This window comes from Streptomyces sp. NPDC058632 (assembly GCF_042717095.1).
Classification (GTDB): domain Bacteria; phylum Actinomycetota; class Actinomycetes; order Streptomycetales; family Streptomycetaceae; genus Streptomyces.
In genome coordinates this window covers 1-40,415 of record NZ_JBHXQZ010000075.1, presented here as the reverse complement: position 1 = coordinate 40,415, position 40,415 = coordinate 1, and the positions used below count along the sequence as shown (strand labels likewise).

Annotated in this window: 33 protein-coding genes, 1 tRNA gene and 1 pseudogene; 25 read left to right on the top strand and 10 right to left on the bottom strand. The window is 72.1% G+C overall.

Features of this window, described 5'->3' with window-relative positions; genetic code table 11:
• Positions 1 to 45 precede the first annotated feature (45 nt).
• On the bottom strand, positions 46 to 663 hold the full coding sequence (locus ACFWVE_RS25520) for a 5-formyltetrahydrofolate cyclo-ligase (RefSeq protein WP_384018277.1): 618 nt from the start codon (positions 661 to 663) through the stop codon (positions 46 to 48).
• Positions 664 to 755: 92 nt separating this feature from the next.
• Between ACFWVE_RS25520 and galU the strand changes: the two genes are divergently transcribed.
• The 7 genes from galU to ACFWVE_RS25485 all read left to right on the top strand — a co-directional run bounded on the left by galU (position 756) and on the right by ACFWVE_RS25485 (position 6,432).
• Positions 756 to 1,667: a UTP--glucose-1-phosphate uridylyltransferase GalU gene (gene galU / locus ACFWVE_RS25515; protein WP_384018275.1), complete on the top strand. Its 912-nt coding sequence runs from the start codon at positions 756 to 758 to the stop codon at positions 1,665 to 1,667.
• Positions 1,664 to 2,986, top strand: coding sequence for a gephyrin-like molybdotransferase Glp (glp, locus tag ACFWVE_RS25510; RefSeq protein ID WP_384018272.1), 1,323 nt, complete (start codon positions 1,664 to 1,666; stop codon positions 2,984 to 2,986). The genes galU and glp overlap by 4 nt, the downstream gene beginning before the upstream one ends.
• Before the next feature lie 84 nt (positions 2,987 to 3,070).
• On the top strand, positions 3,071 to 3,583 hold the full coding sequence (gene moaC / locus ACFWVE_RS25505) for a cyclic pyranopterin monophosphate synthase MoaC (RefSeq protein ID WP_384018269.1): 513 nt from the start codon (positions 3,071 to 3,073) through the stop codon (positions 3,581 to 3,583).
• On the top strand, positions 3,580 to 4,125 hold the full coding sequence (locus ACFWVE_RS25500) for a molybdenum cofactor biosynthesis protein B (protein WP_384018266.1): 546 nt from the start codon (positions 3,580 to 3,582) through the stop codon (positions 4,123 to 4,125). The genes moaC and ACFWVE_RS25500 overlap by 4 nt, the downstream gene beginning before the upstream one ends.
• A 17-nt stretch (positions 4,126 to 4,142) precedes the next feature.
• Positions 4,143 to 4,793: a GNAT family N-acetyltransferase gene (locus ACFWVE_RS25495; RefSeq protein WP_384018263.1), complete on the top strand. Its 651-nt coding sequence runs from the start codon at positions 4,143 to 4,145 to the stop codon at positions 4,791 to 4,793.
• A 180-nt stretch (positions 4,794 to 4,973) separates the two neighbouring features.
• Positions 4,974 to 6,275: a gephyrin-like molybdotransferase receptor GlpR gene (gene glpR / locus ACFWVE_RS25490; RefSeq protein WP_384018260.1), complete on the top strand. Its 1,302-nt coding sequence runs from the start codon at positions 4,974 to 4,976 to the stop codon at positions 6,273 to 6,275.
• 83 nt (positions 6,276 to 6,358) lie between these two features.
• Positions 6,359 to 6,432 (top strand) — tRNA-Ala (locus ACFWVE_RS25485).
• Positions 6,433 to 7,069: 637 nt separating this feature from the next.
• Here the strand turns inward: ACFWVE_RS25485 and ACFWVE_RS25480 are convergent.
• A complete protein-coding gene (locus tag ACFWVE_RS25480) occupies positions 7,070 to 7,546 on the bottom strand; it encodes a GNAT family N-acetyltransferase (RefSeq protein ID WP_384018257.1) in 477 nt (158 codons plus the stop codon).
• A 79-nt stretch (positions 7,547 to 7,625) separates the two neighbouring features.
• Between ACFWVE_RS25480 and ACFWVE_RS25475 the strand changes: the two genes are divergently transcribed.
• Positions 7,626 to 8,429 (top strand): exodeoxyribonuclease III, encoded by an 804-nt coding sequence (locus ACFWVE_RS25475; RefSeq protein ID WP_384018254.1) that lies wholly within the window; start codon positions 7,626 to 7,628, stop codon positions 8,427 to 8,429.
• A 6-nt stretch (positions 8,430 to 8,435) separates the two neighbouring features.
• Here the strand turns inward: ACFWVE_RS25475 and ACFWVE_RS25470 are convergent, their stop codons facing one another.
• A complete protein-coding gene (locus tag ACFWVE_RS25470) occupies positions 8,436 to 9,056 on the bottom strand; it encodes a MerR family transcriptional regulator (RefSeq protein WP_384018281.1) in 621 nt (206 codons plus the stop codon).
• 231 nt (positions 9,057 to 9,287) lie between these two features.
• Here ACFWVE_RS25470 and ACFWVE_RS25465 point away from each other — a divergent pair, with 231 nt between their 5' ends.
• The 4 genes from ACFWVE_RS25465 (at position 9,288) to ACFWVE_RS25450 (ending at position 13,166) form a co-directional block, all read left to right on the top strand.
• Positions 9,288 to 10,826: a flavin-containing monooxygenase gene (locus ACFWVE_RS25465; RefSeq protein ID WP_384018251.1), complete on the top strand. Its 1,539-nt coding sequence runs from the start codon at positions 9,288 to 9,290 to the stop codon at positions 10,824 to 10,826.
• Positions 10,823 to 11,938 carry an alpha/beta fold hydrolase gene (locus ACFWVE_RS25460; protein WP_384018248.1) on the top strand — a complete coding sequence of 372 codons (1,116 nt, stop codon included), beginning with the start codon at positions 10,823 to 10,825 and terminating at the stop codon, positions 11,936 to 11,938. Before ACFWVE_RS25465 ends, ACFWVE_RS25460 begins: the two co-directional genes overlap by 4 nt.
• Before the next feature lie 11 nt (positions 11,939 to 11,949).
• Positions 11,950 to 12,885, top strand: a complete 936-nt coding sequence (locus ACFWVE_RS25455; RefSeq protein ID WP_384018280.1) for an SDR family oxidoreductase — start codon at positions 11,950 to 11,952, stop codon at positions 12,883 to 12,885.
• A gap of 80 nt (positions 12,886 to 12,965) precedes the next feature.
• Positions 12,966 to 13,166: a hypothetical protein gene (locus ACFWVE_RS25450; protein ID WP_384018245.1), complete on the top strand. Its 201-nt coding sequence runs from the start codon at positions 12,966 to 12,968 to the stop codon at positions 13,164 to 13,166.
• A 64-nt stretch (positions 13,167 to 13,230) separates the two neighbouring features.
• On the opposite strand, the gene ACFWVE_RS25445 is transcribed toward ACFWVE_RS25450, so the two are convergent.
• Positions 13,231 to 16,593 carry a S41 family peptidase gene (locus ACFWVE_RS25445; protein ID WP_384018242.1) on the bottom strand — a complete coding sequence of 1,121 codons (3,363 nt, stop codon included), beginning with the start codon at positions 16,591 to 16,593 and terminating at the stop codon, positions 13,231 to 13,233.
• 258 nt (positions 16,594 to 16,851) lie between these two features.
• On the opposite strand from ACFWVE_RS25445, the gene ACFWVE_RS25440 reads away from it, so the two are divergent.
• The 4 genes and pseudogenes from ACFWVE_RS25440 to ACFWVE_RS25425 all read left to right on the top strand — a co-directional run bounded on the left by ACFWVE_RS25440 (position 16,852) and on the right by ACFWVE_RS25425 (position 20,583).
• Complete coding sequence (locus ACFWVE_RS25440) at positions 16,852 to 17,451, top strand: TetR/AcrR family transcriptional regulator (RefSeq protein ID WP_384018239.1); 600 nt, start codon at positions 16,852 to 16,854, stop codon at positions 17,449 to 17,451.
• Between the two features lie 127 nt (positions 17,452 to 17,578).
• Positions 17,579 to 19,816 carry an MMPL family transporter gene (locus ACFWVE_RS25435; protein WP_384018236.1) on the top strand — a complete coding sequence of 746 codons (2,238 nt, stop codon included), beginning with the start codon at positions 17,579 to 17,581 and terminating at the stop codon, positions 19,814 to 19,816.
• A 210-nt stretch (positions 19,817 to 20,026) separates the two neighbouring features.
• Positions 20,027 to 20,167: pseudogene (locus tag ACFWVE_RS25430) on the top strand (EamA family transporter); the annotation flags it as partial.
• Positions 20,168 to 20,298: 131 nt separating this feature from the next.
• Complete coding sequence (locus ACFWVE_RS25425) at positions 20,299 to 20,583, top strand: DUF1876 domain-containing protein (protein WP_384018233.1); 285 nt, start codon at positions 20,299 to 20,301, stop codon at positions 20,581 to 20,583.
• 67 nt (positions 20,584 to 20,650) lie between these two features.
• On the opposite strand, the gene ACFWVE_RS25420 is transcribed toward ACFWVE_RS25425, so the two are convergent.
• A complete protein-coding gene (locus ACFWVE_RS25420) occupies positions 20,651 to 21,868 on the bottom strand; it encodes a serine hydrolase domain-containing protein (RefSeq protein ID WP_384018230.1) in 1,218 nt (405 codons plus the stop codon).
• 266 nt (positions 21,869 to 22,134) lie between these two features.
• Here ACFWVE_RS25420 and ACFWVE_RS25415 point away from each other — a divergent pair, with 266 nt between their 5' ends.
• A complete protein-coding gene (locus tag ACFWVE_RS25415; protein WP_384018227.1) occupies positions 22,135 to 22,503 on the top strand; it encodes an SsgA family sporulation/cell division regulator in 369 nt (122 codons plus the stop codon).
• Between the two features lie 95 nt (positions 22,504 to 22,598).
• Here the strand turns inward: ACFWVE_RS25415 and ACFWVE_RS25410 are convergent, their stop codons facing one another.
• The 4 genes from ACFWVE_RS25410 to ACFWVE_RS25395 all read right to left on the bottom strand — a co-directional run bounded on the left by ACFWVE_RS25410 (position 22,599) and on the right by ACFWVE_RS25395 (position 28,703).
• Positions 22,599 to 24,269 carry a penicillin-binding transpeptidase domain-containing protein gene (locus ACFWVE_RS25410; RefSeq protein ID WP_384018224.1) on the bottom strand — a complete coding sequence of 557 codons (1,671 nt, stop codon included), beginning with the start codon at positions 24,267 to 24,269 and terminating at the stop codon, positions 22,599 to 22,601.
• 165 nt (positions 24,270 to 24,434) lie between these two features.
• Positions 24,435 to 26,087, bottom strand: coding sequence for a penicillin-binding transpeptidase domain-containing protein (locus tag ACFWVE_RS25405; protein ID WP_384018222.1), 1,653 nt, complete (start codon positions 26,085 to 26,087; stop codon positions 24,435 to 24,437).
• Positions 26,088 to 26,579: 492 nt separating this feature from the next.
• Positions 26,580 to 26,750: a hypothetical protein gene (locus ACFWVE_RS25400; protein ID WP_384018219.1), complete on the bottom strand. Its 171-nt coding sequence runs from the start codon at positions 26,748 to 26,750 to the stop codon at positions 26,580 to 26,582.
• A 210-nt stretch (positions 26,751 to 26,960) separates the two neighbouring features.
• Entirely contained in the window at positions 26,961 to 28,703 is a 1,743-nt protein-coding gene (locus ACFWVE_RS25395) for a dolichyl-phosphate-mannose--protein mannosyltransferase (protein ID WP_384018216.1), read from the bottom strand.
• Between the two features lie 165 nt (positions 28,704 to 28,868).
• Here ACFWVE_RS25395 and rsmI point away from each other — a divergent pair, with 165 nt between their 5' ends.
• The 4 genes from rsmI to ACFWVE_RS25375 all read left to right on the top strand — a co-directional run bounded on the left by rsmI (position 28,869) and on the right by ACFWVE_RS25375 (position 32,585).
• Positions 28,869 to 29,717: a 16S rRNA (cytidine(1402)-2'-O)-methyltransferase gene (gene rsmI / locus ACFWVE_RS25390; RefSeq protein WP_384018213.1), complete on the top strand. Its 849-nt coding sequence runs from the start codon at positions 28,869 to 28,871 to the stop codon at positions 29,715 to 29,717.
• A 154-nt stretch (positions 29,718 to 29,871) separates the two neighbouring features.
• Positions 29,872 to 30,762 (top strand): TatD family hydrolase, encoded by an 891-nt coding sequence (locus ACFWVE_RS25385; RefSeq protein WP_384018210.1) that lies wholly within the window; start codon positions 29,872 to 29,874, stop codon positions 30,760 to 30,762.
• 33 nt (positions 30,763 to 30,795) lie between these two features.
• Positions 30,796 to 31,692: a 16S rRNA (adenine(1518)-N(6)/adenine(1519)-N(6))-dimethyltransferase RsmA gene (gene rsmA / locus ACFWVE_RS25380; RefSeq protein WP_384018207.1), complete on the top strand. Its 897-nt coding sequence runs from the start codon at positions 30,796 to 30,798 to the stop codon at positions 31,690 to 31,692.
• Positions 31,689 to 32,585, top strand: a complete 897-nt coding sequence (locus tag ACFWVE_RS25375) for a 4-(cytidine 5'-diphospho)-2-C-methyl-D-erythritol kinase (RefSeq protein ID WP_384018205.1) — start codon at positions 31,689 to 31,691, stop codon at positions 32,583 to 32,585. The genes rsmA and ACFWVE_RS25375 overlap by 4 nt, the downstream gene beginning before the upstream one ends.
• A gap of 9 nt (positions 32,586 to 32,594) precedes the next feature.
• On the opposite strand, the gene ACFWVE_RS25370 is transcribed toward ACFWVE_RS25375, so the two are convergent.
• Positions 32,595 to 33,200: a Uma2 family endonuclease gene (locus ACFWVE_RS25370; RefSeq protein WP_384018202.1), complete on the bottom strand. Its 606-nt coding sequence runs from the start codon at positions 33,198 to 33,200 to the stop codon at positions 32,595 to 32,597.
• 143 nt (positions 33,201 to 33,343) lie between these two features.
• Here ACFWVE_RS25370 and ACFWVE_RS25365 point away from each other — a divergent pair, with 143 nt between their 5' ends.
• From ACFWVE_RS25365 to ACFWVE_RS25350, 4 genes are all read left to right on the top strand, one after another.
• Entirely contained in the window at positions 33,344 to 35,173 is a 1,830-nt protein-coding gene (locus ACFWVE_RS25365; RefSeq protein ID WP_384018199.1) for an ABC-F family ATP-binding cassette domain-containing protein, read from the top strand.
• Positions 35,174 to 35,482: 309 nt separating this feature from the next.
• Positions 35,483 to 37,306 (top strand): PQQ-binding-like beta-propeller repeat protein, encoded by a 1,824-nt coding sequence (locus ACFWVE_RS25360; RefSeq protein WP_384018196.1) that lies wholly within the window; start codon positions 35,483 to 35,485, stop codon positions 37,304 to 37,306.
• 115 nt (positions 37,307 to 37,421) lie between these two features.
• Positions 37,422 to 39,365 (top strand): PQQ-binding-like beta-propeller repeat protein, encoded by a 1,944-nt coding sequence (locus ACFWVE_RS25355; RefSeq protein ID WP_384018193.1) that lies wholly within the window; start codon positions 37,422 to 37,424, stop codon positions 39,363 to 39,365.
• Positions 39,366 to 39,608: 243 nt separating this feature from the next.
• Positions 39,609 to 40,301, top strand: a complete 693-nt coding sequence (locus ACFWVE_RS25350; protein ID WP_384018190.1) for a LuxR C-terminal-related transcriptional regulator — start codon at positions 39,609 to 39,611, stop codon at positions 40,299 to 40,301.
• Positions 40,302 to 40,415 lie beyond the last annotated feature (114 nt).

Sequence of the window (40,415 nt, the reverse complement as noted above, 5' to 3'; positions counted from 1 at the left end):
CTCCACGCACGCGTGGAGGCCGCTTCCGTGTGTCCGTGCACCGGTTCAGCCGAACCGCCGTACCCCCGAAGGCGTCACCACCGCGTGCACCGGACGGTCGTGCGGCTCCTCGGGAACCCGCTCGACGACCTCCGTGCCGTACAGCAGCACCACCAGCGCCGGGTGTGCGCCCGCGCGTTCCAGCCGGGCCAGCACCCGGTCGTACGAGCCCCCGCCGCGCCCCAGCCGCATCCCGCGCGCGTCGACGGCCAGGCCCGGCAGCAGCACCACGTCCGCCCCGGTCACGGCGTCCGGACCGAGGCGCTCCCCGGACGGTTCGAGCAGCGTCAACCGTCCGCCGCCGTGCCGCACGCGCGCGAGCGATTCCCCGCCGGTGTACGCGCCCCAGTCCAGGTCGTTGTCGGGAAGCAGGACCGGCAGCAGCACGCGTACGCCCCGCGCGCGCAGGGCGTCGAGGAGCGCGAGGGTGCCGGGTTCGCTCCCGACGGAGACGTACGCCGCCACCGTGCGCGCGTGCGCCAGTTCGGGCAGTCCGAGCGCACGACCGGCCAACGCGGTCGCCGACTCCCGTACGTCACCCGCCGTCAACCTTCCCCTCGCCAGGAGGATTTCCCGTCGCAACGCCCGCTTGGCATGATCGTTCGCGCGTTCGTTCTGTCTCAACTCTGTCCCCGTACCGTTCCAATATGCTCATATGAGCTTTAAATGTGCGGAGCCCCAGATTCCCTGCGAAGGCAGCGGATATGGTGGCGGGCATGATTCAGTCGCACCCTCGGATCACCAAGGCTGTCATCCCCGCGGCGGGCCTCGGAACCCGGTTCCTGCCGGCCACCAAGGCCACTCCCAAGGAGATGCTGCCGGTCGTCGACAAGCCGGCGATCCAGTACGTGGTCGAAGAGGCCGCCGCCGCCGGTCTGGACGACGTCCTCATGGTGACGGGCCGCAACAAGCGCCCCCTGGAGGACCATTTCGACCGCAACTACGAACTGGAGTCCGCCCTCACCAGGAAGGGTGACGCCGCCCGCCTCGCCAAGGTCCAGGAATCCAGCGACCTCGCGACCATGCACTACGTCCGCCAGGGCGACCCCAAGGGCCTCGGCCACGCCGTCCTGTGCGCCGCCCCGCACGTCGGCGACGAACCCTTCGCCGTCCTCCTGGGCGACGACCTGATCGACCCGCGCGACTGCCTGCTCCAGCGCATGATCGAGGTCCAGGAGCAGCACGGCGGCAGCGTCGTCGCGCTCATGGAGGTCGCCCCGGAGCAGATCCACCTCTACGGCTCCGCCGCCGTCGAGGCCACCGCCGACTCCGACGTGGTCCGGGTCAGCGGCCTGGTCGAGAAGCCCGAACCGGCCGACGCGCCCTCCAACTACGCCATCATCGGCCGCTACGTCCTCGACCCGCACGTCTTCGGCATACTGCGCAAGACCGAGCCGGGCCGCGGCGGCGAGATCCAGCTCACCGACGCCCTCCAGCAGCTCGCCGCCGACGAGAACGTCGGCGGCCCGGTGCACGGCGTGGTCTTCAAGGGCCGCCGTTATGACACCGGCGACCGGGGCGACTACCTGCGTGCCATTGTCCGACTCGCGTGCGAACGTGAAGACCTGGGACCGGACTTCCGGACCTGGCTCCGCCGTTATGTCACCGAGGAGATGCAGCAGCCTTGAGCACCGCCGCGCCCCGCACCGCAGGCCCGGACCACCTCTGGTCGGTGGACGAGCACCTGGACGACATCCTCGCCACCGTCCGCCCCCTGGAACCCATCGAGCTGAACCTCCTCGACGCCCAGGGCTGCGTCCTGGTCGACGACGTCACGGTGCCGGTGTCCCTGCCGCCGTTCGACAACAGCTCCATGGACGGGTACGCGGTGCGGGTCGCGGATGTCGCGGGCGCGAGCGAGCAGTACCCGGCGGCCCTCGAGGTCGTCGGTGACGTCGCGGCCGGCCAGGCCGACCTGCTCCAGGTCGGCCCCGGCCAGGCCGTACGCATCATGACCGGCGCCCCGCTCCCGCCCGGTGCCGAGACCGTCGTCCCCGTCGAGTGGACCGACGGCGGGCTCGGCGAGGGCCCGGTCGCCGCGATGCGGGCCCGCAGTTCGGCCCCCGGGGGGGCCACCGGGCAGGTGCTCGTGTACCGCCCGGCCGAGGCACGCGCGCACGTGCGCGCCCGGGGCAGCGACGTACGGGCCGGAGACCGCGCACTGGAGGCCGGCACGGTCCTCGGCCCGCCGCAGATCTCCCTCCTGGCCGCGATCGGCCGCGGCAGGGTGCGGGTGCGCCCACGCCCGCGCGTGGTGGTGATGTCCACCGGCAGCGAACTCGTCCAGCCCGAGGGGGAGCTGAGCGCCGGGCAGATCTACGACTCCAACAGCTTCTCCCTCACCGCCTGCGCCCGCGACGCCGGCGCCATCGCCTACCGCGTGGGTGCCGTCGCCGACGACGCCGACACCCTGCGGGACACCATCGAGGACCAGCTGGTGCGCGCCGACCTGATGGTCACCACCGGCGGTGTGAGCGTCGGGGCGTACGACGTCGTCAGGGAGGCGCTGTCGTCCGTCGGCGACGAGGACGAGCCGGGCAGCGGCATCGACTTCCGCAAGCTCGCCATGCAGCCCGGCAAGCCCCAGGGCTTCGGCTCCATCGGCCCCGACCACACCCCGCTGCTGGCCCTCCCCGGCAACCCGGTCTCCTCGTACGTCTCCTTCGAGCTGTTCGCCCGTCCCGCCATCCGCACCCTGATGGGCCTCACGGACGTCCACCGGCCGAGAGCGCGCGCCACCCTCACCGCGGGCGGGGCGCTGAGCTCGCCGAGGGGCCGCCGCCAGTTCCTGCGCGGCCGGTACGCCGACGGCGAGGTGACCCCGGTCGGCGGCGCCGGATCCCACCTGGTGGCCGCCCTCGCCCGGGCGAACGCGCTGATCGTCGTCCCCGAGGACACCGAGTCCGTCGTCTCCGGCGCCGATGTCGAGGTGATCCTGCTCGGCTGACCCGCACGGGTTGGCGGTACCGTGTCGCGCACAGCAGGCCCGTGCGCCGCACCGCGGCGGGCCCGGACCGGGAGCGCCACACTCATGACCGTGCCTTCCCGGGGGGACACCCCCGGACCCCCTGACCAGAATCGTCTGACGCACATCGACGAGGCGGGCGCCGCCCGTATGGTCGACGTCTCCGGCAAGGACGTGACCGCGCGCACCGCCCGCGCCACCGGCCGCGTCCTGGTCTCGCCCCGGGTGATCGAACTGCTGCGGGGCGAGGGGGTCCCCAAGGGAGACGCCCTGGCCACCGCGCGGATCGCGGGCATCATGGGCGCCAAACGCACCCCCGACCTGATCCCGCTGTGCCACCCCCTGGCGGTGTCCGGTGTGACACTGGACCTGTCGGTCGCGGACGACGCCGTGGAGATCACCGCCACCGTGAGGACGACGGACCGCACGGGCGTCGAGATGGAGGCGCTCACCGCGGTCTCGGTCGCCGCGCTCACCGTGATCGACATGGTCAAGGCGGTCGACAAGAAGGCGGTCATCACGGACGTTCGGGTGGAGGAGAAGACGGGCGGCGCATCGGGCGACTGGAGCAGGGCATGACACTCGACACATCCGTCGGGGGCGCACTGCTCGCGCCGTACAGCGCCCTGGTGATCACCGCCTCCAACCGCGCCGCCGCCGGCGTCTACGAGGACACGGGCGGCCCGCTGATCGCCGAGGGCCTGCGGCGCTTCGGCTTCGCCGTCGACGGTCCCCAGGTGGTCCCGGACGGCGACCCGGTGCAGGCCGCGCTGCGCGCGGGCACCGAGGCCGGATACGACGTCATCGTGACCACCGGCGGCACCGGCATCTCGCCCACCGACCGCACCCCCGAGGCGACCCGCGCGGTGATCGGCCACGAGGTGCCCGGCATCGCGGAGGCCATCCGGGCGTACGGCCGGGACAAGGTGCCGACGGCCGCCCTCTCCCGGGGCATCGCGGGGGTCGCGGAGGGCGGGACCCTGATCGTCAACCTGCCGGGGTCCCGTGGCGGGGTGAAGGACGGTCTCGCCGTCCTGGAGCCGCTGCTGAAGCACGCGGTCGACCAACTGCGCGGCGGTGACCACCCCGGGCCGGGGGCCAGTGGCGGGGGTGCGAGCTGAACAGCCCGGCCTGGCCCGTGGAGCTGACGGCCGGCGACGTCGTCCTGAGGCCCATAAAGCTGCGCGACCAGCGGGCCTGGCGCGAGGTCAACCGCCGCAACCGTGACTGGCTGCGGCCCTGGGAGGCGACCATCCCGCCGCCCACCCCCGCCGGTCCGGTCGTGCACCGGCCGACCTACCGCCAGATGGTCCGCCATCTGAGGGCCGAGGCGCACGCGGGCCGGATGCTGCCGTTCGTCATCGAGTACCAGGGGCTTCTGGTCGGCCAGTTGACGGTCGCCGGGATCACCTGGGGCTCGATGTGCTCGGGTCACGTCGGCTACTGGGTGGACGAGGCGGTGGCCGGCCGCGGAGTCATGCCGACGGCCGTGGCGATGGCCGTGGACCACTGTTTCCTTACGGTCGGGCTGCACCGCGTCGAGGTGTGCATTCGTCCCGAGAACGCGCCCAGCCTGCGGGTCGTGGAGAAACTCGGATTCCGTGCGGAGGGGCTGCGCCCGCGTTATCTGCACATCGACGGAGCCTGGCGCGACCACCTCGTCTTCGCGCTCACGGCGGAAGAGGTGCCCGAGGGGTTGCTCGGCCGCTGGCAACGGGAACGCTCCCGGCGTGCGCGGCCGGAGGGCGAGTGGCGTAATCCCGGAATCCCGCACAGCCCCGGTAATTGAATAAACGTTCGAATTCGATCGTCCGGCGCCCGTCCGAAGCCGGTGAAGGCGGGGAGTTTCGCGTTTCGGGCGGTCTGCTGATCGCATCGATCCAAAAAAGTTCGAGATATCAGCCGGATCGTGCGACACACCGGTCCAATTGGCGGATGGCCCCACCTAAACCCCTCTACCGTGTGAGGCGTGAGCAGCAGCGGCCTCATCTACGCAGTCATTGTCGGGGCCTGGGCCGCCTACTTGGTGCCGATGTGGCTCCGTAGGCAGGACGAGCTGAACGAAGCCCGTCCGACGGAACGCTTCAGCACGGCCATCCGTTTGTTGTCCGGACGGGCGGGCATGGAGCGCCGGTACGCCAAGGACCTGCGGGCGCGCTCCACCGACGAGGAGGAGCAGGGCGCCCACGACCCGGACGCGGTCACCGATTCGGTGGACGTCCGGGCCTTCGCCGTGTCCCAGACCCGCCCGCAGGTGCAGGCGCCCGTACGGGAGCAGCAGCCCGCGCAGCGGCCGGACCGGCGCGGCCCCGGGTCCCGTCCCGCACGTGAGCGCGTCCCGTCCGCCCGCCGCGAACGGGACCCCCGAAGGGCGCAGCCCGCCGGGCCGGACCGGCCCTCCGCCCGGCAGTCCGCGTCGGCCCAGGCCGCCGCGGCACGCGCCCGGCGCTCGAAGGTGCTCGCACGCCGTCGGCGCACCACCACCCTGCTCTTCGTCGCCTTCACCCTCGGCGCGGTCGTCGCGGCGGTCGGCGGACTCGCGTTCCTGTGGGCGCCCGGAGTGCCGGCCGTGCTGCTGAGCGTCTACATCGCGTACCTGCGCTCCCAGGAGCTCCGCCGGTTCGCGTACCAGATGGACCGCCGCCAGGCCGAGGCCGCGGCGCAGCGGCTGCGTGAGCGCGAACGCCAGCCGCGCCGCCGCCCGTCCGCCGCCGACACGGACGCCGACGAACCGGAGGGACCCGAACAGGGTTTCGGACCGGCCCTCGAACCGGGCGTGAACCCTGCCACCGACCCCGGTCTCTCCGCGCTGGCCGCCGACCGGCGGGCCCTCGTGGAGCAGACCGACCACGCCGAGTGGGTCGACCAGCAGCGCGAGCGCCAGCGGCGTCCCGGCCAGGGCGGCGACAGCTGGGACCCGGTCCCGGTCCCGCTGCCCACGTACGTGACCGCCCCGGTCGCCCCGCGCGCCACCAGCGACGTGGACCTCGGCGCCCCGGACACCTGGAGCTCGGCCCGCTCGAGCTCCATGGCCCCGGGCCCGGAGGAGGCCGCCGCGTCCGACGACGCGGAGGACCCGGAGGGTGCCGGAGACGACGAGGACGGCCACCCGGACGACCCCGGCCGCACCGACGCCCTCCCCCCCGCCCGAAGGCGCTCGCGCGGGGGGACCCCCACGGCGGCCTCGGCCCGCCGGGCCCGCGAGCGCGGCCGCACCCCGCTGTTCGACCAGTACGAGGACGGCGACCGCCCCCGCGCCGCCAACGAGTGACCCCCCGAAACCGCAGGTGACCCCCCACCGGCAACGGATTTCCGAGCACCCCGATCGGGGTGCTAAGGTTTCTCTCGTTGCAAGGGCCTGTGGCGCAGTCTGGTAGCGCACCTCGTTCGCATCGAGGGGGTCTGGGGTTCAAATCCCCACAGGTCCACCGCAGCTGAAAGCCCCCGCCGGGAAACCGGCGGGGGCTTCTTCGTGTGGTGCGAACCTCGAGAGGCCGGCGTTGGTCGTCATCTCATCCCGTCGGCGGTCCGTGGCCGACGGGATGCCCTGTGCCGGCAAAGGTGCTCCAGTACGGTTCCCGGGCTGCGTCCAGGAGGCACCGGACACGATTGCCACCGGTGACCTCGATCCGTCACTGCTCCGCCCTTCATTCCGTCCGTGCCCGAGCGGGCCCCGAAGGCGCTGCGCGCTGCTATCGCTCAGTACGCCCCGACTCCTCCCCGACTTCGAGGAACACGGGAAGTGGGCCGTCGCGGACGCGTACGACATCAGTACCGTGCCTGCGTTCATGGCCCGGTGGCGGGGGAGTACGCGATGCACGGGATCCGGAGTTCGACGCGCACACGGCCGGCCTCCACCATCGCGCGGAAGAGTCCACCGACATCACCGAGACCAAGGCGCTCATGGAAGAGGCGTCGAGGATCCGCTGCAGGGGGCGGGAAACGAGACCCGGCCAGTGACGACGAGGTCCATGCCCAAAGCCCTTCGGATCATCGCGGGGGAGGTCTTCCGGTAGTGACCGGTGGTGACCGGAGGCCGGCAGCCCCGGGATCGTCGTTCGCTCCCTACAGCGCCTTCGCGTAGCAGCGGCTGTCGGCCTCGAAGCGGTAGTAGCCGAACTTCTCGCAGGGCCCGTAGCCGCTGGAGGTGTACAGGGCGATGGCTTCCGGCTGCTTCGTGCCCGTCTCCAGGACCATGCGCAGGCGGCCGGCCGCGCGGGCGTCCTCCTCCAGGGCGGCCAGGATGCGGCGGGCCAGGCCCCGGCCGCGCATCTGCTCGATCACGTACATCCGCTTCAGCTCGGCGTCCCCGTCGCGGTTGCCCTCGCCGTTGGCGTTCTGGACGCGCCAGCCGCCGGAGGCGACGGGGGTGTCGTTCTCGTCGTAGGCGATCAGGTAGATGCCGTTCGGCGGCTGGAAGTCCGCGGGGTCCATGGGGGTGGCGTCGCCGCCGTCGCCGTAGCGGACGTGGTACTCGGCCTGGACCTCGTCGTTCAGCTTGACGGCGTCGGGGTGGTCGTAGGAGACGCGGCGGATGTTCATGCGAAGCAAGGTAGATCAATCCGGGAGACGTGAGGGATCCGTTTTCGGGCCCCGTCCAGTGTGCCGGTATCGTGCCCTGATGTTCACTGTGACCTCCGTCAATGTCAACGGACTGCGTGCCGCCGCCAAGAAGGGCTTCGTGGAGTGGCTGGCCGGGACCTCCGCCGACGTGGTGTGCTTGCAGGAGGTGCGCGCGGAGCCGCAGCAACTGCCCGGGCACGTCCGGGAGCCCGAGGGGTGGCATGTGGTGCACGCGCCCGCCGCCGCGAAGGGGCGCGCCGGGGTTTCGCTGTACACGCGGCGTGCGCCCGATCGCGTCCAGGTCGGCTTCGGGTCGGCCGAGTTCGACGGCAGCGGGCGGTACGTGGAGGTGGACCTCCCCGGGGTCACCGTCGCCTCGCTCTATCTGCCCTCCGGCGAGGTCGGCACCGAGCGGCAGGACGAGAAGATGCGCTTCATGGGGGAGTTCCTCGCGTACCTGAAGGGACTGAGGGAGCGGGCCGCCGCCGGCGGCCGTGAGGTCGTCGTCTGCGGGGACTGGAACATCGCGCACGAGCAGGCCGACCTGAAGAACTGGCGCGGCAACACCAAGAACTCCGGGTTCCTGCCCGAGGAGCGGGAGTGGCTGGGCCGGGTCCTCGACCCGGCCGACGGCGGGTACGTGGACGTCGTGCGGGCGCTGCATCCGGAGGTCGAGGGGCCGTACTCGTGGTGGTCGTACCGGGGGCGGGCCTTCGACAACGATGCAGGGTGGCGCATCGACCTCGCCGTGGCCACCCCCGGGCTGGCCGCCCGCGCGGTCAAGGGTTACGTGGAACGCGCTGCCACGCACGCCGAACGCTGGTCGGACCACGCGCCGGTGACGGTGGTCTACGACCGCTGACAGCCGTCAGTCCCGTTTGCGCAGTCGGCGGTCCATCGCCAGGGAGAGTTCCGCGTCGACCACGCTGCGGGTCAGGGGGCGCAGGCGCTGCACGGCTTCCGCGGAGGCGTGGCGCAGGATCAGTTCGGTGAAGAGGTCGGCCATGGCCTCGGTGTGGGTGCGGACCTCGCGGCCCGCGCGCAGCACCTCCGCGAGCGGGATGCCCTCGCGGACCAGGGCGGACGAGACGTCCAGCAGGCGGCGGCTGATGTGGACGATCTCCCCGCCGTCCGTGCCGAGGTAGCCGAGGTCCATCGCGGCGGCCAGGTTCTCCGGGGTGACGTCGCCCGCGAAGTAGTCGGCGAGTTCCTCGGGGGTGAGGCGGACCGGCGTTTCCTCGGTGGGGGTGTCCATGCCGAGGAGTTCGCCGACGTCGCGGCCGTGGTCGAAGGCCTCGGCGAGTTCCGCTATGCCGTTCAGGGTGTGGCCGCGCTCCAGCAGCGCCGTGATCGTGCGCAGCCGGGCCAGGTGGTGGTCGTCGTACCAGGCTATGCGGCCCTCGCGGCGGGGCGGCGGTATCAGCTTGCGTTCGCGGTAGAAGCGCAGCGTGCGCACCGTGATGCCGGCCAGACGGGCCAGTTCCTCCATGCGGTACTCGCGCCGCTCGCCCCTGGGTTCCGCTTCCTCTGCCACGTCAGCAGCCTAGGCCCTGCTGTCGAACTCGCGTGGGCACGACGAGCGCGGCCCCCGAGGGCGTACCGGCGGTAACTTTTTCCTGCGTGCCCCCTACCCATCAGTAGCCGACTGTCCTACTCTCCCCATTGCGCCAGTGGTCACTGGCAAGGTTCTCTGCGGTGCGTAAGGGCTGGAGGCTTCGGGATGGCCGAACACGAACACGAACACGAGCACGAGCACGTACGGGTCGCGGTGATCGGGTCCGGGTTCGGCGGGCTGGGGGCCGCCGTGCGGCTGCGGCGCGAAGGGGTCACCGACTTCGTCGTCCTGGAGCGGGCCGGGTCCGTCGGCGGCACCTGGCGGGACAACAGTTATCCGGGGTGCGCGTGCGACGTGCCCTCGCACCTGTACTCGTTCTCCTTCGCACCCAACCCCGACTGGCCGCGCTCCTTCTCCGGGCAGGAGCACATCCGCGCCTACCTCGAGCACGTCACCGACGTCTTCGGGCTGCGCCCGCACATCCGCTTCGACTCGGAGGTGAAGCGGATGGTGTGGGACACGGAGCGGCTGCGCTGGGACATCGAGACCAGCAGCGGCAACCTCAGCGCCGATGTGGTCGTGTCCGCCACCGGGCCGCTGTCCGAGCCCAAGGTCCCCGACATCCCGGGGCTCGACACCTTCCCCGGCAAGGTCTTCCACTCCGCCCGCTGGGACCACGACTACGACCTGCGCGGCAAGCGGGTCGCCATGGTCGGCACGGGCGCGTCGGCGATCCAGATCGTGCCGGCCGTCCAGCCGCTCGTCTCCCGCCTCACCCTCTTCCAGCGCACCCCGCCCTGGGTCCTGCCCCGCGTCGACCGGGCCATCGGCGGGGCCGAACGGGCCCTGCACCGGGCACTGCCCTTCACCACCCAGCTGCGCCGCGGACTGCTGTGGGGTGTACGGGAGTTGCAGGTCCAGGCGTTCACCAAGCACCCGGGCGAACTGGGCTTCGTGGAGCAACTGGCCAAGCGCAACATGGCCCGCGCCATCAAGGACCCCGCCCTGCGCGCCCGGCTCACCCCCGACTACCGCATCGGCTGCAAGCGCATCCTGCTGTCCAGCACGTACTATCCGGCGATCGCGCAGCCCAACGTCGAGGTCGTCGACGGCGGGCTGGGCGAGGTCCGCGGGCCGACCGTCGTCGCGGCCGACGGGGCCGAGGCCGAGGTCGACGCGATCGTGTTCGGGACCGGGTTCCACGTCACCGACATGCCCATCGCCGAGCGGGTCGTCGGTGCGCAGGGGAAGACCCTCGCCGAGTCCTGGACGGGCGGCATGGAGGCGCTGCGCGGTGCCGCGGCCGCCGGGTTCCCCAACTTCATGACGCTCATCGGGCCCAACACCGGCCTCGGGAACTCCTCCATGATCCTCATGATCGAGTCCCAGCTGAACTACCTGGCCGACTACCTCCGCCAACTCGACGTCCTCGGCGGCCGGGTCGCCCTCGACGCCCGCCCCAGCGCCGTCCGCGGCTGGAACCACCGGGTGCAGGAGCGGATGAAGCGCACGGTGTGGAACACCGGTGGCTGCACCAGCTGGTACCTGGACGCGAACGGCCGCAACACCACCGTCTGGCCGGGTACGACCGCCGAGTTCCGGCGGGCCACCCGGCGCGTGGACCTCGCCGAGTACACCGTTCTGCGGGCGGCGCCCGGGAAGAAGGACGCCGCACCCCACGAGAGCGCCGAGGTGGTCGCGTGAGCCGGCCGGCGCATGTCTCCGCGGGGCCCTACGCCCCGCCCGTCCCCGCCCGTGAACTCACCGCCGTCTCCGCCGACGGCACCCGGCTGCACGTCGAGGTGCACGGGCCCGACGGGGTGCCCGCGGTCGTCCTCGCCCACGGCTGGACCTGCTCGACCGCCTTCTGGGCGGCCCAGATCCGCGAACTCGCCCCCGACCACAGGGTGATCGCGTACGACCAGCGTGGCCACGGACGGACCCCCGCGAGCCGGGACTGCACCACCGACGCGCTCGCCGACGACCTGGAAGCCGTCCTGACCGCCACGCTCGCGCCCGGCGAACAGGCCGTGATCGCCGGGCACTCCATGGGCGGCATGGCGGTCATGGCCGCGTCCGCCCGGCCCGCCTTCGTCGAGCACGCGGGGGCCGTGCTGCTGTGCAGCACCGGCAGTTCACGGCTGGTAGCCGAGTCGACGGTGCTGCCGATCGGGCCGGGGCGGGTACGGACCTGGCTGACCCGGCGCGTCCTCGGCTCCCGGGCCCCGCTCGGGCCCGTCACGCCGGCCGCCCGCCGTATCCTCAAGTACGCCACGATGGGGCCCGGTTCGACGCCGCACATGGTCGAGGCGTGCGCCCGCATCGTGCACGCCTGCCCGCGCACGGTCCGCCACTCCTGGTCGCACGTGCTCGACCTGCTCGATCTCGGCCATGGCGTACGGGAGTTGCGGGTGCCCACGGCCGTCGTCGCCGGTACCGCGGACCGGCTGACCCCGCCGGTGCACGCGCGGGCGATCGCCGCCGAACTGCCGCACTGCCTCGGGCTCACCGAACTGCCCGGCGTCGGCCACATGACCCCCGTCGAGGCGCCCGACCTGGTCACCGCGCGGATCCGGGAACTCGTCGCCTCCCACACCTCCACCGCACCTGCCGTACCGGTTGCACCTGCCGTACCGGTTGCACCTGCCGTACCGGTTGCACCCGCCGTGCCCGCCGCACCTGCCACACCCGCCGCACCTGCCGTACCGGTTGCACCTGCCGTACCGGTTGCACCTGCCGTATCCGCCGCACCTGCCACACCCGCCGTACCCGCCGCACCGGTTGCACCCGCCGCACCTGCCGAGGAGAGCGCATGAGTGGACAGCGCATGACCAGGGGCCGTCTCGAAGGCCAGGTCGCCGTCGTCACCGGAGCGGCGCGCGGGGTGGGGGAGTTGCTCGCCCGCAAGCTGTCCGCGCGCGGGGTGAAGGTGGCGCTGGTCGGACTGGAGCCGGACGGGCTCAAGCAGGTCTCGGCGCGGCTGCACAGCGAGAGCGACCACTGGCACGCCGACGTCACCGACCACGAGGCGATGACCCGGGTCGCGGCGGAGGTGAAGGAACGCTTCGGGCGGGTCGACGTGGTCGTCGCCAACGCCGGTGTGGCCAACGGCGGTCCGTTCGCCGACTCCGACCCGGAGTCCTGGCGGCGGGTCATCGAGGTCAACCTGATCGGGTCGGCCGTCACCGCCCGCGCGTTCCTGCCGCTGCTGACCGAGAGCCGCGGCTACCTGCTCCAGATCGCCTCGCTCGCCGCGATCACCCCGGCCCCGATGATGACCGCGTACTGCGCGTCCAAGTCCGGTGTGGAGGCGTACGCGCACAGCCTGCGTGCCGAGGTCGGACACCGGGGTGTGCGGGTCGGCGTCGGCTATCTGTCGTGGACCGACACGGACATGGTGCGCGGGGCCGACCAGGACACGGTGATGAGGGAGCTGCGGCAGCGGCTGCCGTGGCCGACGAACAAGACGTACCCGCTGGGTCCCGCGGTGGACCGGCTCGTCGCCGGGATCGAACGGCGCTCCAGCCATGTGTACGGGCAGTGGTGGCTGCGGGGGATGCAGGGGGTACGCGGTTACCTGCCCGGCATGATCGGGACCGTCGGGCAGCGCGAGGTGCGGCGGTTCGCGGACCGGCTCACCGGGATGCGGACGGGGCTGGTCGGGGCCGGCGGCACCGCCGACGAACAGCACCGGACCGGGCCCGGACCGGGCTCGGAACAGCAGTCGGCCGGGCCCGGAACAGTGTCGGACCACGCTGCGTAACTGATCGACATGCGCAGGGTGATGGCCCGTGTGAATCTGGTCGGGCAACAGCCCCCACACCCCCACGGGAGTGAACCCACATGGGTATGAAGGACCAGTTCCAGGAGAAGTCCGAGCGGATGCAGGACCAGGCCAAGCAGAAGATGGGCGAGGCCGGGGAGCAGCACCGGAACCGCGGCCGCGGTCGCGAGGAGGACTCGGACAACCCGCCGCAGCGTCGCCGGCAGCAGGAGTCCGAGGAGCGTCGCGACCAGCGCAGCGACCAGGGCCGCCGGTCCTGACGTCGTGAGCTGAGCGGGAAAGGGGCGTCTCCTCCTGGAGGCGCCCCTTTCCCGTCGTGTCCGATCAGCCCCCGTACGTCCTCGGCGGCAGCTTCGGGCGGGAGCGGTCGGGGACGTCGCCGTAGGTCGGGGGAGTGGCCGGGGGCTCGGACTCCAGGAGTTCCAGGGCCAGTCGGACCGCGTCGTCCAGTACGGCGTGCCGGCCCTCCGCCCAGTCCAGTGGGGTGCGCAGGGCCTCCAGGTCGGGGGTGACGCCCTTGTTCTCCACCGACCAGCCGTACGCGTCGAACCAGGCCGCGTTCATCGGCACCGTGATCACCGTGCCGTCCCCCAGCCGGTGCCGGCCGGTCATGCCGACGACCCCGCCCCAGGTGCGCTGCCCGACCACCGGTCCCAGTTCCAGCAGCTTGAACGCGGCCGTGATCATGTCGCCGTCGGAGCTGGTCGCCTCGTCCGCCAGGGCGACCACCGGCCCGCGCGGGGCGTTGGCCGCGTACGACACGGGCTGGGCGTCGCGGGTGAGGTCCCAGCCGAGGATGGTGCGGGTCAGGGTCTCCACGACGAGCTCGCTGATGTGGCCCCCGGCGTTGCCGCGCACGTCCACGATCAGGGCCGGACGGGACACCTCCATACGCAGATCGCGGTTGAACTGGGCCCAGCCCGAGCCGCCCATGTCGGGGATGTGCAGATAGCCGCACCGGCCGCCGCTCAACTCCCTCACCACCGCACGCCGTTTGGCCACCCAGTCCTGGTAGCGCAGGGGGCGCTCGTCGATCAACGGGACCACGGCGACCCTGCGGGGCGGGCCCGCGCCCTCGGCCGGGGTGAACGTCAGCTCCACCGTCGTACCGCCCGCCCCCGCGAGCAGCGGATAGGGTCCGGTGACCGGGTCCACCGGGCGGCCGTCGACATGGGTGAGGACGGCGCCCTCACGGATGCCGGTGCCGGCCAGCGGGGAGCGGGCCCGGGAATCGGAGGAGTCACCGGGGAGAATCCGCCGGACCGTCCAACCCCCCTCGCGAAGGACGAGGTTGGCGCCGAGGAAGCCCTGGCGGCGCTGGTAGTGCGGCGGGCCCTCGTTGCGGCGGGCGGCGGTGACGTAGGCGTGGGACGTGCCGAGTTCGCCGAGGAGTTCGCGCAGCAGGTCCGCGAACTCGTCCGGGGAGGCGACCCGTTCGACCAGCGGACGGTACTGGGCGAGCATCGCGTCCCAGTCGATGCCGCACATGCCGGGATCCCAGAAGTAGGACCGGGTCAGCCGCCCCGCCTCCTCGTACGCCTGCCGCCACTCGGCCCCCGGGTCGGCCTCGTGCAGGATGCGGCGGACGTCGATCCACACGGTGGAGTCGCTGTCGCCCGGCTCGGTCGCGGGCACCGCGCGCGGCTCGCCCTCGTCCGCGACGACCAGCCGGGTGCCGTCGCCGCTGACCGCGAAGAAGTCGAGGTGCTCCACGAGTTCGGACTTCTTCGCCCGGCTGATGGTGAAGTGCTCCAGTGTCGGCCGGCCACTGGTGTCGTCCGGGTTGGCGAAGGTCTCGCCGAGCGCGCCCGAGATCGGCCAGCGCAGCCAGACCAGCCCGCCACCCGCGACCGGGTGCAGCGCGGAGTATTTGGAGGCGGCGACCGGGAAGGGGGTGACCCGGTTCTCCAGGCCCTCGGTCTCGACGGTCACCGCCCCGCTGTCGCCGATGTCCTCGGTGTCCTCGGCCTCCACCGGGTCGAGGCCCCCGGCGGCCGGCCGGCCCTCGGGGCTGAGGGCGAAGGGGGAGGGGGTCGCCGACGACAGCGGCACCAGGTACGGGCGGCAGCCCAGCGGGAAGGACAGGTCGCCGGTGTGCACGTCGTACACCGGATCGAAGCCGCGCCAGGACAGGAAGGCGAGGTAGCGGCCGTCCCGGGTGAAGACCGGATTCTCGTCCTCGAAGCGGCCGTTGGTGACGTCGATGACCAACCGGTCCTTCATCCGGGCCAGTTTGATCTGCCGCAGCGACCGCCCGAGACCGGGGTGCGACCAGGCCAGCCACCCGCCGTCGGGCGAGAACGCGAGGTCGCGCACGGGGCCGTTGCCGGACCGGATCAGCTCGGTGACCCGGTGGACGGGAACAGCGCCGGAGCCGCCGCCGGAGCCTTCTGCCTCGTCGGCCTCCCCGTCCTCGTCGCCGGTGTCGACGAGCAGCAGGCGTCCGTCGTGGGAGGCGACGGCCAGCCGCCCGCCGTCCGGGTCGGCGACCATCTCCAGTACCCGGCCCAGCTCCCCCGAGGCCAGCCGGAGTGCGGGGCGGTGACCGCTCGCCCGGGGCAGGGAGGCGATCTCGATGGCGTCCTCGCCGTCGGCGTCCGTCACGTACGCCACCCGCCCGCCCGCGCCGAGCATCTCCGGCAGCCGCACCCGTACGCCCGGGGTGTCCGTGAGGGTGCGGGCGGGGCCGTCGCGGTGGGTGAGCCAGTACAGGCTGCCGCGTACGACGACGGCGCTGGCCCGGCCCGTCTCGTCCACGGAGATGCCGTCCAGGTGGTGGGCGGCGGGCACCTGGTAGCGGCGCCGCCCCGCGCGCGGCCCGCTCAGCGTGATGTCGAGCCGGCGCGGCACCGAGCCCGGGGACAGGTCGTCGACGATCCACAGGCCACCGGCGCACTGGTAGACGACCCGGGTGCCGTCGCTGGACGCGTGGCGGGCGTAGAACGCGTCATGATCGGTGTGACGGCGCAGGTCGGAGCCGTCGTACGCCACGGAGTACAGGTTGCCGACGCCCTCGTGGTCGGAGAGGAAGGCGACCCGGCCGCCGACGAACATCGGGGAGTGCAGATGCCCGTCGATGCCTTCGGCGCCGCCGCCCCCACCCGATGCGTCCGCTCCGTCCGTCCCGCCGAGCAGGCGCCGTCCGTGCAGCCACAGCCTGCCCGTCGCCCCGCCCCGGTACCGCTTCCAGGAGGCCGGTTCGTGCGGTGGGGTGCCGGTCAGCAGCAGGGTCTGCCGTTCCCCGTCGACGTCGGCGGCCTGGAGGTCGGTCACCGGGCCCCAGGGCAGTTTGCGGCCCGGACTGCCGTCGGGGGAGAGCTTGTAGGCCCAGGTGAAGTACGAGAACGGCTCGCCGTGCGAGGCGACGGTGAGGATTTCGGCGCCCCCGTTCCCGTTCGGGGGAGCCCAGCCGCAGACCCGGGTGTCGGAGCTGCCCCAGTAGGTGAGCCGGTGTCCGGGGCCGCCGTCCACCGGGACCAGGTGGACCTCGGGGGCGAGGCTGCGCCAGCTCGTGTACGCGATGTGGCGGCCGTCGGGGGAGAAGCGGGGATGGCCGAGCTTGGTGCGGTCGACGGTGAGCCGCCAGGCCCGGCCGCCCGTGGCGTCGAGCGGGGCGAGCCAGAGGTCGTCCTCGGCCACGAAGCACAGCAGGTCACCGTTGAGGTGCGGCAGGCGCAGATAGCTCACCACCCCATGCTTTTCCGGGGGACGGGCCGCAGCAACTCGTGCGAGGGCGCGGTGATTCCCGGCCGTGACCCAGCACACGTACGAAACGGTTTCGTTTTCATGGAGTCCCGGGTACATTCGTCATGTGGGAATCCGCGCACGGGATCGCGTACGAATCCGCGTACGCGACGGCACACGTACGGCACCATGGGTACGGACGTGTGCCGTGTGACGCGGCGATACCCCTGACGGGGACGAGGGAGTGGGAAGGTGAGCGGGATGACCGAGGTCGCGACCGTGCGGCGCAGCCGGATCACCCCCGAGCGCGAGGCCGAGTTGTACGCGGCCGTGCTCGACCTGCTCCGCGAGGTCGGGTACGACGCCCTCACCATGGACGCCGTGGCCGCCCGCACCCGGTCCAGCAAGGCCACCCTCTACCGCCAGTGGGGCGGCAAGGCCGAGCTGGTGGTCAGAGCCATGCGGCACCAGAAGCCCGGCAGCATCGGCGACGTCGACACCGGTTCCCTGCGGGGCGACCTGCACGGCATCATCGGCCGCGAGGACGACTGCGTCATGGAGCAGAACGCCGCCCTGATGCGGGCGCTCGCCATGGCGGTGCACACGAACGACGACCTGCGGCGGGCCTTCAAGGACCTGCTCGTGGAACCCGAGGTCGAGGAGTTCCAGGGGATCGTCCGGCGTGCGGTCGAGCGCGGCGAGGTCCGCCCGGACAACCCGGCGCTGGCCTACATCGTGCACATGCTCATCGGCGCGTTCGCCACGAGGACGCTGATCGACGACCTGCCGCCCACGCGGGAGTTCCTCACCTCGTACATCGACGCCGTGGTGCTCCCCGCCCTCGGCGTGTCCCCTCGCTGACCGGACCCCGCCGGTCGGCGAACACCACCAGCACCACCCCTACCACCTGACGGACGCCACCGCTCACGTCGTCGGGCCGATCTCCCCTGCCCCGAACCACACACGACCTGACCGGGAGTACTCCCTCGTGGCCACTTTGCTGTACCGGCTCGGCCGCTTCGCCTTCGGGCGACGGCACTTCGTAGCCCTGTTCTGGGTGGCGCTGCTGGCGCTCGCCGGCGCCGGCGCGGCCGGCGCACCCGTCGCCGGCAACACCTCGTTCTCCATCCCCGGCACCGAGGCCCAGAAGGCCTTCGACGTGCTGGAAGAACGTTTCCCCGGCACCAGTGCCGACGGAGCGACCGCCCGTGTCGTCTTCAAGGCACCCGCCGGCGAGAAGATGACCGACGCCGGCCACAAGGCGATCGTCCAGGACACCGTCGAGGAACTCTCCGACGGCTCCGAGGTCGCCCGCGTCACCGATCCGTACGCGGGCGGAGGCGTCAGCAAGGACGGCACCGTCGCCTACGCCTCGGTGAGTTACCAGGTCTCCGGCATGGAGCTGGAGGACTCCTCGCGCGACTCCCTCGAGGACGCCGCCGAGGGCGCCCGCGACGCCGGCCTGACCGTGGAGATCGGCGGTGACGCGCTTCAGACCGTCCCGGCGACCGGTGCCGCCGAGATCATCGGCATCGGTGTCGCCGCGGTCGTCCTGGTCATCACCTTCGGCTCACTGGTCGCGGCCGGTCTGCCGCTGCTCACCGCGCTCATCGGGGTCGGCATCGGCGTCGCGAGCATCACCGCGCTGGCCTCGACGCTCGAACTCGGCTCGACCACGTCCATCCTGGCCATGATGATCGGCCTCGCCGTCGGCATCGACTACGCGCTGTTCATCGTCTCCCGCTACCGCGCCGAACTGGCCGAGGGCCGGGAACGCGAGGACGCGGCGGGCCGCGCCGTCGGCACCGCGGGCTCCGCGGTCGTCTTCGCCGGCCTCACGGTCGTCATCGCCCTCGTCGGCCTGTCGGTCGTCAACATCCCGATGCTCACCAAGATGGGCATCGCCGCCGCCGGCACGGTCGCCATCGCCGTCCTGATCGCCCTCACCATGGTCCCGGCGCTGCTCGGCTACGCGGGCCGCAGGGTCCGCGCGGCAGGCGAGAAGGGCAGGCCGCGCGGGCACAAGAACGAGAACGAGGAGAGGAAGCCGCAGGTTCGGGCGCAGCGCCCGAACCTGGGCACCCGCTGGGCGAGCTTCGTCGTGCGGCGTCCCGTGGCCGTCCTCCTGCTCGGCGTCGTGGGCCTCGGCGCGGCGGCCATACCGGCGTCCTCCCTCGAACTGGGCCTGCCCGACGACGGCTCGCAGCCGACGTCCACCACCCAGCGCCGCGCCTACGACCTGCTCTCCGAAGGATTCGGCCCCGGATTCAACGGCCCGCTCGTCGTCGTGGTCGACGCCAAGGACAGCGACGACCCGGACGCCGTCTTCCGGCAGACCGGTGACGACATCAAGGCGCTCGACGGCGCCGTCTCGGTGAGCCCCGCGGCGCCCAACAAGGCCGGAGACACGGCGACGATCACCGTCGTCCCGGACTCCAAGCCCTCCTCCGTCGCCACCGAGGACCTGGTGCACGACATCCGGGACGCCGGGGCGGACGTCAAGGCCGACACCGACGCGGACGTCCTGGTCACCGGTGCCACGGCGATGAACATCGACGTGTCGCAGAAGCTCAACGACGCGCTGCTCCCGTACCTGACCCTGGTGGTCGGCCTGGCGTTCCTGCTGCTGATCGTGGTCTTCCGGTCGATCCTGGTCCCGCTGAAGGCGGCCCTCGGCTTCCTCCTCTCGGTGATGGCCGCGCTGGGCGCCGTGGTCGCGGTCTTCCAGTGGGGCTGGCTGTCCGGCCTGATGGGCGTGGAGGAGACCGGCCCGGTCATGTCGATGATGCCGATCTTCATGGTCGGCGTGGTCTTCGGACTGGCCATGGACTACGAGGTGTTCCTCGTGACCCGGATGCGGGAGGCCTACGTCCACGGCGAGAAGCCGAGCCAGGCCGTGGTGACCGGCTTCCGGCACGGCGCCCGTGTGGTGAGCGCGGCCGCGGTGATCATGATGGCGGTCTTCGCCGGCTTCATCGGTTCCAGCGAGGCGATGGTCAAGATGATCGGCTTCGGCCTCGCCATCGCCGTCTTCTTCGACGCGTTCGTCGTCCGCATGGCGATCGTGCCGGCGGTACTGGCCCTGCTGGGCAAGAAGGCCTGGTGGCTCCCGAAGTGGCTGGACCGCATCCTGCCCAACGTGGACGTCGAGGGCGAGGGCCTGCGCTCCGACGCGGAGAAGAAGGGCGGCAGCCCGGACGACGACCGGGACCTGGTCCGCGTCTGACAGCCGCACCGCACCGCGGAACCAGCCGGTGAGGGCTCCCCGTGGGAACGGGGGGCCCTCGCCGGCTTCCGTCTCCGCCCGGACGGCCCTGTGCAGGTACGCCTCGCACCTCACCGTCGCTCGCACGCCGTGGGCACTGTTCCCTGCACACGTCGCGAAGTGACTCGGGCCGCCCGTGTGGTCCTGTGGGGCCGGACCTGAAGAACCCTGCCAGTCGCCGCCCCGCGGGAGTCCTCTGTCCTCGTCGGCGCTGCGATCGGGGCCCTGCTCCTCAAGGAGCGCTTCGGCGCCCCGCGCCTCGCCGCGCCCGGGCCGCTGGTCGTCGGGACGGGGCTGATGCCGCGCCCGGGAGGGCAGGCGGGCTGCTTGGGGCCCGCTCGTGGGGAGGGACCGACGGGCCCCCGAACATGTCGTTCGGCGGGCAGGTGCGGAGGACCGGTGCGGGGCGCACCCTGGAACTAGGTATTCCGGAGGTGATCGTCATGACGGACACCATGCGCACCACGGTGGGGTGGCATGTCGAGATGGAGTTCATGGAGGACGAACAGCACACGCGGGCGGTGGCGTTGGTTCGCCTGCCCGACGGGACCGAGGTACGGGGCCACGGGCACGCGAGCCGGCACCGGGTCGACGAGAACCAGCCCAGGGTCGGGGAGGAGGTCGCCGGTGCCAGGGCGCTCAACGAGCTCGCGATGCAACTGCTGACCAAGGCGCACGACGAGATCGACGCGATGTCGGGGCGGACCTCGCACCCGATCCACGTCTGATTCACGAGGCCCGAGTCACCAGGTCCGAGTCACGACGTCCGAGTCACGACGTCCGAGTCACGACGCCTCAGCGGCGGTGTACGGGCCGGCCGAGGACGACGGAGCGTACCGCCCGGATCAGGGCCTGGGCGCGGGGGTCCGACGTCACGGTGGTGCGGAAGCCGTTGGTGACGTAGCCGAAGGCGATGCCCGTGTCCGGGTCGGCGAAGCCGAGGGAGCCGCCGCGGCCGGGGTGGCCGAAGGAACCCGGGGCCAGCAGGGGCGAGGCGCTCCCGTGCAGCATGTAGCCCAGGCCGAAGCGGGTGCCGACGATCAGGACGCGGTCCGGGCCCGCCGACTCCTCGGCGCGGGCGCGTTCGACGGTGGCCGCCTCGAAGAGGCGTACGCCGTCGACCCGCCCGATGAGCGCGGCGTAGAAGCGGGCCAGGCCGTCCGCCGTCGCGATGCCGTTGGCGGCGGGGTGGGGCACCGCGCGGAACTCCGGCTCGTTGTGGTCCGGGAACGGGTCGATCGCGGCGAAGGCCCGGCGGGTGACGGAGGCGGGGTCGCCGTAGGCCTCGGTGACCGAACGCTTGGGGCGGGCGCGCAGCGCGCCGGACGGCTCGGGTCCCTCGACCGGGCCGACCCTTCCCACCCGGCCGGCCTCCGCGTCCGGCAGGCCCAGCCAGAAGTCCAGCCCCAGCGGAGCGGCGATCCGCTCCGCGATCCACTCACCGGCGCCCCGGCCGCCCGTCACGCGTCGTACCAGCTCGTCGAGCAGCCAGCCGTAGGTGAGGGCGTGGTAGCCGTGGTCCGTGCCCGGCTCCCACAGGGGTGCCTGGGCGGCGACGGCCTCGGCGCCCCGCAGCGGGTCGAGCGCCTCCCGCGGGGTGAGCGGGCGGTCCAGGAGCGGGAGCCCGGCCCGGTGGTTCAGCAGGTGCCGGACGAGGGCCCGTTCCTTGCCCCGGGCCTTGAACTCGGGCCAGTAGTGGCCGACCGGCGCGTCCAGGTCCAGCTCGCCGTACTGGTGCAGCAGCAGGGGCACGGCGGCGGCGACGCCCTTGGTCGCCGAGCGGACGAGCTGGGCCGTGCCCCGCTCCCACGGCTCGGGGCCGGCACCCTCACCGCCGGCACCCTCACCGCCGTCGACGTTCTTAGTCCCGGCCCACAGATCGACGACCCGCTGCCCGTCCCGGTACACAGTGACGGCCGCGCCCCGTTCTCCGAGGTGCGCGAAGTTCCGTACGAACGCTTCCCTGACCGGCTCGAAGCCCTCGGTCACCGTGCCGTGCACCTCGACGCCCACGTCCGTCGGTCCTTTCCGTGCTATTTTCTACGCTTTTGCCGGCCGCCGGGCACCCCTCGCCTGCGACACGAGGTGCAACAGCGGCCGTCCGCCTGGGATTCCTCACTCTGAGGGAGAGGACGGCCGGTCAGGCGCGACCGGGTGCCTGTGGCCGCGATCCGGTGGCCGTTCGCATGCGGAGAGTCGGGTTCCGGAATCTGTGCGATATTGGGGAGCGGGGCGGGTAAACGGCTTTCGTGCAGGTAGCGCACCGTGAGGGGCCACCCATGAACGTAGTCGAACAGTACGCACGCGCCCAGATCGTCACGGACGCGGACCCCCCGCAGTCCGCGGGCCGAGCAGTGCCGGTGAGGCTGAGCTACGACCCCGGGCGCGACCCCCGGACCGTGCGGGTGAGGCTCCCCGGCCCCGCCGGCCATGAGTGGAGCCTGCCCCGCGAGCTGCTCGAACAAGGACTGCGCGCCCTTGCGGGCAGCGGTGACGTGCAGGTGTGGCCGTGCGGCCGGGTGCAGGTGGTCGTGGAGTTCCACTCGGCGCAGGGAGTGTCGATGGTGCAGTTCGAGACGAAGGCCCTGACGCGGTTCCTGCGGCGCACGCACGTGGCCGCGGCAGCCGCCGAGCCGGTCCCGCACTGACGGACCGTTCCGGCACTGACGGGCCGTTCCGCACTGCCGGACCGTTCCGGCGGTGCCGGACGGCCCTCCGGTCCGCGGGCCGGCCCCCGGACCGGTCAGTCGCCGAGCTTCAGCAGGCTCGCCACGATCGGGCCCGCCGTCGAGCCGCCGTGGCCGGCCGCCTGTACGACGGCCGCCGCGGCGAGGTCCCCGCGGTACGCGGTGAACCAGCCGTTGGGCTTCTTCTGCCCGTCGACCTCGGCCGAGCCGGTCTTCGCGCCCTTGTCGCCGCCGACCCCGGCCATCGCCTCCGCCGCGGTGCCGCTGGTCGCGGTGTAGGCCATCAGCTGCCGCAGCTGAGTCACCGTCTTGGCCGACAGGGTGCGCGAGGCGGTGGCCGGCTTCCGGCCGTCCACCTCCGGCGACACCAGGTACGGCTGGTGGAACTCGCCCGTTTTGACGGTCGCCGACACCGACGCCATGTTCAGCGGGTTCATCCGCACCCCGCCCTGGCCGATCAGGGAGGCCGCCATGGAGGCGTCCTTCTGCACGGGCACCGAGCCGTCGAAGGACGGGACGCCGATCTGCCAGTCGTTGCGCGAGAGCCCGAAGACCTCCTGCGCCTGCTTGGTCAGGTCGTCGTCCTTCAGCTCGGACGCCTGGCTGATGAAGGCGGTGTTGCAGGAGGCGCCGAAGCTGTCGCGGAACGTACCGCCCTTGATCTCGAACTTGTCGAGGTTCTGGAACTTCCAGCCGCCGTAGCTGGAGTACTTCGGGCACGGGTGCTTCTCGTCGATGGACGCGAGACCCTTCTCGATGAGCAGCGAGGCGGTGAGCACCTTCATCGTCGAACCCGGGGCCAGCGACCCCTGGAACGCGGTGTTGAACCCGCGCGAGGCGTTCGCGGCGGCGAGGATCTCGCCGGTCGACGGCCGCATCAGCACCACCGACGACTTGGCCTTCTTGGCCACCTGCTCCTCGGCCGCCGCCTGGAAGGCCGGGTCCAGCGTGGTCCGCACCGTCCCGGGGGTCCCCTCGCTCACCTCCAGTACGGTCTTGTCGGCGGCCTTCGCCTTCTTGGACTCCTCGCCGCGGACGACCCGCAGCTCGATGCCGGCCTGGCCGCCCGCCGTCTTCCCGTACTTCTCGCGCAGCCCGTCGAGGACCGGACCCAGGGACGGGTAGTCCTCGGTGGTCAGCTCGCCGCCGTCCCGGTCCAGCGCCTTGATCGGCGGGGTGTCCGTCTTCCCGGTGACCAGCCTGTCGCCGTCCTTGAGGTCGGGGTGCACGACCGCGGGCCGCCACGCGACCCGCGGTTCGCCGTCCCCGTCCCGGCGTACGACGGTCAGCTTGCTGTCGTACGCCAGCGGCTCGGCGATCTCCTCGTACGCCACCGTGCCCTTGACGGAGAACGGGACCTCGGCGCCGGTGCGGGCGCCGGCGGTGAGGGTGACGTCCTCGACGCGGGCGTCCTTGGCGTAGCCGGTGAGCAGGGCGGCGGCCGCCTCCGGGTCGTCGGTGGCGTCGGCGGCCGCGCCGACCTTGCCCTGCTGCCAGGCGGTGAGGAAGCGGTCGGCCGCGTCGGTGACCTCGGCGGCGGACAGCGGGCCGCTCTTGGCCTTGGCCTGCTGGGTGGTCGAGGTCCGGGTGTCCTCCTCGGACCCGGACCCGCCTGCGATCAGAGCGTAGGCACCGAATCCGACACCCCCGACGACGACGGCGATCACTCCGCCGAGCACGGCGGGGTTGGTCTTCCGTCGCTCGGCGACGCGCTTTCTGTTGCCCACTGCTGTCCGATCCTCCGCAAAGTCCGCATCCGCCGGGCTGACAGGCCGACAAACCGACAGGCCGGTAGGCGGGTGGTCGTACCGTCATACCGGCCTGGTGTTCGTGCGGCGCTCACATGCCCATGACGGCCACCAGCCTAGAGTCCCGTCTTCCGCGCGTCGCGGTCAGCCACCCGCTCGTAGCACAGCTGCGACAATCGGACCGGCCGCGTCGCCGCCGTGACCGCCCTGCTGGGTCATGGCCGCCGCCGCGACGTCGCCCCGGAAGCCGGTGAACCAGCTGTCGGAGGTGGCGTTGCCGTCGACCTCGGCGGAGCCGGTCTTCGCGCCGATGTCGCCACCGAGCCCGGACATCGCCTGCGCGGCGGTGCCCTGTGTGGCCGTCAGGCGCATCATCTGCTTCACCTGGCTCGCGGTGCCCGCCGGCAGACCCTTCGCCTGCGCCAGCTGCCGGCCGTCGAGCTCCGGGGAGACGAGGTACGGCTGGCGGAAGGTGCCGGTGATGGCGGTGGCCGTCACCGACGCCATGTTCAGCGGGTTCATCTGCACCTGGCCCTGGCCGATGGCGTTCGCCGCGCGGTCCGGGCCGCTGACCGCGGGGACACTGCCGTCGAAGGAGACGACGCCGGTCGCCCAGTCGTCCCGGCCGAGCCCGAACCGCTCCTGCGCCTCCCGGGTGAGCGAGGCGTCGGTCAGCGGGTTCTCGTCGATGAGCTTGATGAAGGCCGTGTTGCAGGAACGCAGGAAGCTGTCGGCGAGGGTGGCACCCTCGTTCGGCTCCATGCCGGTGAGGTTCTTGAAGGTCTGGCTCTGCCAGGTCGCGGTGGGCGGGCAGGGCGCCGGGCCGTCCATCGAGGCCACGCCGTTGTCGATGAGCATGGCCGCGGTGATGATCTTCATGGTGGAGCCGGGGGCGACCCGCCCCTGGAACGCCGCGTTGAACCCGTCCGCGCGGTGGTTGGCCACGGCCAGCACCTCGCCGGTGCTCGGCTGCACGGCGACCACCGACGACTCGGCGAACTCCTTCACCGCCTTCTCCGCGGCGGCCTGCACGCCCGCGCTGAGCGTCGTCCGCAGCTTGCCGGGCTCGCCCTTCGCGAGCGTCACCAGCGTGGAGTCGGCGGCACCCGCCTCACCGGCGGCGCCTTCGGCGTGCCGGATCGTCAGCTCGATGCCGGGGGTGCCGCCCGCCTTGTCGCCGTACTTCTCGCGCAGCGTGTCCAGGACCGGTCCGAGGGAGGGGTGGTCGTCCTCCGTCAGCACCGTGCCGTCCCGGTCCACGGCCTCGATGGGCGGCTGCGCGGACTCCCCGGTGACCAGGGTGTCGCCGTCCTCGAGTTCCGGGTGGACGACGGACGGCTCCCAGTCGACCAGCGCCCGCCCGGTGGTCTGACCGCGCACCACGGTCAGTTCGCTCTCGTAGGCGAGCGGTTCGGACTTCCCGTCGTACGAGACGGTCGCCTTCACACGGAACGGCACGGTGGTGCCGGAGACCGTGCCGGGCGTGATCTCGACATCGGCTATGTGGGCGTCCTCGCCGTAGGCCGCCAGCAGCGGGGCGGCACCCTCGGCGTTGTTCGTGTACGAGGCCGCCTGCGTCGCCTGCCCCTCCTCCCAGGCCGCGAAGAACGTCGCGCTCGCCTTCTCGACCTCCTCCTTGTCCGGCGGACCGGACTTCTTCGTCACGGCCGCTTCCGAACCGCCGCCGCTCCCGTCGCCGTTCACCGCCGACACGATGTTGTAGACCCCGTACCCGGCCCCACCCACCATCACCGCGAACACACCGCCGACGACGGTCGCCTTGACCCCCTTGCCCATCGGGCGCTCCCCCCTCCCCACCGGACCTCCCACGTCTTCTGAACGTGTTCAGAAAGTTCGGCGAGTGAGCACTTTACGCACAAGGAGTGATGGCAGGGATGACAGTTGCTCTTTGTTGTCCGAAAGGAGATTGGGCCGGAACGACATCTGTTCGCGCTCGGCTCATCCTCGAACGGATGAAGGGACGTTCATCCTCCGGGGTGCCCCGTACGCCCCGCCCCGGAGCCCTCCTCAGGCGCTGCGAAGGCCGGCGCGCACGGACCCGTCGCGGCGCCCCGGGTCAGGACCGGGGCGGGTGCGGGCCGGCGACGAGGGGTTCAGTGGCGGGCGGAGCGCCGAAGGCCTTCGCCGGCCTTCCAGGGCTCGGCCAGAACGAGGGCGGCCGGCTCGGGCAGGTACGCGTCGTCGAACCCGGCGCGGTACCGGTCGATGGTGTCGATCGGTCTGCGGAAACGCGGATCGGAGGGAGCGAGGGCGACCTCTTGGCAGCGGTCATGCCGTCCCGGTGTCGTCCACCTGCTCGCCCTCCGCCTGGGACGGCTCGGTCCTGGGGACGTCCGGGTGCATGGCCGCGCGTTCGGCAGGATCGTCACGCTCGCCTTCAGCCTGCGAGGGCGTGTGAGAGTACAGCCACGGTTCGTAGGCCGAGTCTCCGGTTTTCATGACAGGCCTCCTCGGTCGCTTGCCTTCCATGTTCCTCTGCTTCTGCGCGGACCGCAGCAGAGCCGAGGCGCTAGTCGGCTCTGGACGAGACGTGAACGAGAAGTCGGCATCGTGAACGCTGGACGCACATCCCTGCTGGTCGGTGGGGCACGAACGGGTGATCTTGAGGGGACTGCACATCTGCCGCGCCCTCCCGGTGCGTCTGTCCGGCTAGACCCACGTGTCGAGCCACATCCGGGCCCGCCAGTCCTCGATCGGGATGGACGTGCCCGTGTAGATGGGCCAGAAGTAGATGAAGTTCCAGGCGATCAGGAGGGTCAGGACACCCGCTGCCGTGGCACCTGCCACGCGGCGGGTGTCACCTGTCCGGGGCGGGCCGACGAGCGCGCCCAGGAGCATCGCCACCGCCAGGCACAGGAAGGGAAGGAAGACGATGGAGTAGAAGAAGAAGATCGTGCGCTCCTGGTAGAAGAACCAGGGCAGATAGCCGGCCGCGATGCCGCAGGCGATGGCGCCCGCCCGCCAGTCGCGGCGGAAGAACCAGCGCCACAGGGCGTAGAGGAGCGCGAAGCAGCCCACCCACCACAGCAGGGGCGTGCCCAGGGCCAGTACCTCGCCGGCGCACTTCTCGGCCACGTCGGCCGGGCAGCCGTCCGCTCCGGGTGCGGGGGACTCGTAGAAGAACGAGACCGGGCGGCCCGCGACGATCCAGCTCCACGGGTTGGACTCGTAGGGGTGCGGCGAGGACAGGCCGACGTGGAACTCGTACACCTGGGTCTCGTAGTGCCAGAAGCTGCGCCACCAGTCGGGGAACAGCCACGACCAGGAGCTGTCCTTGCCGTCGGTCACCGCCCAGTCGCGGTAGTAGCCGCCGCTGCCGTCGTCGGCGGAGAGGAACCAGCCGATCCAGGACGTGACGTAGGTGGCCAGGGCGACGGGGACCGTGGACAGGAACGCCCGGCCCAGGTCGCGCCGCACGACGGCCCGGACCGGGTGGCGGGCGCCCGCGGTCCGGCGGGAGCCGACGTCCCACAGCACCGCCATCACACAGAACGCGGCCATGATGTACAGGCCGTTCCACTTCGTGGCGAACGCCAGGCCCAGCATCAGCCCCGCCGCCAGCCGCCACGGCCGCAGGCCCAGCCGCGCGGTCCCGGCGATGTGCGCGTCCGGCAGGGTCCTGCCGTCGGTGCCCACGGGCAGCGCGGCCGCGAGCTTCTCCCGCGCCCGGTCCCGGTCGACGACCAGGCAGCCGAAGGCCGCCAGCACGAAGAACATCAGCACCCCGTCGAGCAGCGCGGTGCGGCTCATCACGAAGTGCAGCCCGTCCACCGCCATCAGCGCGCCCGCCAGGCAGCCGAGGAACGTCGAACGGAACAGGCGCCGGCCGATCCGGCACAGCATCAGCACCGACAGCGTGCCGAGCAGTGCCGTCATGAACCGCCAGCCGAACGGGTCGAACCCGAACATCAGCTCGCCCAGCCCGATGACGTACTTCCCGACCGGCGGATGCACCACGTACGCCGCTTCGATCGGGATCGAGACGTCCCCGCCGGAGGAGAGGACCAGGTTGTCGGCGTTCTTGTCCCAGTTGACCTCGAAACCGCGGTGGACCAGCGCCCACGCGTCCTTCGCGTAGTACGTCTCGTCGAATATCACCTTCCTGGGGCTGCCCAGGTCCCAGAAGCGCAGCACCCCCGCCACCAGCGTGACCAGCAGCGGACCGCCCCAGGCCGACCAGCGGGTGATCCTCTCGCCGAGGGCCGGCGGCACCCCGAGCGCCGTCCACAGTCTGCCGGACGGCTTCGTGTACGGCGGGACCAGGCGGTCGCGGACGTCGCCCCCGGGCCTCGCCGTGTAGCCGAAACGGCTCAGCCGCTGCTGCCACGACGGTTGCTGGTCCTGCGGCGGCTGTTCCTGCCGGGTGTCCGTGGAGGACGTGGTACTCGTCACCGCGCCATCGTAGGGAACTGCGCCGTGCGAGTCCCGTGCATAGGAGGGATGGGCCCGGTATGCCCCGGGTGCGCCCGGCCGCGGGGGCGCGGGGGCCACGGGGGCGCGCCGGGTGCGGGCGCGGACCGTTCTTGCGGGTGCGCCGGTGCTGGGAGGATGACAGGCGTGACTGGAATCCTCGTACTCGCAGGCACCCCCATCGGCGACGTCTCCGACGCTCCGCCCCGGCTCGCCGAGGAACTGGCCGGTGCCGACGTCGTCGCCGCCGAGGACACCCGGCGGCTGCGGCGGCTGACCCAGGCGCTCGGCGTCACCCCCAAGGGGCGGGTCGTCTCCTACTTCGAGGGCAACGAGTCCGCCCGCACGCCCGAACTGGTCGAGGAACTGGCGGGCGGCGCCCGCGTGCTGCTCGTGACGGACGCCGGGATGCCGTCCGTGTCCGACCCCGGCTACCGGCTGGTCGCCGCCGCCGTCGAGCGGGACATCAAGGTCACCGCCGTGCCCGGACCGTCCGCCGTACTCACCGCGCTCGCCCTGTCCGGGCTGCCCGTGGACCGGTTCTGCTTCGAGGGGTTCCTGCCCCGCAAGGCCGGGGAGCGGTTGGGGCGGCTGCGGGAGGTCGCCGGGGAGCGGCGCACCCTCGTCTACTTCGAGTCCCCGCACCGGCTCGACGCCGCCCTCGCCGCGATGGCCGAGGTGTTCGGCACGGAGCGCCGCGCCGCCGTCTGCCGTGAGCTGACCAAGACGTACGAGGAGGTCAGGCGCGGTCCCCTGGCCGAGCTGGCCGCATGGGCGGCCGAGGGCGTACGCGGTGAGATCACCGTCGTCGTCGAAGGCGCCCCGGACCACGGGCCCGGGGAGGTGGACGCCGCCGAGCTGGTGCGCCGGGTACGGGTGCGCGAGGAGGCGGGGGAGCGGCGCAAGGAGGCCATCGCGGCGGTCGCGGTGGAGGCGGGAGTGCCCAAGCGGGAGGTCTTCGACGCGGTGGTGGCGGCGAAGCGCTCCGCGGGGTGAGCGGGGGCGGGCGGCGCCGCCGGAGGCCGGCTTCGTCGCGCGACGACGGCGGGGTGTGGCCGGGCGCGCCCACGCGGCGGAGCCGCAGACCGGTGCGGTCCCGCGCCCCTTCGGGCGCGGACGGTGCGTGCACGGCCTTCCGTAGGATCGGGGCATGCCTTCGAACACCTCCGACCAGAACGCCGCCCCGCCGCTTCCGGAGCCGCTGCGGGTGCCGGTCGCGGATGCGCACACCCACCTGGACATGCAGTCCGGCACGGTGGAGGAAGGGCTCGCCAAGGCCGCGTCCGTGGGTGTGACGACGGTGGTCCAGGTCGGCTGCGACCTCGCGGGCTCGCGCTGGGCAGCGGACACGGCCGCCGCGTACGACAGCGTCCACGCGACCGTCGCCCTGCATCCGAACGAGGCCCCGCGCATCGTGCACGGCGACCCCGACGGCTGGTCGCGGCAGGGCGCGCGGGAGCCGGGCGGGGACGCGGCCCTGGACGAGGCGCTCGCCGGGATCGACCGGCTGGCCGCGCTGCCCCAGGTCAAGGGCGTCGGCGAGACCGGACTCGACTACTTCCGCACCGGGCCCGAGGGCAAGGAGGCGCAGGAGCGGTCCTTCCGCGCCCACATCGAGATCGCCAAGCGGCACGGCAAGGCCCTGGTCATCCACGACCGCGACGCCCACGCCGACGTGCTGCGCGTGCTCAAGGAGGAGGGCGCACCGGAGCGCACCGTCTTCCACTGCTACTCGGGGGACGCCGAGATGGCGGAGACCTGCGCCCGCGCCGGGTACTTCATGTCGTTCGCCGGCAACGTCACCTTCAAGAACGCCCAGAACCTGCGCGACGCCCTCGCCGTCGCCCCGCCGGAGCTCCTCCTGGTGGAGACCGACGCCCCGTTCCTGACACCGGTGCCCTACCGCGGCCGGCCCAATGCCCCGTATCTGGTGCCCGTCACCGTGCGCGCCATGGCGGCCGTACGCGGCACGGACGAGGACACCCTCGCCACGTCCCTCGCGGCGAACACGGCACGGGCCTTCGGTTATCCACAGGCGTGACCTGCGGGGTCCCGCGCCCCGTACCCTTGTCCCGTGACGAGCCCCACCCCCGACGCCCTCCTGGGCCCCGCCGACGTCCGCGAACTCGCGGCCGCGCTCGGCGTACGGCCCACCAAGCAGCGCGGCCAGAACTTCGTGATCGACGCGAACACGGTCCGCCGTATCGTGCGCACCGCCGAGGTCCGCCCCGACGACGTGGTCGTCGAGGTCGGACCGGGGCTCGGCTCGCTCACCCTGGGGCTGCTGGAGGCCGCCGACCGGGTCACCGCCGTCGAGATCGACGACGTCCTGGCCGCCGCGCTGCCCGCGACCGTCGCGGCCCGGATGCCGGAGCGCGCCGACCGGTTCGCGCTGGTCCGCTCCGACGCGATGCGGGTCACCGAGCTGCCGGGACCCGCCCCGACCGCGCTGGTCGCCAACCTGCCCTACAACGTGGCCGTCCCGGTGCTGCTGCACATGCTCGAGACCTTCCCGAGCATCGAGCGCACCCTCGTCATGGTCCAGGCGGAGGTCGCCGACCGGCTCGCCGCCCCGCCCGGCTCGAAGGTGTACGGCGTGCCCTCGGTCAAGGCCAACTGGTACGCCGAGGTCAAGCGGGCCGGCGCCATCGGGCGGAGCGTGTTCTGGCCGGCGCCCAACGTCGACAGCGGCCTGGTCTCCCTCGTCCGCCGCGGCGAGCCGCCGAAGACCACCGCCACCCGGCGCGAGGTCTTCGCCGTCGTCGACGCGGCCTTCGCCCAGCGCCGCAAGACGCTGCGGGCGGCCCTCGCCGGATGGGCGGGCTCGGCCGCGGCGGCGGAGGCCGCCCTGGTCGCCGCCGGGGTGTCACCGCAGGCCCGCGGCGAGTCCCTGACCGTCGAGGAGTTCGCGCGCATCGCCGAGCACAAGCAGTCCAAGGAGCCCGAGCAGTCCGAGGAGCCCGTCGCGTGAGCGTCACCGTCCGCGTGCCCGCCAAGGTCAACGTCCAGCTCGCGGTCGGCGCGGCCCGCCCCGACGGCTTCCACGACCTGGCCAACGTGTTCCTCGCGGTCGGCCTCCACGACGAGGTCACCGTCACGCCCTCCGCCGGCGGTCTGCGCGTCACCTGCGAGGGGCCGGACGCCGCCGAGGTGCCCCTGGACCGTACGAACCTCGCCGCCCGCGCGGCCCTCGCGCTCGCCGAGCGCTACGGCCGGGACGCCGACGTGCACCTCCACATCACCAAGGACATCCCCGTCGCCGGCGGCATGGCGGGCGGCAGCGCGGACGGCGCCGGCGCCCTGCTGGCCTGCGACGCGCTGTGGGGGACCGGAGCCCCACGGCGGGAACTGCTCGAGATCTGCGCCGAGCTGGGCAGCGACGTGCCGTTCGCCCTGGTCGGCGGGGCGGCGCTGGGCACCGGGCGGGGCGAGAGGCTGACGGAGCTGGAGGTCGGCGGCACCTTCCACTGGGTGTTCGCGATGGCCCGGCGCGGGCTGTCCACCCCGGCGGTCTTCCGGGAGTTCGACCGGCTCGCCCAGGACCGGGACATCCCCGAGCCCGTGGCCTCGCAGGACCTGCTCGACGCCCTCGCGAAGGGCGACCCCGACGCGCTCGCCGCCGCCGTCTCCAACGATCTCCAGCCCGCTGCTCTGTCGCTGTTCCCCGAGCTGGCCGACACCCTGGCGGCGGGGCGCGCGGCAGGTGCGCTGGCCACGCTGGTCTCGGGCTCGGGGCCGACCACGGCCTTCCTCGCCCGGGACGCGGAGGCGGCGGAGGCGATCACGGACGCGCTGCGCGACTCCGGCACCTGCCGCACCGTTCGTACGGCGTCGGGTCCGGTGCCGGGCGCGACGGTGGTGTGAGGGCTCGGTTCAGAGCTCGGCGACGGCGGTCAGGTCGATGTCGACGGGGTAGGGGTGGTCGACCTTGATCCGGTCACGGTGCATGCCCATGTGCACGTACGTGAGGGTCAAGGGGTCCCTCTCGTACACGTGGACGAGTGGGCTGCCGCCGGTGCCGTCGCGCTCGACGCGCCAGAAGTGGGGGATGCCGGCGGCGGCGTACTTCTGCGGCTTGGTCGTACGGTCGCGGGACTCCGAGTCCGGGGACACGACCTCGACGGCCAGCAGCACGTCCTGGGCCTGGTAGCTGGTCTGATCAGGGCCACGGACCGCCTCGGCGAAGACCACGCTCACATCGGGTTCCGGTCCGTTGCGCCGGTCCAGGACGATGGTCATCTCCCGCTTCACCCTGAACTTCTTCGGCATGTCTCGCCGTAGGCCGCTGACCAGCAGGTCGATCACGTCTGCGTGGAAATTGCGCTGCGGACTCACGGTGATGAGACTCCCGTCGATCAGCTCGGTGTGCGGCGGGAGATCGGGCAGTGTGAACAGGTCGTCCACGGTGTAGCCGTCCACGGGCGGCACCGGCCAGTGGTGGCGGTGCTCTACGGACTCGGCGGTCATGGTTCCTCCCATGGACGGGATCCTGCTGCCTGCCCCTACGGTAGCCGCCCGTTTCCGATCACGTCATCACGAAGAGTGACGACCCTCTCGCGTCCCGCCCGCTGTCCGCCAGGGCCTACGCTGGACAACTGATCGACCCCCCAGGCAGGAGAGAAATGGCCGTCAATCTGGTCAATGTCGAGAACGTCAGCAAGGTGTACGGCACCCGTGCCCTCCTCGACGGCATCTCCCTGGGCGTCTCGGAGGGGGACCGCATCGGTGTCGTCGGGCGCAACGGCGACGGCAAGACCACCCTGATCCGGATGCTCGCCAAGCTGGAGGAGGCGGACACCGGGCGGGTCACGCACTCCGGCGGGCTGCGCCTCGGCGTGCTGACCCAGCACGACTCCCTCGACCCCGGGGCCACCGTCCGGCACGAGGTCATCGGTGACATGGCCGACCACGAGTGGGCGGGCAACGCCAAGGTCAGGGACGTCCTGACCGGCCTGTTCGGCGGGCTCGACCTGCCGGGGTTCCCCAAGGGCCTGGACACCGTCATCGGACCGCTGTCCGGTGGCGAGCGGCGCCGGATCGCGCTCGCCAAGCTCCTCATCGACGACCAGGACCTGGTCGTCCTCGACGAGCCCACCAACCACCTCGACGTCGAGGGCATCGCCTGGCTCGCCCGGCACCTGCGGGAGCGGCGCTCCGCGCTCGTCTGCGTCACCCACGACCGCTGGTTCCTCGACCAGGTCTGCACCCGCATGTGGGACGTGCAGCGCGGTGACGTGTACGAATACGAGGGCGGCTACTCCGACTACGTCTTCGCCCGCGCCGAGCGGGAGCGCATCGCCGCCACCGAGGAGGTCAAGCGGCAGAACCTGGTCCGCAAGGAGCTGGCCTGGCTGCGCCGCGGGGCACCCGCGCGGACGTCCAAGCCGCGCTTCCGCGTCGAGGCCGCCAATGAGCTGATCAAGGACGTCCCGGCGCCCCGGGACAGCAGCGAGCTGATGAAGTTCGCCTCCTCCCGGCTCGGCAAGACGGTCTTCGACCTGGAGGACGTCACCGTCCAGGCGGGGCCCAAGGTGCTGATCAAGCACCTCACCTGGCAGCTCGGCCCCGGCGACCGGATCGGCCTGGTCGGCGTCAACGGCGCCGGGAAGACGTCCCTGCTGCGGGCGCTGACCGAGGCCGCCCGCAGCGAGGGCGAGACCCAGCCTGTGGCGGGACGGATCCACGTCGGCAGGACGGTCAAGCTCGCCTACCTCTCCCAGGAGGTCGCCGAACTCGACCCCACCTGGCGGGTGCTCCAGGCCGTGCAGGCGGTCCGGGAGCGCGTCGACCTGGGCAAGGGGCGTGAGATGACCGCCGGGCAGCTGTGCGAGACGTTCGGCTTCAACAAGGACAAGCAGTGGACGCCCGTCGGCGACCTGTCCGGCGGTGAGCGGCGGCGGCTCCAGCTGCTGCGGCTGCTCATGGACGAGCCCAACGTCCTCTTCCTCGACGAGCCCACCAACGACCTCGACATCGAGACCCTCACCCAGCTCGAGGACGTCCTCGACGGCTGGCCCGGCTCGATGATCGTGATCTCCCACGACCGGTTCTTCGTCGAGCGCACCACCGACCGGGTGTTCGCCCTGCTCGGCGACGGCGCTCTGCGGATGCTGCCCCGCGGTATCGACGAGTACCTGGAGCGGCGCAGGAAGATGGAGGAGACCGCCGCCACCTCCGCTGCCTCCCCCTCCGCCGCCTCGTCGGCGAAGCCGGCCGCGGACGCCGTTCCCGAGAAGAGCGCCGCCGACGTGCGCGCCGCCAAGAAGGAACTGCAGAAGATCGAACGGCAGCTCGACAAGGTCTCCGAGAAGGAGGCGAAGCTGCACGCCGCGATCGCCGAGAACGCCACGGACTTCGCCAAGGTGGCCCAACTCGACACCGAGCTGCGGGAGATGGCGGGTCAGCGGGACGAGCTCGAACTGCGGTGGCTGGAACTCGCCGAGGACGCCTGACTTCCGGTCCCACCCCGCCCGCACCCCCACGCACACCTCACGCGCCCCCTGCACAGGCACCCCGTACGCCCCCGTTCACCTCAGAGCGCGGGGCGTGCGGTGTGTGAAGGGGGCGTGGAGGCGCGTAACGAGGGCATCACGGGCCGGTTCTTCCTTGGGAACAGGGGCGGACGGGGCCCGGTGACCTGGCGGTACCGGGTGATAGAAAGACCCCGTCCGAGAAGAGTAAGAACCGCGTGAATACGACTCTGGGAACATCACGTACCTCAGGGTGTGGCTAAAAATCAGTGAGCAAGGGGGAACGCGCTGATGGCTCAGCCGCCCAGTCAGCCGCCGCAGGGTGGCTTCGGAGCACCGCAGGACCCGCCCGCGTCGGGTGGTGGTTTCGGGGCTCCGACCCCGCCGCCGCAGGGACCGCCCCGGACGCCGCCGCAGGGCGCGCCGTCCGGTGAACCGCCGCAGCCGGGGTACGGCTACCCGCAGCAGACCCCGCCTCCGTCGCAGCCGGGACCGTACGGGCAGCAGCAGCCGGGGCCGTACGCCTCCGGGCCGTACGCCTCCGGCCCTTACGGCCAGCCGCCGCAGCCCGGCCCTTACGGCCAGCCGCCGCAGCCCGGCCCGTACGGGCAGCAGCCGGGGTACGGCTATCCGCAGCCGCAGTTCCCGGGCGCGCCCGGCACCCCGCCGCCCGGATCCGGCTCCGGCAGCCCCTTCAAGGGCAAGCCCGCCATGATCATCGGTGCCGCGGTGGCGGCGTTGCTGGTCGTCGGAGGCACCGTGTGGGCGGTCTCCGGCGACGACGGGAAGAACAAGAAGCCCGTCGCCCGGCAGACCGGCGACGACCCCAAGCCCCAGTCGTCCGGCGCCCCGGTCAATCCGGGCGACGGCGAGGGTGACGGCGGCTCGGACCCCGAGGACCTCAACGAGGGCCGCAAGTCCGGCGAGGCCAAGGTGCTCTGGTACAAGGAGGCGCCCGACGCGCCGAGTTCCGGAGCCGACGCCCCCGGCATGTGGATCACCGACAAGACGGCGGTGAAAGCGGCCTACAAGGAGCTCTCCGCCTACAACGTCGCCGACGGCAAGCCGACCTGGGAACCCATCGCCTTCCCGCAGAAGATCTGCGCGGTCACCTCGGAGAAGACGGCCGACGACAAGGTCGTCATCGCGTACATGAGCGGCAGCAGCGACCGCGCCAAGTGCAACCAGCTCCAGCTCGTCGATCTCAACACCGGCGAGAAGGGCTGGACGCAGGAGGTCGCCGACGGCGCGCTGTTCGACTCCGTGATCTCCATCGAGATGACCCTCAGCGGCGACACGCTGATGGTGGGCCGCTCGCAGTCCGGCACCGCGTTCGACGTGACGTCCGGCGACAAGATGTACGACAAGAAGAAGTACGGCGAGGCCTGCTTCCCCGCCGGGTTCGCGGGCGGTGAGCGGCTGATCCAGGTCGCGTCCTGCGGCGCCGGCGGCGACAACGAGCACGACGAGGTCCAGGAGCTCGACCCGAAGACCGGCAAGGTCAAGTGGACCCAGAAGTTCGACAAGGGCTGGCGCGTCGCGCGCGCCTACTCCGTCGACCCGGTGGTCGTCTACAGCACCAACGAGGACAAGAAGGCGTGGAACATCTCCACGCTCGGCTCCAACGGCTCGATCCGCTCCCAGGTCGACGTCGACGAGGACTTCTCCGCCGACTGCGGCTGGGCCATCCTCGCCCGTGACCTCCAGGGCTGCGAGGGCGTCGTCGTCGAGTCAGACACCCTCTACCTGCCCACCAAGGCGACCACCGGGGCCAACGAGATCGTCGCGATCGACCTCGCCACCGGCAAGGAGAAGTGGCGGGTGAAGTCCCCCGCGTCGGACTCGATGGTGCCCATGAAGGCCGAGGGCGGCAACCTCATCGCCTACGTGGAGCCGTCGTACGACGGGGGCGGCCGGGTCGTCTCCGTCCCGGCCACCGGCAGCAGCCACAAGCCGGTGACGCTGCTGCAGAACCCGCAGGGCACCGCGTCCATCGAGAACAGCTTCTTCAGCAAGTCGATCGACTGGGTCGACGGCCGCTTCTACATCTCGACGACCCGGCTGAACGGCAACGACGAGACGAAGGAGAAGCTGATGCTCGCCTACGGCAAGTGAGGCGCGCAGCAGCGGTGAGGCGCGCCGGCCCCGGCCGGCCGGCGCCCTCGCCCCCTCCGGTCCCTTTCCCGCCGCCGCCCGTCCCCTTCGTCGAGTCATTCGAGGTATCCACGTCATGACGCAGCCGCCCCAGCCGCCCCACCAGCCGGGCTTCGGCCCGCCGCCCGAGCCGTCCCAGCCCGACCGGCCGCAGACGCCGCAGCAGCCGCAGCAGCCGCAGACACCGCCGGAGCAGCCGCCGTCCGCGCCGGGCGGGCCCGACCTCAACAAGGCCCCGGAGCCGGGCTACGGCTACCCGCAGGCCCCCCAGCCCTCGCAGCAGTCGCCCCAGACGGCCCCGCAGACCCCGCCGTCGGCCGCTCCGGCGCCGGGCGGTCCGCAGCCGCCGCCCGGGTACGGCTACCCGCAGCAGCCTCCGGCCGGGTACGGCTACCCGCAGCAGCCTCCGGCCGGGTACGGGTATCCGCAGCAGCCTCCGGCCGGTTACGGATACCCGGGCCAGCCGCAGCCGCCGTACGGTTACCCCCAGCAGCCCTCCGGCCAGCCCGGCTACGGCGGCTATCAGCAGCCGACCATGCCGATGCAGCCGCAGTCCGGCAGGCCCGGCGGCGGGCGGAAGATCAACGCGCAGCTGGCGATCATCGTGGCGGCGGTCGTGGCCATCGCCCTGATCGTCGGCGGCGGTGTCTGGTACGCCTCGTCCAGCGACGACGACAAGAAGAACACGGCGAACTCGGGCGACAGCGGCGGCACGAAGGGCGCCGAGGGCGGCGGATCCGGCGGTGACACCACCGGCGGCGACGAGAAGGCCCCGGCCGACCCCTCCGCCAAGGTCCTCTTCCAGGTGCCGGCACCCGAGGTCCCGAAGGACACCACGACCATCGTCACCTCCGGCTCCTGGCTGACCGACAAGGTGTACGCCAAGAGCGGCGTCGCCGAGGTCGTCGGGTACGACGCCGTCAAGGGCAGCGAGCTGTGGACGCTCGACCTGCCCGGACCGGTGTGCGAGGCCAGTGACCACGTCACCGAGGACGGCAGGACGGCGGTCATCTACAAGCCGAAGATGCCGACCAAGACCGATCCGCAGCGCTGCACGCAGGTCGCGGCCTTCGACCTCGCCACCGGCGAGAAGCTGTGGTCCGAGACGGCCAAGTCCGGCACCCAGGAGATCAGCTTCAACAACGTCACCGTCAGCGGGAACACCGTCGCGGCGGGCAGCACCAGCGGCGGCGCCGCCTGGGACATCACCTCCGGCAAGGCCCTGTGGTCGCCCAAGACGTCCGACGCCTGCTACGACTCCGGCTACGGCGGCGGCCCGAAAATGGTCGCGGTGCGCAAGTGCGGTTCGTACGAGCAGCGTCAGCTGCACATCCAGACCATCGACCCGAAGGACGGGAAGGTGATCTCGGAGTACAAGATGTCCGAGGGCATCGAGTACGCGGCCGTGGTGTCCACCGACCCGCTGGTCGTGGCCGCAGACGTCGGCGACTCCGCCGGTGACGGCAGCGGCATCTCGGACTTCTTCTCCATCGACAACAAGAGCGGCGAGCTGCGGACCCGTATCTCCGCGCCCGGCGAGGAGTTCGCGGCCCGCTGCGACGGCATCACCAAGATCGAGCACTGCACCGGTCTGACCGTCGGCAACGACCGCCTGTACATCGCGACCGAGGAGCACGACGGCACGGGCGAGTACAACCGGACCAACGAGGTGGTCGTCTTCGACCTGGCCACCGGCAAGCAGACCGGCCAGCGCGCCGACGCGGGCGACGGCTACACGATCGTCCCGCTGCGCATGGACGGCGGCAGCGTCATCGCGTACAAGCGTCCGCCCTACGACAAGGGCGGGCAGATCGTCAGCATCGACGGCGGTTCCTTCAAGGCGACCAAGCTGCTGGAGAACCCGGCGACGGAATCCGTGCGGAACGTGGAGACGCGGATGTCGCCCGAGTACTCCGAGATCCTGTACACGCAGGGCCGCCTGTACATGTCGGACGTGTACGCCAGTGAGTCGTCCTCGGGCGACAAGGAGTACCTGGCGGTCGCTTTCGGTACCGGCTGACCGTCCTCCGGTCCGGTCCGGTCCGGTCTGCTCGTGAGGCCCGTTCGTACGGCCCCGCCCCTGCTCGGGGGCGGGGCCGTACGCGTACCGCTCCTCAGGTGCCCATCGCCGTCGAATGCGAGAATTTCGGCGATCCGGGGCGATTCTCGCCGCTAGGGGGAGCGCGACGTCGAACAAGCGTGTAGCTTCCGGGACCGGGGAGGCGGCGCACGGGGGTGCGCTCGCGGTTTGGGGGGATGATCGATGGGCGTGCGGTTGATGGTGGTCGACGACCACCGGCTGCTCGCGGAGGCGTTGGCCTCGGCGTTGAAGCTGCGGGGGCACCGGGTGCTGGCCGCGGCGGCACCGGTGGCGGGGGCGGCGGATCTGGTGATCAGCAGAGCGCCGGAGGTGTGCCTGCTGGGGACGGCGGCTCCGGCGGAGCCGGGGATCTTCGACCCGGTGGTGAAGGTCAAACGGGAGCGGCCGCAGGTGGCGGTGCTGGTGCTGGGGCCGGTGCCCAGCCCGCGCGGGATCGCGGCGGCGTTCGCGGCGGGCGCGTCCGGCTACGTCCGGCACGACGAACGCATCGAAGGCGTCGAACGGGCGATCATGAAGGCGCGGTCGGGGGAGGCCGCGGTGGCGCCGCAACTGCTGCAGGGCGCGTTCGGCGAGCTGCTGAACCCGGCGGCCCAGCCGGACGACGAGGGCCAGCGGCTGCTGAGGATGCTCACCCCGCGGGAGGTGGAGGTCCTGGTCCGGGTCGCCGACGGCGAGGACACCCGGCTGATCGCGGTGGGCATGGGCATAGCCCCGTCCACGGCGCGTACGCATGTGCAGCGTGTCCTGATGAAACTCGGCGTGGGCTCCAGGCTGGAGGCGGCGGCGCTGGCCGCCCGGACGGGACTGCTGGACCGGGCGGGCCCGGTGCGTCAGGCGTCGTCCTCCGGGGAGTGAACGCGCTCGCGGGGCGGGGTGCCCGTGGTACCGGCACCTGTGTGCTGCCGGTACCGCCGGCAACCCGCCCCACCGAGCCCTGAGGCGGCACCGCCGCCCCCCGCCGCACCGCCC

Bases quoted from the DNA above. Each gene is read 5' to 3' on its own strand.
- galU (WP_384018275.1), top strand. From the start codon at position 756: ATGATTCAGTCGCACCCTCGGATCACCAAGGCTGTCATCCCCGCGGCG.
- moaC (WP_384018269.1), top strand. From the start codon at position 3,071: ATGACCGTGCCTTCCCGGGGGGACACCCCCGGACCCCCTGACCAGAAT.
- ACFWVE_RS25500 (WP_384018266.1), top strand. From the start codon at position 3,580: ATGACACTCGACACATCCGTCGGGGGCGCACTGCTCGCGCCGTACAGC.
- ACFWVE_RS25480 (WP_384018257.1), bottom strand. From the start codon at position 7,546: ATGAACATCCGCCGCGTCTCCTACGACCACCCCGACGCCGTCAAGCTG.
- ACFWVE_RS25475 (WP_384018254.1), top strand. From the start codon at position 7,626: ATGTTCACTGTGACCTCCGTCAATGTCAACGGACTGCGTGCCGCCGCC.
- ACFWVE_RS25470 (WP_384018281.1), bottom strand. From the start codon at position 9,056: ATGGAGGAACTGGCCCGTCTGGCCGGCATCACGGTGCGCACGCTGCGC.
- ACFWVE_RS25465 (WP_384018251.1), top strand. From the start codon at position 9,288: ATGGCCGAACACGAACACGAACACGAGCACGAGCACGTACGGGTCGCG.
- ACFWVE_RS25455 (WP_384018280.1), top strand. From the start codon at position 11,950: ATGACCAGGGGCCGTCTCGAAGGCCAGGTCGCCGTCGTCACCGGAGCG.
- ACFWVE_RS25450 (WP_384018245.1), top strand. From the start codon at position 12,966: ATGGGTATGAAGGACCAGTTCCAGGAGAAGTCCGAGCGGATGCAGGAC.
- ACFWVE_RS25440 (WP_384018239.1), top strand. From the start codon at position 16,852: ATGACCGAGGTCGCGACCGTGCGGCGCAGCCGGATCACCCCCGAGCGC.
- ACFWVE_RS25425 (WP_384018233.1), top strand. From the start codon at position 20,299: ATGACGGACACCATGCGCACCACGGTGGGGTGGCATGTCGAGATGGAG.
- ACFWVE_RS25415 (WP_384018227.1), top strand. From the start codon at position 22,135: ATGAACGTAGTCGAACAGTACGCACGCGCCCAGATCGTCACGGACGCG.
- ACFWVE_RS25405 (WP_384018222.1), bottom strand. From the start codon at position 26,087: ATGGGCAAGGGGGTCAAGGCGACCGTCGTCGGCGGTGTGTTCGCGGTG.
- ACFWVE_RS25400 (WP_384018219.1), bottom strand. From the start codon at position 26,750: ATGAAAACCGGAGACTCGGCCTACGAACCGTGGCTGTACTCTCACACG.
- ACFWVE_RS25385 (WP_384018210.1), top strand. From the start codon at position 29,872: ATGCCTTCGAACACCTCCGACCAGAACGCCGCCCCGCCGCTTCCGGAG.
- ACFWVE_RS25370 (WP_384018202.1), bottom strand. From the start codon at position 33,200: ATGGGAGGAACCATGACCGCCGAGTCCGTAGAGCACCGCCACCACTGG.
- ACFWVE_RS25365 (WP_384018199.1), top strand. From the start codon at position 33,344: ATGGCCGTCAATCTGGTCAATGTCGAGAACGTCAGCAAGGTGTACGGC.
- ACFWVE_RS25360 (WP_384018196.1), top strand. From the start codon at position 35,483: ATGGCTCAGCCGCCCAGTCAGCCGCCGCAGGGTGGCTTCGGAGCACCG.
- ACFWVE_RS25355 (WP_384018193.1), top strand. From the start codon at position 37,422: ATGACGCAGCCGCCCCAGCCGCCCCACCAGCCGGGCTTCGGCCCGCCG.
- ACFWVE_RS25350 (WP_384018190.1), top strand. From the start codon at position 39,609: ATGGGCGTGCGGTTGATGGTGGTCGACGACCACCGGCTGCTCGCGGAG.